The following is a 57,671-nucleotide window of genomic DNA, read 5'->3' on the forward strand; positions in this document are numbered from 1 at the left end:
TTGAAAAAGGGTTCACAAAGAACAACTACAGCATCTTTTCTCCAAGTATAAAATATAGTTTCGTAGCTTAAGCCTTCAAAGAACATCACATTCCTAGCTTTTTTATTCAGTACTTATAAAGATTCGATTTGGTAGCATAAATTTAAACATCCAACTTTATTAGGAGGATTTATGGCAAGTGGATGGGCACGAGACGGTGCAATTCAAGATCAAATTGATGCGAGTGTTAATGACGCCGTACAGTATGCAAGAAGCAATTTAATATCTGGCGCAAGTGCAGAACTATGTGATGAGTGCGACGAGAAAATCCCACAAGCAAGAAGGCTTGCGTTACCTGGAGTGCGTTATTGTGTTGCATGCCAAGCTGCAATAGAAGGTAATGGTGCTAGCGCAAAATCATTCAATAGACGTGGTAGTAAAGATAGTCAGTTGCGTTAAAAAGGTGCTAAAAAGCACCTTTTATTTAATACCAATCTACACAAGTATCTGAACAATTCATAAAATTTGTTACACCCTCAATTAGGCCCCACATGACTAAGCAAATTGTTATCACTTGAATTTGTTAGTGAGTAATTTAAAAGTTACTCATGTCTTCTTTTTTCTGAATTAGCTCTATTGAGTAACCATCAGGGTCTTTTACAAAAGCAATTTCAGTGGTACCGCCTTTTACAGGTCCTGGTTCACGGCTAACATTGCCACCGGCAGCCTTAATATCAGCACAGGCCTTGTAAATATCTTCAAATTCAATAGCTATATGTCCATAAGCATTACCCAGGTCGTAGCTATCTTCATCCCAGTTATATGTCAATTCGAGGACCGTCGTGTCCTTTTCATTTCCATACCCAATAAAAGCTAATGTATACCGATACTCGTCATTGTCGGCTCTGCGTAATTCTTTCATACGCAAGACTTCAGTATAAAAAGCAATTGATTTGTCTAAATTAGCTACACGCAGCATAGTATGTAATAAACGCATTATTCAGTTCCTTTAGTGATTTTTTCAAAGTTCAGTATATTTTCAACTAAGCACTATTATTAAGCACATTTTGTGGTTTTATGTGTATTAGCCATATATGTAGGCGTTACTTATAGATCACAACCTCAATACGATGGAGATTTGGAAGCTGTTCATGTATGGCCTTTATGATTTACCAATAACATCAATTGTAAATTGCCAATTAATGAACCGTTTTATTGAATTTTGCATATTTAAATAAAGAACACTTAATTATTGGTCAACCTATTAGTATAAAAAAAGTTACTGATTGTTCAACAAAAGTTAACCTGGGTTTGATTGGGTTAGTTCTCCCTAACTAATTGTTTTTATTTTGTATTAAATTTTTTTGTATGTAATTTGTAAAAATGCGGGGTTTACTTGGTTAACTTATTGGTTGACAAAAAAGGCGTATGGTAATACAGTTTTTGCATACCAATTGGTAAGTTGCTTGGTTTGAGTGAATACAATGTATTGGTAATTAATCAGAGTTACGTTTTGCACAGGTTAATTTATAAATAACTCAAGCTTAAAGTTACTCTACAAATTGAAACAAAAGACACAGCGTATTTATAGAGTAGATTTTACTTGTTCTTATAAAAGTATGCGCCACATATTTAGGAGTTATTCATGTCAAAACCAGTCATCGGTTTCATCGGCTTAGGCTTAATGGGCGGCAACATGGCCGAAAATTTACAAAACAAAGGCTATGAGCTAATTGTTATGGACCTTAGCAAAGATGCGGTTGCAGCATGTGTTGCTAGAGGCGCAAAAACAGCAAGCACTGCAAAAGAGCTAGCTGAAGGTTCAGATATTGTTATGTTTTGTCTTACAACTTCAGCAGTTGTAGAAAAAATTGTTTACGCAGAAGACGGTATCTTAGCAGGCATTAAAGAAGGTGCAGTATTAGTTGATTTTGGTACTTCTATCCCATCATCTACTAAAAAAATTGGTGCTGATTTAGCAGCAAAAGGCGCAGGCATGATTGATGCTCCTCTTGGTCGTACTCCAGCACATGCTAAAGACGGTCTTTTAAACATTATGGCTGCAGGCGATATTGATACATTCAATAAAGTTAAACCAGTACTAGAAGATCAAGGTGAAAATGTTTTCCATCTTGGCGAGCTAGGTGCTGGTCATACAACTAAGCTAATCAACAACTTCATGGGCATGACTACAGTATGTGCTATGTCACAAGCGTTTGCAGTTGCAGAGCTTGCTGGTGTTGACCGTCAACAACTTTTCGACATCATGTCGACTGGTCCATCTAATTCACCGTTTATGCAATTTTGTAAAAACTATGCGGTTGATAATGTTAGCGACCTTGGTTTCTCAATTGCCAATGCAAACAAAGATTTAGGCTACTTCCTACAAATGGTAGAAGACCTAGGTACTGAATCAAAAATCGCTGAAGGTTCATCAGCTAACCTACAAGCAGCGTTTGACGCTGGTATGGGTCAAGGTAACGTTCCTGAAATTTTTGATTACTTCAAAAAGTTAGAAAAGTAAAAAACACGACAAATGGCGCTTAGCTTTATAGTTTAGCGCCAGCACACACACTTTCGATTGACGAGACTTAGCCTGCTTTGTGCAACACCACTTTTAAATATTCATAGAGCCTAATTCGAGTCACAATATAAAGAGTTAACTATGCGTTTAATTAATACTATAAAGCTAAGTTTAGTTCTGATTGGTTGTATATCTACGCAATTAGCAGCCAAAGATTATTTTGTAGATGATAAACAAGCCTTCCGTGATATTTCGTCTAACTTAGTTGCTGGCGACAAAGTAATCCTTAAAAACGGTACATGGTCTGACTTCGAAATCCTACTTGAAGGCCAAGGCACAAAAAACTCTCCTATTTTATTGACCGCTGAAACTAACGGTAAAGTAATTTTATCGGGTCAATCTAACCTAAGACTTGCAGGTAAATACCTTGAAGCTTCAGGTTTAGTATTCAAAGACGGCTATACACCGAGCTCAGCTGTAATAGAGTTTCGTAAAAATAAAAATGAATTAGCCTACAATTCACGAGTTACACAAACAGTAATCGATAATTACAGTAATCCAGACAAACGAGAGTCTGATTATTGGGTGGCACTATATGGACAACATAACCGCTTCGATCATAGCCATTTAGTCGGAAAACGAAATAAAGGCGTGACAGTTGCTGTGCGTTTAAATACTGAAGCAAGTCAGGAAAATTATCATCGTATAGATAACAACTACTTTGGTTACCGTCCTACTTTTGGTTCGAACGGTGGTGAAACCCTACGTATTGGCACCAGCCATTACTCATTAACTGATTCGCATACATTGGTAGAGAATAACTACTTTGAACGCACCAATGGTGAAGTAGAAATTGTTTCGGTTAAGTCAGGCAAAAACATCCTTCGTAATAATGTATTTTATGAAGCGCGCGGTACATTAACGCTGCGCCACGGTAACGGTAACCTTATAGAAGAAAATATTTTCATTGGTAATGGTGTTGATCACACAGGTGGTATACGCGTTATCAATAAAGACCAAATTGTAAGAAACAACTACCTACAAGGTCTAACAGGATATCGTTTTGGCAGTGGTTTTACTGTGATGAACGGCGTACCAAATTCATCTATTAATCGTTATCACCAAGTTGAAAATGCGACGATTGAAAACAACACATTTATAAATGTGCGTCATATTCAACTTGCAGCTGGTAGCGATGCTGAACGAAGTGCGGCGCCTAAAAACAGCACAATGAAAAACAACTTAATCATAAATCAAGATGGCGAACAGCCATTTACAACATTTGATGATGTAAGTGGGTTGGTACTAAGTAACAACATTGCTGATACAAAAGTGATTTCTGAGTTAATGTACGGTGTAAAGAAAGAAAAAATCACACTTAAAAAAGCAAGTAATGGTCTACTTTACCCAACATCTAAAAGTTTAAATGTAGGTGCAAAGCGCGATTTGAAAGTGCTGAAAAAAGAAGATACCGGTGTTAGCTGGTATGCAAAAGTACCTGCTTTAGTTGATTTTGATTCTGGTAAAACACATTCTGTTAAAGCTGATGTAAGTGCATTACTAGACGCTATTGATAATGCAGAGTCGGGTGATGTATTAGAACTCGCACCTGGTCAGTATGATGTTTCTAAACTGGTTAAAATTGATAAAACGTTGACAATTAAAGCGAAGCAAAGTGGCAAGTCTAAACTTACTTTTCAACGCTCTACATTATTTGAAATACATGATGGCGGCAGCTTAAAACTAGATGGCTTATCAATTTCAGGTGAAAACGCGCCAGATGCAATAGGGAACAGCATTGTTCGTACGCAAAAATGGGGTATGGTTGATAATTATCGCTTTGTAATGACCAACTCACAGTTGAATGCTTTAGATATTAATCATTCATTCCATTTCTTTATCACTGGTAAAGGTGCAATGGCTGATGAAATTATTCTTACAGGTAATACCTTTAATACAGTAACAGGTGACATTTTACGTCTAAATACTGAAATTGAAGACTTAGGTGTTTATAACGCGGAATACGTCATTGTAAATAATAATACATTTAACGATGTAGAAGGCGGCATAGTTAAGCTTTACCGTGGTGGTTCAGATGAAAGTACATTCGGTCCTCATTTTGAAATGACGAGTAACACGCTTAATAATATTGGCTTTGGTAAGCGTAATAAAGAGCAAGCGAGCATTTATGTTCACGGTGTTCAGGTTACTAATATCAAAGATAATAAATTTGTTAAATCTGCTCCTATTGTTGTAGAGCACACAGTAGGCGAGCCTAAAACTGAAATCTCAAACAATACATTTGATGAAACTAAAGCACCAAGTGTTAAAGAACTAAGAGTTAAAGGCCCGCATACGGCAGTATTAAAAAATAACAACATTTTAAATAAGGCAGGGTAAATACTATGCACTTATTAAAATGCCAAACAGGTTTTAAAATAGCTGCTGTAGCTGCACTTACATTACTTACATCATTGGGTGCGCATGCAGCGCACCCAAACTTAGTAATTACTACTGATGATGTTAAGCAAATGCGCCAAGCAATTAGTAGCAACAGTAGCACAAAGTTTGCTAACGCGTTTGAATCGCTAAAAGCACAAGTTGATGAGCAAATTGCACAGCCTATCACTGTGCCAGTTCCAAAAGACGGCGGTGGTGGTTATACACATGAGCGTCATAAGAAAAATTACCAACTTATGTACAATGCGGGCATTATTTATCAATTAAGCCAAGATGATAAATACGCAAATTATGTACGTGATATGTTGCTTGAGTATGCAAAATTATACCCAACGCTTGGTCTGCATCCAAAACGTAAAATGGATTCGCAAAATCCAGGTAAGTTTTTTTGGCAAAGCCTAAATGAAGCAATGTGGCTTGTGTACACAATACAAGCATATGATCTAATTCATGACTCGTTAAATGCCGATAACATAAAAAAAATTGAAAATGACTTACTACGTCCTGTTTCGTTGTTCACATCAGTAGGCCAACCCTCTACATTTAATAAAGTACATAACCATGGAACATGGGCAACAGCGGGTGTTGGCATGGCAGGGTATGTATTAGGTGAACCTGAGTGGGTAGAAAAATCATTATACGATTTAGAAAAGTCGGGTAAAGGTGGCTTTATTAAGCAGCTAGAGATGCTGTTTTCACCACAAGGTTACTATAACGAAGGTCCTTACTATCAACGCTTTGCACTATTACCATTTGTAACGTTTGCTAAAGCGATTGAAAACAACGAACCACAACGAAAAATCTTTGAATATCGCGATGGCATATTATTAAAAGCGATTGATACGACGATTCAACTTAGCTACAACGGTTTGTTCTTCCCAATTAACGATGCAATAAAAAGTAAAGGTATCGATACCATTGAGTTAGTAAATGGTGTAACTGCGGCATACGGTTTAACCAACGATGCAGGTTATTTAGATATTGCTAAGCAACAAGACCAAATAATCCTCTCTGGTGATGGACTAAAAGTAGCTCAAGCACTTGATAACAACATGGCTAAACCTTATTCGTTTAAATCAGTTGCTTTCGGCGATGGTAATGACGGTAAACAAGGTTCTCTAGTGGTAATGAGAACACAGGTAGGTGGCGATCAAGCTCTACTATTTAAACCTGCTGCACAAGGTTTAGGTCATGGTCATTTTGATAAACTAACATGGCAGTTTTACGACCACGGTAATGAAATTGTATCTGATTATGGCGCAGCACGTTTTTTAAATGTAGAAGCTAAATACGGCGGTCGTTACTTACCAGAAAACGAAACTTACGCTAAACACACTGTTGCGCACAATACGGTAGTGGTTGACGAAACAACACATTTTAATGCAAATGTTGAAGTAGGTAATAATAACTACCCAACGCTTAACTTCTTTGAAACAAATGAATATGGCACGGTTTCAAGTGGCGAAATAAGCACAGCTTATAAAGGCGTTGATCTTGAACGTACGCTTGCACTTATTAACTTACCTGAACTACAAAGCACAGTTGCACTTGATATATTTGATGTTGCAGCAAATAAAGCGCATCAGCTTGACTTGCCTTTGCATTATAAAGGTCAGCTTATAGATACCAGCTTTGAGCTAAAAGCGAATGCAACACAACTCGCTGCATTAGGTACTAAAAATGGCTACCAGCATCTATGGCTTAAAGCTCAAGCGCAACCTCAAAGTGGTTTAGCTAAAGTAACGTGGTTAAACGAGAATGGTCGTTTTTATACGCAAACGAGTTTAGTTAAAGGTGGTGAGTCTTTCTTTTTTACCCAAATAGGCGCAAACGACCCTGATTTTAATTTACGCAACGAAAACGGTTTTATTCGTCGCGTTGAGGGTCAAAAGCATCATAAATTTATATCAGTATTAGAGCCTCACGGTGAATATAATCCAAGTAAAGAATATACCTTAGAAGCTGTTAGTAGAGTTACAAAGCTTGAATATAGTCAGCAGGGCGATTTAACACTTGTTGAACTTGATATTAAAGGCAAGTCATATTTAGTGGCTATTAATAAAGCACCAACATCAGCTAAAAACACATTCAATTATCAAAATAAAGAGTTCACTTTAAATGGCCGATTAGCCGTTTATATGATGAACAATAATCAGGAGTAAATAGGATGCAAAAGCAAAGCGCAAACTTTTCATTTGGCAACGAGACTGAAATTGAAGATTTAGGAAATGGTCTAAAACGTCAAATGCTAGGTTATAACGAAGAGCTAATGGCTGTTAAAATTTGGTTTGAGAAAGGGGCTATTGGTTATAACCATGCTCACAGACATTCTCAAGTAACGTATGTTGTTGAAGGTGAATTTCACTTTAACATTGATGGCGTAACTAAAATCTTAAAACCGGGTGATAGCTGCTTAATCCCACCATTTGCTGATCATGGAGCTACCTGCCCAACAGGCGGAATCCTGATTGATACCTTTAGCCCAGCGCGTGAAGACTTTCTTGAGGATTAATTATGCAACTTAAAGGCTTACGTTGGTGGGTTATAGCGCTAATTGCGCTAGCTACCATTATTAACTATATCGACCGTCAAGCACTTAGCGTGCTTTGGCCTGATATTGTTGAAGATTTATTCCCTGATGAATCAGCATTAGAACGCAAACAAATATACGCTAATATTTCAATTGTGTTTGTATTTGCTTATGCATTTGGTCAGGCCATATTTGGTAAAATATTTGACTGGGTGGGTACCCGCTTCGGTTTTGTTTTATCGATAGGTGTTTGGTCTATTGCAACCGTTGCCCATGCATTTGCACAAGGTGTACTTAGCCTTAGTATTTTTCGCGCAATCTTAGGTGTAGCCGAAGCTGGTAACTGGCCGGGCGCAGCTAAAGGTAATGCTGAATGGTTTCCAACTAAAGAGCGTGCATTAGCACAGGGTATTTTTAACTCTGGCGCTGCTATCGGCGGTATTATTGCGATTCCTTTAATTGCATACTTAACTATCTACTTTAGCTGGCAAATGGTGTTTGTTTTTGTTGGTGTATTAGGTTTTCTTTGGTTAGTGCCTTGGTTAATTTTAGTTAAAGCGCCGCCTAGCTCTCACCCTTGGCTTACTGCCGAAGAACGTGAATATATCTTAACAGGTCAAAGACGTGTTGATGATAATGGCGATGTGACTGGCGAAGATGAAGAAGAATATAACCCGTCTACTGCTGAGTTACTCTCTCGCAAACAAAGCTGGGGTGTAATTATTGCCTCTGCTGCGATTGACCCTATTTGGTGGTTATTTGTTTTTTGGATACCTATTTATCTAAACGAAGTATACGGCATGGATGTTAAGTCTATTGGTATATACGGTTGGGTTCCTTATGTTGGCGCTATGTTTGGTGCATGGTTTGGTGGCTTACTGGCACAAAATCGACTTAAAGCCGGATGGAACACTGATAAAACACGTAAGTTAACTATTACGCTAGGCTGTTTAATTATGCTACCTGCGTTACTTGCAATGGCTAACCCTGGCGGACCAACGACAGCGGTACTAATTATGGCTGTTATTTTATTTGGTTTTCAAACTGCAATTGGTAATGTGCAAACACTACCAAGTGATTTGTTAGGCAAAAAAGCTGTAGGTACATTATCAGGTTTTTCAGGTATGGCGGCAAAACTTGGTGCTGTAGGCCTTACATCGCTTGTGCCTATTCTTACTGCTGATGGTAACTATACACCAGCATTTGTTATTGGTGCTTCTTTAGCCATTATAGCAATGGCAGCTGTTTGGATTTTAATTCCAAAAATAGAACCTCTTAAAAAGCCTCAATAATCTAGATAATAACTGCTATGCCAACATGTTTTGTATAAGCGCATAGCAGTTAACTACATAGGGTAACTTCCAAGATGAAAAATATTTACTTTATCGGTGAATGCATGGTCGAGCTTAGGGCTATGAGCGCGGCAACACTACACCAATCATTTGCAGGCGATGTTTATAATTCTGCAGTGTATTTAAAGCGTTGCTTCCCACAGGTTACTACTTCGGTTGTTACGGCTTTAGGTCAAGATAATTTAAGTAAAAAAATGCTAGAACGCTTTGAAAGTGAAGAAATAAATACACAACACGTATTTGCTCACGATACCAAAGTACCTGGCATGTATTACATAGAAACCGATGAGCATGGTGAGCGTAGCTTTATTTATTGGCGCAATGATTCTGCAGCTAAAAAGGTTGTTGATTTTTTAGATGCTGATGCACTCGAGCAGCTTAGCCAAGGTGATATGTTTTTCTTTTCAGGAATTTCATTAGCAATAATTGAAGAAAGTGCACGTGAGCAATTTTGGAAAGTTGTAAAGCAGCTCAAAGATGCTGGAGTTAAAATAGTTTTTGATCCTAACTACAGAGCGCGTTTGTGGAATAGTGTAGAGGAAACTAAAGAGCAATATCATTTAGCCTTTACGCTTGCAGATATTACCCTACCTGGCGTTGAAGATTTAACAACACTTTATGACGTACATAGCGTAGAAGCGGTTGTTGAATATTTAAAACCTTACCAAATAGAAGAAATTGTTGTTAAAAATGGCCCTGAATCGGTAGTGACAAAAGAGGGCGAGACCCTTCAAAGCCACACTATAATACCGGTAACAAATGTTGTAGATACTACATCAGCAGGCGATGCTTTTAACGGTGTTTATTTAGGTGCTCGTTTATCTGATAAATCAATTACAAGTGCTGTACAACTTGCTGCAAAAGCAGCAGGTGCTGTTATACAACAGCCAGGCGCTATTGCTCCAAAAGATATATTTCAGCTAGCAATGGTTAAAGCTGGGATCTGATACCAATTTTATTAAAAACATGATCACCTTAGCGTATTAAATAACTCACTAACTACGTTAAAAATTATTTATATAGAACAACTATGTATCATAATTTTAGCCTTGTTATTGAGCTATTTTCTTGTCGCTATAATAGCTCAATAATTTAATGCAATTGGTATAACAAAATAATTAACCTGAACTCTGGTTAAGAGATTTACTAACATATTGAATCATGGTGATATTTAAAATTATTTTCTCTAGCTAGAGATTTTCAGTGAAAACAAGGCGAATTTACGCGTCAATAGCGGGCCTATTGCAAGTAAATTCAACGCAGTTAGCGCTGAAAATAGCTGCTTGAGATAGATTTATTATCTAGAGTTCAGGTTAATCAAACATTAAAGGCCGCCATACCTCGGCCGCATTACTTTTTTATAAAGGAACAACGTTATGACTCGCTTTTCTGAACTTATGTCAGGACAAACACTGCTACCTATAATTCAAGCTGATACGCCAGAGCAAGGTGTTCAAATAGCGAAAGCTATGGCTAACGCCGGCCTTACTTTAGTTGAAGTAGTGCTAAGAACAGAAGCTTCTTTAGAAGCATTAAAAGCTATTAAGGCACAAGTGCCTGAGCTAAAAGTAGGTGCGGGTACGGTAATAAATACTGAAATTTTAGAGCAAGCACTAGAAGCGGGTTCTGACTTTATTGTAACGCCAGCTGTGTCTCCTGTATTACTTGCCGCACTTGCTAAATGTAATGTACCGGTACTTCCTGGTGTATCAAACACAGGTGATATTTTAATGGCGCTTGAATATGGCTTTGAAGAGCAAAAATTATTCCCGGCATCGCTAGCCGGTGGAGCACCTTTTGTATCAGCTGTATCGTCAGTATTTAGAGCAGTCAGCTTTTGCCCTACAGGCGGTGTTAGCGAAAGTAACAAAATGGACTATCTTTCTTTAAATAATGTATTCGCCGTTGGCGGTACTTGGATAGCGAAGAAAGAATGGGTTGAGCAAGAAAACTGGCAAGCAATTACCGATTCTTGTATCCAGGCTTTAAAATAGAAAGGATTGCATAAATGAATTATTTAGCCCCAACAATACTGCCAGGCGTAATCGTTGGCGATGAAGTAAGTGCTGTGTATGAGCATGCGCGTACTAATCAATATGCTTTGCCAGCGGTAAATGTTGTTAGTACAACATCTATAAATGCGACGCTAGAAGCTGCTAAAAAGAAAAACTCGCCCGTTATTATTCAGCTTTCTAATGGTGGAGCTCAATTTTTTTGTGGTAAAAGCTTATCTTTACCAGAGCAACAATCAGCAGTGCTTGGGGCGGTAAGTGCTGCAAGATATGTACATTCAGTGGCAGCACATTATGAAGTGGCAGTAATGCTTCATACTGATCATGCAGCTAAAAAGCTACTACCTTGGATTGATGGTTTGCTTGATGAAGGTGAAAGACACTTTGAACTGACGGGCAAACCACTGTTTAGCTCGCATATGATTGATCTTTCCGAAGAGTCTTTAGAAGAAAATATTGAAATTTGTGAACGTTATTTAACGCGTATGGCAAAAATAGGTATGACTCTAGAAATTGAACTTGGTTGCACGGGCGGCGAAGAAGACGGTGTTGATAACTCACACTTAGATAGCTCTTCTTTATATACTCAGCCTGAAGATGTTGCATTTGCTTACGAACGTTTGAGCCGTATTAGCCCTAACTTTATAATTGCAGCGTCTTTTGGCAATGTTCACGGTGTATATAAGCCGGGTAACGTTGTTCTTACACCCACTATTTTAAAAGATTCACAAGCTTACGTATCAGAGAAATTTAATCTACCAAGCAACTCAATTAATTTTGTGTTTCATGGTGGTAGTGGTTCTGAGTACAATAAAATTGCAGAGTCTTTAACCTATGGCGTAGTTAAGATGAATATTGATACCGATACGCAATGGGCTTGTTGGACAGGTATTTTAGATTACTACAAAGATAACCAAGCATACCTACAAGAGCAAATTGGTAACCCTGATGGGGAAGATAAGCCAAACAAAAAATATTACGACCCTCGCGTATGGCTGCGTCATTCAGAGCAAAGTATGGTTGCAAGACTAGAGCAATGCTTTGACGATCTAAATTGTGTAAATAGGTATAGCGCATGAAAAGATTAAATACAGTATTGAAAGAAGACGGTGTAGATACCGATCTTATTTTACTTATTCGCACAATTTTAGCGACTAGTAAAGAAATTGCTTTTCGAGTAAGTCAGGGTGAATTAGCCGGTGTTTTAGGCTCAACCCTTAACGAAAATGTTCAGGGTGAAGTTCAAAAAAAGTTGGATGTAATCGCAAACCAACTACTTAAAGACATACTACTTGACGATAGCAGCGTACGCTCAGTTGCATCAGAAGAAGAAGATCATGCAGTAGGTGGTCATCCTGAAGGTAAGTTTATTGTTGCCTTTGACCCATTAGATGGCTCTTCTAATATTGATGTTAATGGTCAAATAGGCACTATATTTACTATTTACTTAGCCCGTGATGATGTTGCTTTCGACAGTGACGAGCAATTTAGTCAGCCAGGTGTGAATCAAGTATGTGCAGGCTATGTGTTATACGGCCCTTCATCATTACTTGTAATGAGTACTGGCGGTCCAACACGTTGCTATACATTAGACTCAACACATGGCGGTTACTTATTGACAAATAAGCAATTGAATGTGCCTGAGCAAAGTCGTGAATTTGCCGTTAATATGGCAAACTACCGTTATTGGGACGAACCGACACAAGTGTATTTTGATAAATTGCTATATACCTGTGAAAGCTTTGAAAAAAGCTCAATGCGCTGGAATGCAGCGATGGTAGGTGACGTTCATCGTATTTTATGCCGAGGTGGCTTATTTTTGTACCCACAAGATAAACGCAGTGGTAACGATAACGGAAAAATAAGACTGCTTTATGAAGCAAACCCACTAGCACTTTTAGTTGAAAACGCAGGTGGTAAAGCAACCTCTAGAGGAACGCGTATTTTAGATATTGCGCCAACGAGCTTGCATCAACGCGTGCCTGTTGCTTTGGGCTCAAATGAGCCTGTAGAGTTTTATAATAACGCTATTTTATAAAACAGTACTTAATAAAAAAGGGGCAAAAAAATAGCCCCTTTTTTACTCTTATTTTTCGTTCTCTCTGTCAATAATCCTTTCTATACAAACTCACTTCATTTCTTAATTTTCTTATAGTCTTTAAATAAGAATACTTTATATATATTAGATAAATCTGATTTACTTAACCTCATGTAAAACCAATTTTTTGCTCTAAAGTTATGTTTTTTCGCAGTAATTATACATGATTGAATTCAATTTTTGACCAGAGAAACAGTGCGCGGTTAACTTTATGTTTATTTATTGTTATTTATTTGAGTGAGTGTAGTGGAAAAAGTTATTTTATTATGGTTATATTACCAAGTTGGTTAACAATTTATTTGCAACTCAAATAAATTTGGTAATACACAAGTGAATTATTTGGTAACACACACAATAGATAACCAAATAGTAAAATCATAAATTTGGAGAATAGAGCCACCATGAAATTAAAACATTTTGCGCTATGCGCTATTGCAGCAGCAATAGTTGGTTGTGACACAAACTCAAACAATAATGACAACAACTTGGGCTCTATTGCTCTTAGTGGAACAGTTACAAGCGGACAAACATTAACGGCAGAAGTTAGTGACCCTGATGGCATCTCAGGTGACGTGACTTACTATTGGTATGCAGATGGTGAGGCAATTGCAGGTGCAAATATCGCTTCATTTACACTGACTGACGATCAGATAGGCTTACCAATTACTGTTCAAGGGCTTTATACCGATGATGGCGGTATTAATGAATCACATATTACAGATCCAACCGCAGATGTTGCCGCAATCGCATTTCCTGCAAGTTTAACCATTACGGGTGACGCGCTAGTTGGTTCGCAACTAACAGCCAATGTAGCTGACGAAAACGGTTTTGATGGCGATACAGTAACTTATAAATGGTTTGCTGATGACGTAGAGATTGCAGATGAAGCACTTTCAACGCTCACGTTAACAGACGCACAGTTTGGTACAGTTATTACAGTTAGTGCATCTTTTGAAGATAGCCGCGGGTTTGCTGAATCTGTTACATCAACTGGAACACAAGTAGTAGCACGAACAAATTCAGAAGGCCAAGTTACAATTAGTGGCACGCCAACTGTTGGCAATACATTAACAGCAGAAATTGCAGATACCGATGGAGCAACCGGAGATATAACTTATCAGTGGCTTGCTGATGCACAAGAGATAGTTGGCGAGACAGAAAGTACCTTTACGGTTGATGTATCACTGTTAGGTCAAAAGATAAGTGTTCAAGTTGCTTATACAGATGATAATGGATTTATCGAGGATAATACGTCTGAGGAAACAATTGCTGTTTCTGCTGTTGCGGTTGACGAAGCCGGTAGCGTCGCCATTATGGGCGTAGCGCCTTATTTGACAAGTGGCGAGTTAACAGCTGAGATAACCGATAACAATGGTGTTGAAGAGGCAAACGTTACTTATACTTGGTCTGCTGATGGCGTTGAAGTAGCCGACAGTAATAGTAAAACATTTACACCTGCTGCTTACGCTGGCTCAATAATGTCGGTAAAAGCTACGTATACAGATAACGATGGCTTTGCGAGTGAGGTTACAAACTCACTTGATACATTGGTTTACACACAATTAGTTAGTAACCCTGAAGCACTCCTTGGTGCTTTAAGCGGCGGTTTAGCTGATGGTGATGTTATTGGCTTAAACACTGGTGTTTATGCTGATATGGATGCAATTTTATTAACCAGTGCAGTAACGCTTCGCGCTGTAGAGGGTCAAACTCCTGTACTTAGCGGTGAAGTATGTGTACATGTAGCTGCTGGAGTAGATGGCGCTGGATTAACAGGGCTTACCTTTAAGAATATAGATACTAAAGCGGGTGCATTTTGTGAAGCCGAAGAAGATGCTGTTATTTACTCAGAAGGCGATAACTTTACTTTTTCGCAAAACACAATGGATGGCGATGAAGCAACGCTAAACAACTCTACTTATCATTGGTTAATGCTAAAAGGTAAAGGCGCTTTAATCGAACGTAATACATTTTCTAATCGTAATTTTGCTGAAAATGGCTCCGTGATTAAAATGGCATCTGCAAGCTCGGATCACGTTATTGAATATAACTTGTTTAGTGGCACTAGTAGCAATCCAAACTTTGACAATTCTAGCTTACATTTAATTAATGTTGGCAGTACTACAGGCTCGGACGCAGCAGAGAACACTAATTTTACTATTCAATACAACCGAGTAGAAAACTTTGTAACGGGTCGTCGTTTAATGCGAGTGCAAACATCGGGTGCAACCATCAAAGGCAATACAATCGTAAATCCTAATGGTGGTATTTCACTAGAAGATGGTGGCTTCAACAGTGTTACAGATAACGTTATTATTCGAACTACCGATATTGCAAGCTCTGATGATCGCCCAGCGGGTATATTAATTACACCACTTGGTCACACCGTAAGTAACAACTACATTGCAGGTATTCGTTCTGGTAATAAAGAAGCGGGCGGTATTGTATTTACAGCTAACCCATTTTCTCAAGCTGACGGCGGTGTGCCAAACTCGGGTAACCAAGCTGTGCTTGATAGTGCTGGTGACTTTACACTAAATGTAACAAATAATACGGTTTTGAACTCACAGCAGCCTATCGTATTTAGTACTGAAATAGGTTCGCGTGCACCCGTTAGTGACTGTGATGATCTAACAGCCGCTGATGCACCAGTGCTTTATGGTTTAACTAAAAACGCATTTAAAATAACCTTTAATGGTAATTTAATCGCTAATGGTTTAGGTGATCAAACAGACGAAGGCACAATAAATAGCAGTGCTACATCTCAAGGCTTATTTTACCCAAATACACTTGAAAGTGACCATGCTTTTGAATATGACTGTGACTTAATTAATCATGATAGTTCGGTGCTAAGTAACAACTTTGGTTATATGGATAGTCGAGTATCAGGCGATGCAAGCGGTGAGTGGGTTGAAATTAGAAAACTAAACGGTAATGGCGCATTCGATACTGATGGTGCAATTGACCAAGACCCAGCAACGAATGGTAAAGAAGTACTTGAGTACGTTACAGCAACAAGTACGTTATTAGAAACTGACCCTGCAGGCCTTCAGGCAGAGGCGGGTGCTAAAGGGCTTCATTATATTCAATCATCTGAAGTAGGTGTTGGATCTACATGGGAAATACAAAACGATTAAATAACCAATTAATCAGTTAACTTTTAAAAGCCCCAAATTTGGGGCTTTTTTATTGTTTATACTTTTCACCACACTTTAATTTAGCCTACATAACTCATTTATGGACTAGCTTAGAGGTGTTTATATTCTAGTAAAAAAACCTGCCTGACCTGCTGGTAATGCCGCTATGTAAAAATTGGTATACCTTATGGTAATATTAAAACGCTAAATTGGTTGATCATATGACTGCGTTTGAGTATATTAAAGTCAAAGGACACATAAAATATACATAAGCATAACAAGCTAACACACTAAAATCACACAACAACAACCAGCGGAGAATTCAAATGTCGTTGAAGTCACGAGATAGCAATAATTCTACAACAGGGCAGTTTGCAATGCGCCCAGTTGCAAAATGGGTAAGAACAGCGGTCATCGCAGGTATGGCAAGTTCTTGCGTATTTACAGCAAGCGCACAAGAAGATCAGGGAAAAGCGACAGAAGTTGAAGAAGACGTTGAAATAATTAGTGTTACAGGTACTCGTAGAACAATACAGGACCAAATAGCAATTAAACGTGAAGCAACAACGGTAGTTGATGGCTTGTCATCAGAAGACATTGGTGATTTACCAGCACTGTCTATTGGTGAAGCACTTGAGTCAATTACAGGCGCTGCATCTCACCGTGAAAATGGTGGTGCAACTGAAATAACTATCCGTGGACTTGGTCCATTTTTAAGCGCAACACACATTAATGGTCGTGAAGCGACTAATGGTAGTGGTGACCGCTCAGTTAACTTTTCGCAGTTTCCTTCTGAACTTGTAAAAAAAGTAGCGATATATAAAACGCAAGATGCCTCAATGATTGAAGGTGGTGTTGCAGGTGTTATTGCACTTGAAACTATAACTCCACTTGATTTTGGCAAACAACGTGTATCTGCAGAGGTTAAATTAAACTACAACCCTGATGAAGGTAATGTAGATAACTCACTTCAAAGTGACGCTGGTTACCGTGGCACGTTTAGTTATGTTGACCAGTTTGAATTTGATAACGGCCAAGCCGTTGGTGTGTCTTTTGGTGTACAGCGCCAAGATATTAGCCAACCAGAAGCTGAATACAGAAGCTCTAGCCCATCAGGTTCTTCATTATGGGCCTGTTTAAACGATCCAAATAATACTAATGAAGGTTTTTACCGTAGCAGCGCAGGCGACTGTGAAGACCAAGTTAGTGGCAGTAGCAACCAAGGTTACGATACAGAAATTGATCCTGAAACGGGCAAAGCAGTAAGTGATGGTACTCCGTATGCTTGGACTGGTAGTAGCCGAAGCTACCGTCAAAACGAGACATCAGATGAGCGTGATGCAATGTTTTTTGCACTGCAATACCAACCTTCAGCTGATTGGGATGTTAACTTTGATGCGCAAATTTCAGATAGAACACAACAAGAAGCACGCCACGATTTAATCTTCTTACAAAAACGTGCCACACCAGGTGTAACAGGTCCAACACTTGTTACTAACGATGTAGGCGGTATTTTGCACTGGGAAGGTGAAGAGCGCATTGAATCAGCGGGTGAGCAATTTTCTCGTGAAGAAAACTACCAAGGTTACGGCATAAATATAGAACATACAGTTACTGATAGATTAACTGTTGACCTAGATTTAGCATATTCAAAAACTGAACGTGAAGAACTTCAAATATCTAACCGTGGTAGAACATCAGGTCGTAATTTCTTTTCTTGGGATATGGGTGATGAGATCCCTCATTTCACACTGACAGATTTTGATGTAACGGATATTTCAAACTTTACAGATAGCCTAAGAACGCGACTTGACCGTGAAAATGTTCGTGAAAACGAAGTTATCTCAGCGCGATTAGATTTTGACTATGCGCTAGATGGTAACGTTTTCACCAGTGTACAAGGTGGTATTAGAACATCTGAAATGACGTTCCTACAGTATGGTGGTAGCCAAGGTAACGGTTCAAGAAACGAATTTACACTAGACTCTGGTACAGAAGCGCTTGACGTATTACAAGGTTGTCAAATCGACTTTCCAGAATCAGGCTTTTTATCGAGTGTATCTGATGGCGATATTGTAACAAATGTTGATAGTGACGGTAACGTTGTAGATAGCGGTACAGGTTCATCATGGGCTACATACGACAACGTATGTTTCTCACAAGCTGTAGCTGGTTCTAACGCTGATGGTGTGTTTGCTTACCCAGAAGTTGAATATGAAAATGCAGGTACAATTGATGTAACAGAAAAAACAACATCAGTGTACTTAATGGCTAATTACGATACAGAAATGTTTGGTAAATTCATTCGCGGTAACTTTGGTCTTCGTATTGTAGACACAGAAGTAACTTCGATTGGTTTTAGAAATAGCTTTGATGTTGTAACAAGTGATACCGGTGTACTTTCTCTGGTTGAATCTGATAATGGTTCATTGGATAAAATAAAAAGTGGTGGTGACTACACTAAGTATTTACCAAGTTTTAACCTAGTTATTGATTACAGTGAAGATATTTTATTCCGAGCTGGTATATACCGTGGTATGTCACGCGCAGATCCATCTGATTTAGGTTACAGCCGTACATTCCAAGAAGATACAGAAGGTACAGCAACTTCAATTAGCGATTTATTAGTGGGTGTAAATGGTTCTGGTAACCCAGATACTCAACCGCTTATGTCGTGGAACTACGATGCTGCATTTGAATGGTACCCTAACGAAGATTCAATCTTAGCGTTAAGCTTATACTACAAACAGTTCAACGGTGGCTTTCAACAACAAACAGTAATTGAAGATTTTACTGTTGCCGGTGAAACTGTTTCATTACCAATTACTAACTCTGTTACATCAGACGAGGACAGTGAAATATTAGGTCTTGAAGCTTCATTTTCTTACCGCTGGGATAATGGCATCGGTATGAAATTTGGTTACAACTATGCAGACACTGATTTTGAGTTCCAAGATAGCTTGTACGGCGATACGTTTGAGACTGACGTAGATGGTAATACTACACAATTAACTGATGGTATTATTGAGTCGGCTTCAGTACCTGGTTTCTCAAAGCATGTATTTAGCAGCCAGCTTTACTACCAAATAGGTGGATTTGATACTGCCGTTATTTACAAATATCGTAGTGAGTATTTCCAACCATATACTACAAATGGTACTCGACTTCGTTATGTTGATGGCGTAGGTGTGTGGGAAATGCGCGCATCATACAAAATTGATGAGCACTTTAGAGTTAAAGCTGAAGCAATTAACTTGTTCAGTGCTCCTAAATCACAAGATTTCTTTGTTGAAGGTAACCTAGGTGAAGTGAATGACTACGGCCCACGTTTATTCTTAGGCTTAAGCTACAAGCTATAATAGTTAAACACTTAATCACATTAAAAAGGCGGTTTTACCGCCTTTTTTGATCCTCAAATTCTTCAATTTTATATTTTCGATAGCGTTAGCTAACAGTACTCAAAAAAACTCACTCCAGAATTACGCTACTTGACTAAAACAATTAAATTGGTTAACCAATGTTGCTGTTTGTTCAGTACGCCTAACATCATCGGTTTTTCCTGCCTAAATTATTTCATTTTTAAAACGATAACTCTTCTAACCCTTGTTATTAATAGACCTATTTCTAATGAAACTTAAAAACCATAAATAACATTAACTTAAAATGTAAGTTTTGCTATTAGCTTGAAGGTTAGATAGGTTTTTCTATTTTGGTAATAACATATTGCATGATATTTGATCTAAATTAATTACCAAAAGGTTGACCTTTTTATAGTTGAGTGTAAATATAAAGTTAAGGTTTTGTAATAATTAAGGGCTTTTAATAAAAATAATAAAGTAGCTGGTTAAACATAGCATTTCACACACACAGGAAAAAAACTATGAGTCACAAGTTATCTAAAATTACACTGGCAGTTATATCGGCAACTGCACTTGGTATGTCTTTGTCTACACAGGCGCAAGAAGCTCCAAAAAAAGCTGCAGATGATCTTGAGGTTATCGAGGTTTCAGGTATTCGACAATCGCTTACAAATGCGCTTGCACAAAAGCGTTCAGCAGACAGCCTTGTTGAAATTATTGAGGCTGTAGATATTGGTAAGCTACCAGATCAAAACCTCGCAGAAGTACTTGAAAACGTAACAGGGATTCAAATTACTCGTGAAGCAGGGGTAGGTACGGGCGTTCAAATTCGTGGTACCAATGCTAATCGTACAGAAGTGAACGGCGTATCAACAGTTGGCTCAGGTTCTGGACGAAGTGGTATTAGTTTTGAAGATGTATCAGCAGCAATTATCTCTGGTGTAGAAGTAATTAAGTCCCCTGAAGCAAAAACAATCGAAGGCTCTGTGGGCGCAACAATAAACTTGAAAACAATTCGCCCGTTACAGTTAAATGAAACTCTAGGCTCAATTAGAGTTCAAGGTGAAGATAGTAGCTTATCAACAGACGGTGTCACTCCTCGAGTTTCTGGTGCCTGGGGGGATAACTGGGAGCTTGATTCGGGCGGTAAGTTTGGTGTTGTATTTAGTGGTAGTTACAGTGAGCAAGACGTAACCGCATTTCGCCCTCGCGCAGATAGAGATAATTCGGTAGCCGCTGATAGTGGTGCAGCAAGTGCACAATCATTTGATTTCCTACCAGTACAGTTTTTAATTCAAGATTATGATAATTACGAATACGAGACAAAAAACTTCGCAGGTACATTTGAATATGCGCCAAACGATAATATGAAATTCTTTTTTGATGCAGTTGTTAACGATCAAGAGCGCCGCCAAGAAAGCTCTAGAGTACAAGCATCTGGCCTAAGTGATCTTAGAAATGTATCAATACCGAGTGAGTTTGAAACAGTTAATTTTGGTTCACTTGACGGACAGAACCTAGGCAGCATTCAAGCGGCTGTAAGAGGCGTTATTCCGGTTGAAGACGGTGGTGGCGATCCTAACTTGCGTTTTTCTAGCGATACTAATTCACGCATCACAAAGAGCAAAATATTTAGAATAGGAGGGGAATGGCAAGGCGATAGATTATTTGCAAGTGTTGAAGCCTCAACCTCGCGTTCTGATTCAACGACACCAAGCTTTAATACAACGCTTAATTTTATAAATCCAAATGTTGCTACTAATTCGTCAAATGAAAACGGGACTCCTTTTGAGTATGATCTTACAGGTGATGCACTTACGTTTGGGATTGCGACGGGTGAGGCAAACGCGCCAACAATGGCTCAATTACTTGACCCTGCAAATGTTGTTCTACGTGACGTAAACCAAGGGCAAGATGAGTCAGAAAATACAGAAGATGCGTTTCGTACAGATTTTACATATTACTTAGATGATGTAATAACGTCAGTCGATTTCGGTTACCGCTACAGTAAAACGAGTAGTGTGTCGGATCAAGTTCGTTCTAACGTTGGTTTAAGGAATATGGCTGATAGCCCAACGGGTGATTTATTTGCACAATTATTAACAGCGGGCCCAGATAACTTTAACGATGGTGATGGGCGAGCACTCTATATTCGTGATTTCTTACTTATAAACCCAGAGCTTGCATCCTCTGATCCACAAGCCGTTTTAGCAGCGCTTAACCAAGCGATTGAAGCTAATAATGCAATAACAGGTTCTGACCGTGGTCCAATAAGTTCACCAACGTCTCAAGTAAATGCGTTTTTTGATATTGAAGAAGAAACACATGCCTTATATGCACAAGCAAATTTTGAGTATGGCATGTTTCGCGGTAACTTTGGCCTGCGTTATTTAGAGACTGAAGTTACATCGCTAGGTAACTCTGTTACTCAAGATGGAAGTGGCAACGAACTGGTTACTCAGCTAACGTCAAAAGGTGATTACGATTTCTTTTTACCACGATTTAATTTAGCCGCGAATGTAAGTGAAGATGTGATTGTTCGTTTAGGTTGGTCTAAAGATATTAGACGCCCAGATTTTGATGACCTATCTACATCTGTTACGTTTGGCACCAGCCCTAATAGTGCCGTTTCAATTGGTAACTCAGGCTTAGCGCCAGAAGAAGTAACCTCTTTCGATATATCCACAGATTGGTATTTTGCACCCGCTGCTTTGTTAAGTGTGGGGTACTTTCATAAAACACGTAGCGATTTGCACGTTACACAGCAAGTTGACCCATTTGAAGACCCAAGCACAGGCTTTCGCGATACAACTGGTCCAGAATGTGAAGGCGGCGGCATATTTAACCCAATTGCTGACATAAACGTATTTGGTCCAGATGCTGGCGTAGGGTTATGTGTACCAACACAAACTACTATTAATGATTCTGGGGAAACAACACAGCAAGGTATTGAGCTTGCGGCTCAATACGACTTATCAAATTTTGAAAAAGAACTAGGATGGGCATCAGGTTTTGGTGTGGTTGCTAACTATACCTATCAAGAATTTTCTGGTGGCGAATCATTTGACACCGCAACGAGTCGTGCAAATGCTGTTTTTGCATTAACAACTGGTAACCCTGATGCAGACATAAGTGCTAAGCAATCACTCATTGATCTGTCAGAAAACGCATATAACATCACATTCTACTATGAGAAATACGGTCTATCTGCTCGAGCGCGTTATACGTGGCGCGAAGGGTACCGTTCAACTGATTTTGGTAGCACCTCGAGCTTCCCATGGGGTTTCCCTGTTGTACAAGAAGATAGAGGGCAGCTTAATGCCAGCATAAGTTATGATGTGAACGATCAGCTAAATATCGGTATTGAAGCCGTTAACTTAACTGAATCAGAAGTTAGCCAGTCTTGTGTTAACGAAGGTGCTTTACTTTGTTTCCAAGGTATTACAGACCGCCGTATTACATTTGGCGCAAGCTATAGATTTTAAAAGCTATAGTTAAATCGAGTCTATAAGTGTGTGTATTTAAAGACGGTAAAAGCAAGCCACCTGGCTTGCTTTTTTTTAACTAAAACTAGTTAATATTTATAAGAATGATTTATTCCACTTTGTATTTTACTTCTAAATACTGTTACAGCGGCAATGTCTTGCGACACTGCCGGCAGTAATTATACCAACCTGCATAAATCTTTGATCAATTTAACGAATTAAATTGCACTATAACGTCGTTAAAAATTTTTTATTTAGAACAACTAGATACAAAAATTTTTGCCTAGTTCTAGCGTAATTTTCTTAACGTTAAATAGACCCCGTATATAAGCAGATTGGTATTATTATCGAGATAGTATTAAACCAATACCTTTATTTTTTAACCTTACCCTTAAGAACATAAATTTCACCATCAAAACTGCCTTGAATCGTCAGCCCTTGGCTTGCCAACTCTTGCAAATATTCAACATGATCATCAGTAATATGCTGGCCTGGGACTAAAAGCGGAATGCCCGGTGGGTATGGAGTAACTAAACCTGCACAAATGCGGTTGCTACTTTTGCTAATAGGCACAGATTCGCGGTCGCCATAAAAAGCATCGCTTGGAATACATGCCAAGTCTATGGCTGGTAAGTTTTCAGGTAAGCGAGCTCTGCGCGTCGATTTCGACAATTTTACTTTACCGCTATCTAGTTTTTTCAATGCATTGTACAAACGAATTATTTTTGAGCGCGTGCCACCAAGCGTGAGTAAAACCAAGATGGTGCTGTGTGTGTATTTTTCTATCTCTAGCCCAATTTCATCCAGTAGATATTTATGAATATCTTTTAATGAGTAAGGTAGCTCACTAATATCAATAAGGATTTTTAATGGATCGTGACCCATGTTATCACCACTAAAATGCGGGAATATTTCCATAAAGTCTTGCTTAGCTAATACTTTAATTTGCTTAAGCGAGGCCATCTGTTGTTTAAACTCTTCAACATGATTTAGCAGCGCATTGAGCAGCTTATAACCTTCCATCTCTAATTGCTTTTGGCACACGTCAAGCGATGCAATAAGCTGATATTTAGGCGATGTACTAGCGTAGATACTATAAATCTCTCGAAAGAAATCAGCATCAAAATCGGGGTCGTTAATATGAATATAAGACGCTTGAGAAAACGCCGATACTACTTTATGCGCCGAATGTGTGATGTAGTCAGCCCCAGCATGTATTGCAGAATAATGACGAAAGCTAGGATGAAACAAAGAGTATGCAAACCAGGCTTCATCTATAAACACCTTGATACCATATTGATGAGCATAATCTACGACTTGTTTCAGGTCGCTAAGTAGGCCATCGTAGGTACAACCGGTAAGCACTAGTAATTTAGCATCAGTATTGTTTTCAATTGCTAACTTGATGTCGGCCAACGACGGTGGCGCGAAAATACCATATTTTGGATTTAAGATACTCGCCAAATAAATGGGGTAGCTAGCTGATTGCAAGATGCCATAGTGTACTGATTTATGGCAATTACGGTCGACAATTACTTTATCTCCCTTGCGCAGGAGTGTCTGCAAAATGATTTTATTTGAGGTAGATGAACCATTTGTAACAAAGTAGGTGTGCTTAACTTCAAACGTCGCCGCCGCTGATTCTTGAGCGCGACCAATGGTATTAGTGCTGTCTGACAATGAACCTAGCGAGTCTACCGAAACCGACAGGTCGCCAACAAATACATTGCGGCCGTAAAACTGATAAAAATCTTTGATGTAAGGTGAGTTTCTAAAGCTAGAACCCCCACTATGACCCGGTGTATGCCAAGAGTCGTTTGCTTCACCAACGTAACGACGATATGCCGTCCAAAATGGTGTTTCAGAGCGGTCGTCAAAATCGTTAATCATATAACCTAAAATAGCTTCTGGGTCAGAAATCACTTCATCTTTAAAAAAGAATGATTCGATTTCTTCTGATTCGTTTACGATCTCCAGCCCTTTTGTGTCGTCGCCAATAACATAAACCGGCAATTCAAGGCGAATTGCCTTTAACTCTTCAATAAAGCGGCTATACATCCGCTCACCCACTTTGTTGTGCATATCCCAGCTTAGAACCACGGCTTGAATATCACCATCTTCCTCTACACATTCCAGCGCGTGCTTCAGCTCGAGGCACTCAATAATATCGATATGAATATCGTCTCGCTCAAAGTTAGGAATGGTCTTTGACAGATTCGTTGAAAGCCCTTGTAAAGTGGCTGGGTCTTGCTCAATTATCAAGATACGAAGTAGAGGTAGCATAGAGGGTTTCACAATAAAATTTTATAATGCTCACTAGCATAACCAAAGGAGTGAGACTTGTGAAATTAATACTTTGATAATGTTCTATTAATAGTCACATTCTGCGGGTTATCTAAATTAAATTACAAAAATATTGCTAGGCCTTGGGTTAAAAATACGACTCAATTTATTGTTAGTGAGCGTTTAGTTAATGCGGCGCAATTTATTAATAATATAGAATCGACTGGCAGCTAAACGATTAGCTATCTTATCACTAGAGTTCGAATAGAAGTGTGCTAGCCAAGGTTTAACCTGTTAGTTATCAAATACGATAACTTGATTTTTACCAGCACTTTTAGCTTGATATAACAGTTTATCTGCGTTTTCATATAATTTTTCAAACTTACAGTGTTTTGTATCGCCTTTATCTACACCAGCACTAATTGTAACTCTTTGTAATTCAGGTGATATATCAGTTAAATTAAGACTCGCAATTGCCTCTACAAGCCGTTGTGAAATCATTTTTACAATTTCAACATCATGGCTAGGAAAGAAAACTACAAACTCTTCTCCGCCATATCGCCCTACAATATCTTTCTCTCTAGTTTGAAATTTTAGAGCATGGGCTACTCTTTGAAGGACTTTGTCACCAGCATTATGTCCAAATTGATCATTGATGAGTTTAAAGTTATCTATATCTGCAATTAGTAAAAAGCCGCTTTGTTTATCTAAGCGTGAAACTTGTTCATGGAAGCCTCTCCTATTTAATACTTTTGTCAAAGGGTCGATTAACGATTCATTAGTGATGGTTATATTTAGTCGTTTTAATCTTTTAATATGTCGAAATGAGAAAAGTAAAATTAGAATGAAAAGGCTAAGATTAATGAACAGAATTATATTTAACCTAATATGATCAGCCGCTTTGTTTTGCCAATCTATTTCGCTTGGAAATGCAAAGCTACTGAATAAAGAAAGGCTAATTAGTGCTAAATTTAAAATATACATTTTTTGATAAAGTAGAAACACAAATTAGGCAACTTATAAATGAATGTAATAATAGACCTTGAATACCAATACTTAAATAGGGCCCAATCATCTTTGCATCAGATACATCTAGCAAAACACCCCATGAAACAACCAGGTATAAAAATCCAATTAAGAGTAGAGATAAAGATATCGTTTCAGGCTTCAACTTAGTTACATACGTTGAAAATAAAATTATAAGAAGTAATGAGCTTATAGAAGATAAAACAGTCATCGGCTCAAACCAAAAACTTGGGGCCTCAATAAAAGAATGATTTTCATTAGCTTCCCAAAACTCAGGAAAGGTCAAAACCTGTAAAAGATCGACATTTGAAAATATGATCAAAAGTTCTTCAAATGTTACTCCCGCAACAGACTCGTTAAAAGCAATAAAGGTGATAAAGCCATTTGAAAGCCAGATACAGAAGGCTGAAGTAATTGCTAAAAGCAAATTGTATAATTGAGTTTTACCACTATAGCTTTTCAACTCGTTATTCCGTTTTTTCTTTAAACTCACACAAGTCTTCAATAATACAGCTGCCACACTTTGGTTTACGTGCTACGCAGGTGTAACGTCCGTGCAGTATCAGCCAATGATGCACGTCTACTTTAAATTCTTTTGGTACAACCTTTTCAAGCTTTTGTTCTACAGCTACAACATCTTTACCCATGGCAAGCTTTGTACGGTTAGATACACGAAATATGTGTGTATCTACGGCTATTACAGGCCAGCCAAAGGCGGTATTAAGTACAACATTAGCGGTTTTACGGCCAACGCCTGGTAGGGCTTCTAGGGCTTCACGATTTTCTGGCACGATGCTGTTATGTTCATCCACCAAAATTTGGCACATTTTATAAACGTTGGCAGCTTTAGAGTTAAATAAGCCGATGGTTTTTATATAATCACGCAGTGTATCGTGGCCTATATCTAAAATGGCTTGGGGTGTATTAGCAACAGGGAACAACTTTCGGGTGGCTTTATTAACACCTACATCGGTTGCTTGCGCTGAAAGAGTTACTGCTACTAGTAACTCAAACGGGCTTGAATATTCAAGCTCTGTAACTGGGTGTGGGTTATCGTCGCGTAGGCGCGACAGTATTTGGTGACGTTTTTCTTTATTCATGCAACTTAAAACGTATTAGTGCTAATTGTTGCTCTAATACGTTTTCCCCTTAAGTTAAGCTAGTAACACGTGCTCGAGGGCCTTTTTCAGCCTCTGGCGGTGCAATTTGCTTTGATTTTATTTGTGCGTCAATTACGTTTTTTGCAGCAATAAGCAGCCCAAGCCCTAAAAAGGCACCCGGTGGTAAAATTGCGAGTAAAAATTGGTTATCAAAGTTAAATACTTCTATGCGCAAGCTCTGTGCCCATGGGCCAAGTAATAAGTCGGCGCCGTCAAACAGCGTACCTTGGCCAATTAACTCACGCATAGCGCCTAAAACAACAAGCACAATCATAAAGCCTAAACCCATCATTAAGCCGTCAAATGCTGATAAATGAACAGGATTTTTAGAGGCGTATGCTTCGGCGCGGCCAATAATGGCGCAGTTAGTTACAATCAACGGGATAAAAATCCCCAATGATTGATACAAACCAAAGGTGTAAGCGTTCATAAGTAATTGAACTATAGTTACAAAGCCCGCGATGATCATGACAAATACAGGTATACGAATATCTTTTGGCACCCAGTTACGCACTATTGATACGGTAACATTGGAGCCTATTAGTACGAGTAAAGTTGCTAAGCCTAAACCTAAGGCATTTGTTACAGTTGAGGTAACGGCAAGCAGTGGGCATAAACCTAAAAGCTGTACAAGGGCAGGGTTATTTACCCACACACCTTCTTTGTATAATGTTTTTAACTCACTCATTTAGTTACCTCTAAACATTCGGCATTAGGTGCTGCAAAAATATCATCAAAATTAGTTTGTGCGAACAATACGGCATTTTTAACAGAGCCCACTACAGCACGAGGCGTTATGGTTGCACCTGTAAATTGATCAAACTGACCGCCATCTTTTTTTACAGCCCAACGAGCGTCATCTTCACCTTCAACCGTTAAGCTTTTAAATGTTGTGATCCAAAGTGATTTTTTAACTTCTACTTTGTCGCCTAAACCAGGAGTTTCTTCGTGTTTAGTAGTGCGTACACCCGCTATGGTGCCATCACTTAAAACGGCGGTTAATAGATTTATATCGCCACTGTAGCCGTTTGGCGTAACATGCCTAATAACAACAGCGACTGGTTTATTGTTTTTACGAGCACGGTAAATTACTTGATTTGCGTGTGGACCTAGTTTTTCGTCAGTAATAATTACGCAATCTTGTGATAATTGATTGTCGTACGATTTTGGGTCGAGCACTTCTTGTAGCTGCGCAGTAAGTTGTAGTTGTTCTTGCTCTGCAATTTTATCGGCAGTAAGTGCATTGATAGAGGCAACTAAGCCCGTCGTTGCTAACGCAAACGCAGTTAAAATAGCACCATTTTTAGCCATTGACGAAATGATCATTTTACTGCTCCATGGCCATAAGTACGTGGCTGTGTGTAGTAGTCTATTAGCGGCACTGCAATATTAATCAATAATACGCTAAATGCGATGGCATCAGGAAAACCACCAAAGGTACGAATTAAATAAATTAGTAAGCCAATTAGCACGCCATAAATTAAGCGCCCTTTGTTAGTTGTTGCTGCAGATACCGGATCGGTTGCTATAAAAAAGGCCCCCATCATAGTGGCTCCACTTAATAAGTGAAATAGGGTACCCGGCTCTGTACCAGGTGATGCAATATAACCAATCGCACTACATAGTGCTAAACTTGCAATAAAACTTACAGGAATATGCCAGTTAATTATTTTTGCTTTTAATAAATATAAACCACCCGCTAAAAATCCTAAGTTAACCCACACCCAACCAAGGCCAGCCCATTCGTTAAATAGTGGCTTTTGCATACTTTCGGTAACGGTTAAACCGTGTGCTATGTCTGTTTTAATGGTATCCAGCGGTGTTGCCATTGTTAGGCCATCAACCCCTGCACGCACTTGATCTAGGCTAAACCCAGAGGCCGTAAAATCTGTAAATATTAGCCTTAGCTGATCAGCAAAGCCTATTGGTGTATTTATTAAATCAGTTACTGGCAACCATGCGGTCATTTGTACCGGAAACGAAACTAAAAGCAGTACATAAGCCGCCATTGCTGGATTGAATAAGTTAAACCCAAGGCCGCCATAAAGCTGTTTAACTATAACGATAGAAAATAAACAGCCAATAACGATTATCCACCAAGGCGCAAGTGGTGGAATACTCAGTGCCAATAACACGGCAGTAAGCCACGCACTGCCATCACTTAATGCAGGCCAAACAGGGCGCTTTCGTATTAGCATTATTGCAGCTTCAAATACGCTTACAGCAACAAGCGCTAGTACCAGTTGAATAAGCACACCTGTACCAAAAAAGAAAACTTGAGCAATTAGCCCAGGAATACACGCAGCAATAACGCTAAGCATTAATCGCGTTAACGATTTATGGCTGTGATTATGCGGCGAACTGGCCATGGTTAATTTCATGACTGATTATTTCCTTCTTTTTGTAACTTTTTAGCTTTTGCTCTCGCAATTGCAGCAGCCACGGCGGCTTTTTTCTTATCGTCGGCTGATTTAGGTTTATCTGCGCTAATAAGATCTGATGAGTCATCGGTGTTATTTTCTGCACTCTTAGGTGCTGCGCTATCAACTTGTAGCTCTTGGGGCTGAGTTTGTTCGGTATCTTCTAGTGCTTTAGCCGCTTTTTTAGCTTTAGCACGAGCTATGGCCGCAGCTACCGCTGCTTTTTTATCATCAACGGATGCCGCGCTTTGTGGCTCTTCACTCACGGTTTGCTCGGTTTCTTCTAATGCTTTAGCTGCTTTTTTGGCTTTTGCACGAGCAATGGCCGCCGCTACTGCTGCTTTTTTGTCATCAACAGGGGCATCAGTTTGTGGCTCTTCACTCACGGACTGCTCAGCGTCTTCTAATGCTTTAGCCGCTTTTTTGGCTTTTGCGCGAGCAATGGCCGCCGCTACGGCTGCTTTTTTATCATCAGCAGGCGTATCGCTTTGTGGCTCTTCACTCAGGGTTTGCTCAGCGCCATCTAATGCTTTAGCCGCTTTTTTAGCTTTTGCACGAGCAATGGCCGCCGCTACCGCTGCTTTTTTGTCATCAACAGGGGCATCGCTTTGTGGCTCTTCACTCACGGTTTGCTCAGCGTTATCTAATGCTTGTGCTGCCTTTTTGGCTTTAGCACGAGCAATGGCCGCAGCTACCGCTGATTTTTTATCATCAACAGGGGCATCGTTTTGTGGCTCTTCACTTGTTGTTTGTTCAGCGTTATCTAATGCTTTAGCTGCTTTTTTAGCTTTAGCGCGGGCAATGGCTGCAGCGACTGCTGATTTTTTATCATCAACGGGTGCAGTCTCGGCGGATTCATCTGTTTGAGATTTTTGCTCTTTATATTTACGCGCTTGTTCTTTACGTAGTGCGCGCTCTTTTGCTACTTCGCTGTTGTCAGGTTCTAATTCAGCAGATTGGTCGCCTAGCTTTTTAGCTTTAGCGCGTGCAATAGCGGCTGCAACAGCTGATTTTTCATCGCCGTTATCTGATTTATTTTTAACGCGGGCTAGTGCCTCTGCTACTTTTTGCTTTTCGTCAGCAGATTTAGCGGCAGGTTTACGTTTGTGGCGGTTTTGACGTTCTTCTTGCTCGCGATCTAAACGCTCTTTTCGTGCATCAAAACGCTCTTTTGCTCTGTCGGCTTTAATTTTGTCAGCTTGTTGTTCTTTAATTTCAACTTTGGCTATACGGTAGTACTGTACAAGAGGGATTTCGCTTGGACACACATATGCACAAGCACCACACTCAATACAGTCAAATAAATTATGCTCTTGTAGTTTGTCGTACTCTTTTGATTTAGCAAACCACTGCAATTGCTGTGGCAGTAAAGAAGCAGGGCAGGCATCGGCACAGGCGCTACAACGTATACAGGCTTTTTCAGGGCCGGGCTCCGCTAGCTCTTTATGATCAGGCGCTAAAATACAGTTGGTTGTTTTAACTATGCCAATACGCACTGTGGGTAGCGTAAAGCCCATCATTGGGCCGCCCATTACAACACTTTGCTGCGGTACAGGCGAGAAACCTTGGCAATCAAGTAAATGCTTTATTTCAGTGCCAAGTAGTGCCCATACATTTCCAGGCTTATGAATAGTGTTACCTGTTACCGTAACTATACGTTCAATGAGTGGTTTACCTTCATAAACGGCTTGTTGTACGGCAAACAAAGTCCCGGTGTTATGCACTAAAATACCAATATCGGCAGGAATACCAATACTAGGAACTTCACGGTTAGTAAGTAATTTAATTAACTGCTTTTCACCGCCAGAGGGGTAAATAGTGGGCACCGTTTGAATAATGATTTTTGAGTTATGCTCAGCTGCTTGCTTCATTGCTGCAATAGCTTCTGGCTTGTTATCTTCTATACCCACAATGCACAGTGTTGGGTTTAAAAGCTGCTGCATAATTTCAATGCCTTGGATAACTTCTTTAGCGTGTTCGCGCATTAAAACGTCATCGGCAGTAATATAAGGTTCGCACTCAACAGCATTTACAATCAAAAATTCAATAGGCTGCGTAGTATCTGCTTTCACATAAGTAGGAAAACCAGCTCCACCCATACCACTAATACCGGCTTGGTGAATAATATTTATTAGCTCGTCATGACTAAGCTCAGCAGGATTTTTATTTTTATTTAGAGCTACCCATTCGTCTTTGCCGTCTGGTTCAATAATAACACTTAGTTCAGGTAGGGCCGATGGATGTGCTGATGGCATAGGTGCAATATCAGTAACCACACCAGAGCTTGGCGCATGCACAGGTACCGACCAGTTAGCAGCAGGCGCTGTTAGTGGTTGGCCTTTTAATACGTGTTGGCCTTTTTCTACAAGTAACCTACCGTTTGCACCTATGTGTTGCTTAAGCGCAACAATGAGTTTATCGGGCAAAGGTAGGCGAGTGATACTCGCACTATTAGAGAGTGATTTTTGTTGTGGTGGGTGTATGCCGCCAGGAAATGCCCACACGGTGCCTTTTTTTATTTGTTCAAGTAACTTGTCCACTCAAACCTCTAATCTATTTGTGTAACAGGAATAGCGTCTAGCTGCCATTTCCAGTTTTGTTTAGTTTCGGCTACAGGTAGCATATCAATGCAATCTACAGGGCAAGGCTCAACACATAAATCACAGCCAGTGCATTCATCAATTAATACAGTATGCATTTGACGAGTTGCGCCTAAAATAGCGTCAACTGGGCAGGCCTGAATACATTTGGTACAACCAATACATTCGTCTTCGCGAATATAAGCCACTGTTTTTATAGGTTCTGCTTGCTCACCACCGGCAAGTGGTTTTTCATCAACCCCCATTAGGCCGGCAAGCTTTTTCATGGTTGATTCACCGCCCGGTGGGCATTTATTTATTTCATCGCCATTGGCTATAGCTTCGGCGTAAGGGCGGCAGCCCGGGTAGCCACATTGTCCGCATTGAGTTTGCGGCAAAATAGTATCAATTTGCTCAACAATAGGGTTACCTTCAACGCGAAAGCGGATTGCTGCAAATCCTAAAATAAGTCCAAAAACGAGTGCTAGCGAGCCAATCGCTGTCAAGGCATAAAACAAGGTCATATTAAAACTTCACTAATCCAGTAAAACCCATAAACGCCATCGACATTAAGCCTGCGGTGATCATTGCAATGGAGGCGCCTTTAAAAGGCGTAGGAACGTCAGCTGCTGCTAAGCGTTCTCGTAGTGCTGCAAACAATACAAGCACTAAAGAAAAACCAACCGCAGCACCAAAACCATACACTGCAGATTGTAAAAATGAATGATCTTCTTTGATATTTAATAGAGCTACACCTAATACCGCACAGTTAGTGGTGATCAGCGGTAAAAATATGCCTAGTAAACGATATAGAGTAGGGCTTGTTTTACGTACAACCATTTCGGTAAATTGCACTACAACGGCAATTACCAAAATAAAGCTCATGGTACGTAAAAATTCGATATCCAGAGGGATTAAAATATATTGGTTAACTAAATAGCTAGTTACAGAGGCAAGGGTAAGCACAAACGTGGTTGCCAAAGACATACCAATCGCTGTATCAAGCTTACCTGATACGCCCATAAACGGACATAAGCCTAAAAATTGTACTAATACAAAGTTATTAACCAGAACGGTTCCAATCAATAACAAGACATATTCTGTCATGTGTGCCTCACGCTATTAAAGTCCTGCGTATTATCCTTTTTTCTGCCCCGATAAACAACATTTGCGAGTCGTTATCAGTTAAATAAACGCAAGGACAAACATATTGATCACAAGGCTGTAAAATTAATGTGATTTTGATGTAAGGAATTACTCAAATAGCAGAAACAAAAAAAGAGCAACGAATGCTCTTTTTTTATTAATTAAAAACTAATTAAATATCTTTAGGTTTTTCTATGTAATAACCTTGAACGCCATCTAAACACAAAGTTTCTATTATGTGTTTCTCTTCTTGGCTCTCAACGCCCTCAGCAAATACGCTAACACCAATACGGTGGGCTAAATCGACCATTAAGCGCATAAAGTACTGATTGTTTTTATCGTCTTCTAGGCCGCGAGTATAACTTGCGTCCATTTTAATAAAGTCAGGTTTTAAATCGCGGAAAAACTTAAATGAAGTCAAGCCAACACCAAAACGTTCAACAGTAACGCGTGCGCCAACTCTGTGCACCATGTCGATAAAGCGCTTACTAGCCTTTATGTTTTGCTGTAAACCAAACTCGCTTACTTCAAATACTAGTTTAGATGCAATATGCGTATCTTTTAATAATCGGCGTTCTAGCCAAATTACAAACTGATCGTTGTGTGCACTAGAGGCTGTTACATTTAAACCAAAAAACTTTTCGGATAAGTTACGGCTTTTAACCTTTTCAAGAGAAGAGTCGATGATCAGGCGATCAATTTCTATTGCCATATCAAGCTTTTCGGCCATTGCTAAAAAAGAAGCGGTAGGCAGTACTTGATTGTCTTCTGTTTTAAATCGAACTTGTACTTCAGCATAGGCTTTAATACTTTTACCAAGTGGCATAATATTCTGCATAACTAAATGTACACGCTTAGATTCAATAACTTCCTTAATAATCTTACGCCAGTTTTGATTACCAAAACCTGCACTTACGTTATTAACTAAATCGGTTTCTCGTTGCACGTGCCATGCGTTTACTTGTTTTGATTGCGCCATACTCATCGCGTTATCAACAACAGAAAGTAGCTCACCTAACGGCTTACCTTTTTCGTAACCTACAATACCTGTATTAGCTACTGAGCTTAGCTCTTGGTTTTGTTGATACTGAGTAAAACGCGATTGTAGATTTTCACCAAAACGTTCTGCTTCTTTTAATGGAATGTGAGGCAGTACTACAGCAAAGTCAGAGCTGTTTAATCTAAATACTTGGCTACCAGTGTAAGTGCCGCTTATGTGCTTAATAATATCGGCAACGCCTTTAACGTACTCATCACCTTTTTGATAACCACGGGTTTGGTTTATAGCTTGTAGCTCGCTACAACGTACCATAGCTAAAGAGCCAAATGTACTTTGCTCAGTGTTTTCAATATTTTTTTCGTAGTACTCAACAAACATATTACGATTACCAAGCGAGGTAATTACATCTTTGTACGCTTCATGCTTAATAGTCATAGCAGCGCTTTGTATGTCTTCGTTTTTGTTTTTTAAAAAATGAGATAATCGATTAAAACTAGGTACTAAATCTTTCCCCATTTTTTTCAATCGAGTGCCATCTAACGCTGTTTCTAAATCATTATCAACTTGGTTTTGATTAATATAAATATCGATAATGTCAGCAACTGTTGTACTTATGTTTTTATTTAGCTGATAGAAAATTGATTGCATTAAAATTATTGGAATAATAACTAAAATCGCAGAAATCAAAATAACGATAAAGAGGGACGTTTGAAGTTGCGACGCTAAATGTTCAATGTTAAGTACAAACTCAACTTTTATATCTGAGGCATCATTTACAGCAAATTGAGGGCGTACAGAATTAAAGTTAGAGAGTACAAATTCAGCAAACATTGGTAATTGAGTAGGGGGGTTAATGCTAAATATTTCAGCCCCTTGGTAATCTCTTAGCGTAAAGCTTGAAAACGTTTTACCATCTGCAATTGATTGTTTTAAATTTTGAGCAGAAATATCGTCTAAAGAAAGGTCATTAATATACTTAGTAACAGTTGTTTGCGCATTTTTTTGTGCATCACTTACTGCAGTATCAAAGCTTATAGATATGAAGTAGCTTCCTGCTGCAACACACAATAACCAAGTGATAATTTGTATAAAAATAAGTTTTTTAAATCCAGCCATGTTTTCAGTCTTTTAATAGTTCAAAAGGGAAGGAATCAAGTCCTTGATTAATAAACTAAGTACAGCGCATCAAAGAGTAAACTAATGCTTTAGTTATATAAGGAAGAGTAGTGGAATTAGCTTGAGATGTCTATGAAATTCTTAGAATTGGCTCCCCCTCCCCGACTCGAACGGGGGACCTGCGGATTAACAGTCCGTCGCTCTAACCAACTGAGCTAAGGGGGAACTAAATGATAATTATGAATTTGGCTCCCCCTCCCCGACTCGAACGGGGGACCTGCGGATTAACAGTCCGTCGCTCTAACCAACTGAGCTAAGGGGGAACTACATCATAAACATAAACTTGGCTCCCCCTCCCCGACTCGAACGGGGGACCTGCGGATTAACAGTCCGTCGCTCTAACCAACTGAGCTAAGGGGGAACTACATCGTAAACAAAACTTGGCTCCCCCTCCCCGACTCGAACGGGGGACCTGCGGATTAACAGTCCGTCGCTCTAACCAACTGAGCTAAGGGGGAAGCGTCTTGCCTTTCAACGGGGCGAAATATTAATGACCGAGCCGCAAAGTGTCAACATATAAAAGTCATAAATTGAAAAAAGAGGTTTATTCGTTGTTTTTGTGTTCGATCTGCGTGTTTTATAGCTCTATTAAAGTTATTTTTTTTGAAATTTAAGAATAACAGTGTGACTTTTATTATTGCAGAGTCTTTAAATTGGTTAAATTAAACACGTTATTAAAGTGGCTTGTTATTAAAAAACAACTCAAAAACATAAAAACTCATTTTTTACTTGGCGGTATTTTCAATATTAAATTTGTTTTTGTTTTAAATTTTTAAAAATATACCTACGCGTATATCCACAGAAATATTTTGTGATCTAAATTGTGATCTAATTACTATGAATAAAATGGGTATTTACTTTATCCGTTCAAAAATAGAACAATCAATAACTTAACTTTATGGTAAGCGTATTTTTATACCAACCGTACAACTATGTTAAGAAGAAAAATTGGAGAGCTTCAGTTTTTAGCGTGAGTTTATAAAAATGCTACAAATAGCAAATGATCAATTGGCTAGATATCACCGAAAATGGCGGCTCTCTCAAAGCCTTTATAAATGCGGGTTTGAATGAGTTATCCACGGTTTCTGTGGATAACTCTGTTTATGAAACTTTAAGAACATCATCGGCACCAATGGTTTAGGGTGCTACAACGATTTCAAGCTTTTAAATCATTATTTTTAATTTAATATAAAACAATGAGTTATGATTTGATGCAGAATAGATGCAACTCGATGAGGGAATTTTTTCGTAACGATAAACCAAGCATCACCTTTGTGTAAAAAAGCATCAGATATCACTGGGTGTTTGTAATAAAAGTTATAAAAATGTGTTTTAATTGTTTTTTGCGGTGTTTAGGCTCTATTTTAACAAAAAGATGTAAAAACTAAGTTTTACTATTTTTTCGAATCTTTACTTCTTTAATTACTTCAATTGTAGTGATAAATCCGTGGCTTGAACTGCCTTGATGCTTTAAAATGATTCGTTCAGTAAAAGAGGCCTATTTATTTCATGCGCGCAATTTCAAAATCTCAGAATCGCCCAGATTTACTAAACGATCCCATCTTGCCAACATTAAAGACGATGACCATTCCGATGATATTCGGCATGATCACGTTAATGATGTTCAATATTGTCGATACATTTTTTATAAGCTTACTTGGCACCGAACCGCTTGCAGCGGTGAGCTTTACATTTCCGGTTACCTTTACCGTTATAAGCTTAGCAATAGGGCTGGGGATTGGTACATCGGCGGTAATAGCAAAAGCACTCGGTAGTAATAAAATAGATGAAGCGCGTTTTGATGCCAGTATTTCTATAATGGTTGGTGTGGTTTTGGTTATTGTGTTGTCATCTATTGGTTATTTACTGATTGACCCCATATTTACTCTGCTAGGAGCGGGCGCACAAGTATTACCGTTAATACACGAATACATGAATATATGGTTTATCGGTAGTGTATTTTTAATAACCCCAATGATTGGTAACTCAGTACTGCGCGCCAGTGGCGATACAAAAACGCCAAGTATAGTTATGGGCGGAGCAGGGTTGATAAACGCCATACTCGATCCAGTACTAATATTTGGCTTTGGGCCTGTACCAGCGTTAGGAATTCAAGGCGCCGCCATAGCAAGTGTTATTGCGTGGTCGGTTGCTGTCGTTATTATTTTATATATATTAGCGTTTAAAAAGCGTTTGTTGAGCCTAAAAGCAGGCAAGCAAACAGTGGCTGGCGCTATCCGTAAGATATTAAAAATTGGTCTGCCTGCTGCCGGCGCGAACATGCTTACACCGGTTGCAATGGCTGTAATGACCGCTTTGGTGGCACACCATGGCCCAGAAGCCGTAGCTGCATTTGGAGTAGGAAGTCGAATAGAATCGATTGCAAGTATATTAGTGCTTGCGCTATCTATGACATTACCGCCATTTGTTAGCCAAAACTTTGGTGCTGGCAAATTATGCCGCGTTAAAGAAGCGTACACCGGCACACTAAAATTTGTGATGGTGTGGCAATTTGCCATCTACGTATTACTAATTGCATTCTCAGGCGTTATAAGCCAATTGTTTGGTAAAGAACAAGCCGTAATCGATGTAATTAAGCTCTTTATTTATACCATCCCGCTAAGCTACGGCTTACAAGGGGTGATCATATTATCAAACTCATCGTTTAATGCTTTACACAAACCAATGTATGCATTGGTTTTAAGTGTCATTCGGTTATTCATATTTTATGTACCATTTGCTTATATAGGCAACGAAATAGCCGGATTATTAGGGCTGTTTATTGGCGCTGCGTTAGGTAACTTATTTACAGCAATAGTGGCGTATAAATGGTTTATGAAAAAACTAGAGGCGCTGAGCGGCGAATCGTTACAGGAGTGCAATAATTGAGCGACCATTTTCAGTTAAGATCACATTTTAAACCAGCAGGCGATCAGCCCACAGCAATTAAACAGCTTTGCGAAGGGCTAGAAGCTGGCCTTGCACACCAAACGTTATTAGGTGCTACTGGTACAGGTAAAACCTTTACCATGGCTAATATTATTAACGATTTAAACCGTCCAACAATAATAATGGCGCACAATAAAACGCTTGCCGCGCAGCTATATGGGGAGATGAAAGAGTTTTTCCCTAAAAATGCGGTTGAGTATTTTGTATCGTATTACGATTACTATCAACCAGAAGCCTATGTTGTATCAAGCGATACTTTTATTGAAAAAGATGCCTCTATAAACGAGCACATAGAGCAAATGCGTTTAAGCGCGACCAAAGCACTGCTTGAGCGTCGCGATACTATTATTGTAGCGTCGGTATCGGCTATTTATGGTTTGGGCGACCCTAAATCGTACATGAAAATGATGCTACTTTTAAAAGTGGGCGAAAAAGTAGATCAACGCGACATGCTGCGTCGCCTAGCTGAAATACAATATACCCGCAACGACATAGATTTTAGCCGAGGTACATACCGTGTACGTGGCGAAGTGGTCGACATATTCCCTGCAGAATCAGACACATTTGCTGTTCGAGTAGAAATGTTTGATGACGAAATAGAGCGCTTAAGCATTTTTGATCCGCTTACTGGCGCTGTTGAAAAGCACATAGTCCGTACCACTATCTACCCAAAAACACACTACGTTACCCCGCGTGAAAAAATACTCGGTGCTATCGATAAAATACAAGAAGAACTAAAAGATCGAAGAGCCCAGTTACTAAGTGCTAATAAATTAGTAGAAGAGCAACGCGTAACGCAGCGTACGCAATACGATATGGAAATGATGCGAGAGCTAGGTTATTGCTCTGGCATCGAAAACTATAGCCGCTATCTATCTGGCCGCACGCCAGGCGATCCGCCGCCTACGTTACTTGATTATCTCCCAGACGATGCATTGATGATTATTGATGAATCGCACGTAACCGTATCGCAAATTGGCGCAATGTATAAAGGCGACAGAAGCCGTAAAGAAAACTTAGTTGAATATGGCTTCAGAATGCCCTCAGCAATGGACAACAGACCGCTGCGCTTTGAAGAGTTTGAAGCTATTTCACCACAAACTATTTATGTATCGGCAACGCCAGGCGACTTTGAATTAGAACGTTGTGTGGGCGCAATTGCAGAGCAAGTAATTCGCCCAACAGGCTTGCTCGACCCACTTATTGAAGTGCGCCCAGTGGGCGATCAGGTTGACGACCTCCTATCAGAAATTTATAAAAGTGTAGAGAAGAGCGAACGCGTACTGGTAACCACATTGACCAAACGTATGTCTGAGGATTTAACCGATTACTTAAGTGAGCATGGCGTAAAAGTGCGTTACTTGCATTCAGACATAGATACCGTTGAGCGCGTTGAGATTATTCGAGATCTACGTGCGGGTGTGTTTGATGTGTTAGTGGGTATTAACTTACTTCGAGAAGGTTTGGATATGCCAGAAGTAGCGCTAGTAGCAATATTAGATGCTGACAAAGAAGGTTTTTTACGCTCAGCGCGTTCAATTATTCAAACCATTGGTCGTGCTGCACGTCACTTAGATGGTCGCGCAATTTTATACGGTGATAAAATTACAAAGTCGATGGCCAAGGCCATGGACGAAACAGCGCGCAGACGCGAAATTCAGCATGCTTATAATGTTGAACACGGTATTGAACCGCATTCACTAGCCAAAAAGATTCTTGATGCGATGGATGTAGGCGAAGAGGCCGGCCCTAAAGACAATTTAAGGCTTATTCGTAAAGACTCTAAAAAGGTACTTAGCGCGAAAGAAATTACAGTGCAAATTAAGCAGCTTGAAACCAAAATGCATGCATACGCAAGCGACCTAGAATTTGAAAAAGCGGGCTCTGTTCGCGATGAAATACATGAACTACAACAACAGTTGATTAATTAAAAATGACAGCAAACTTTACTCCTCTTATTACTGCGTTTGAAGATGCGCCAATTTTAAAAAATGAACTGTGCCGTGTCTTTCATGGTCGAGGCCACAGTATTGAGGCGTTAAGCCATATAAATTTAGACTTTTATCCGCCAAGTTTATTTTTAGTTTCGTACGACGAAATTGACGAGCAAACACTAAGCGAGCTTACCGATGTAGTGTGGCAGTGGGCGCAAGCAAATCAGCCTGAGCTTATTACGTCGCTTGTGTATCAGCAACGCGCTGGTGTACAAAGCCAAAACACCGTGGTTTATGGGCAATTACCTAACCCGCATGTTGTAACCGAAAACGGCATTCGTTTTTTGGTTGATTTACAGAGCCGTCAAAATACCGGAATATTTCCCGACATGCGCAGCGGTCGTGAGTTTGTAATGGCTAATAGTAAGCATGGCAAAGTGCTTAATTTGTTTTCGTATACATGTGGATTTTCGCTTGCAGCAATGCAAGGTGGGGCAGATCATGTAATGAACATGGATATGAGCAAAGGTGTACTTAAAGTAGGCAAGCAAAACCATCAACTAAACGGTTTTGAGCGTGGCGTAAGCTTTTTACCTCATGATATTTTAAAGTCGTTTGGTAAACTAAAAAAAGCAGCCCCGTTTGACTTAATAATAGTTGATCCGCCAAGCTTTCAAAAAGGCAGCTTTATTTTAACTAAAGACTATCAAAAAGTGCTGCGCAGGTTGCCAGAGCTACTTTGCGATACTACACAATTGTTATTGTGTGCTAATAGCCCAGAGCTTAGCGAACACGCGTTTAAAGCGTTAATAAACGAGCACACCCAAGGCGCAATTGAATTTGTTGAGCGCCTAGCCCCTACCGAGCGTTTTATTGAAGTAGACAGCGACAGAAGCTTAAAAGCACTTATCTACAAAACGTCACAATCTACTGATTAAATGAAACTCAGCAAACGCCTAACTGCCATTAATACATTAATTTCGCAGCATCACGATATTATTTGGGATTGCTGCTGCGACCATGGTTATTTAGGCATGGCGCTATTAAAACGCGTAGCTGCAGAGCAGGTTATTTTTGTTGATATAGTCGCCACTTTAATGAACGACCTAGAAGCGCAATTATCATCTATTAATAAATTACAAAAAGCCTGTAATAAAAATCCACAGTGGCAGGTCTTATGTCAGGATGTAGGCAAAATTGAAATTGCTCAAAGTAAAAGCCAAGTAGTTGTAATAGCAGGTGTTGGCGGTGAGCTGTTGTTAAGTTTAATACAACAAATTATTGCTAATAACGTAAGTGAGCATTTAAATAATGTTCGGTTTATTTTATGTCCAGTGCATCACACTTATAAGTTGCGAGTCGGTTTAAAGCAATTAGGCTTAGGGCTTGTAAGTGAGCAAATAGTTTACGACAACAAACGTTTTTATGAAGTAATAGAAGTGAGCTTTAATACCAATAATGAGATTAGTCACACCGGCCACAAAATGTGGGACTTTACCAATACAGAACACGTTATGTACCAAGGCCAACTTATAAATCATTATAATAAAATGCTCAATAAAGATAAGCCATACTATCAAAAAGTTATAACAGACTATCAAGAACTCACTGATAGTTAAAAAAGCCTGAAAGTAGGGCGTACATGTGATCTAATTACGACATTGATGACGTAATGTGTTCATAGTTTATATCGCACACCGCGAGTTTATTTGGTTTATTTATGTCAGATAACAAGAGTCACATTAATCATTTGCTTAGCAATGAGCAAAAATGGCAACACAGTTACGAGCAACCTATTTCTTATGCACCCCTTGTGCAATTGGCTAATAGTAGCTGGGTGGTGCCACAGCATTTTTTACGTTACAAGCACACGCTTGAAAGCGTAAACGAAGTGCTTGAGAGTATTGAATTTTCGGCTCACTTTAGAGTGCTTGCTGCGCAAAAAGGTGAAGAAATTTACTTGCAAGTAGCAGTGCTCAGCCCAGATAACTATCAAAAAAGTGCATCTACAAATGAAGGCAAAGCCAAAAAGCTATTATTTGGCAGACGCTGGATAGTAGAGGAAAATTTACCTACTTCAGAGCTTATTCAAACAGCATTTTTAGCGTTAAAAGTAGCGCGTGAACATGAAGTAAGAGAGCTTTTTCAGTTAATGCAAAGCGGCGCAACAAGCACGCCATTTAATAACCACCACGATTTACCTGTAATGGCGCAAAACCCCGAGCTTGTTAAAAGTGTAAGTGCTGAAAGCCATGTAGATGAAGTACTTAAACGTATTGTATTTGCAGGAAAAAGTATTGAGCTTAAAAGTCAGCAGCAAATAGCCGAGCAACATTTATATACTGTTGAGCTGTTGTGTGAGAATTGCCAACTTAGCGAGTTTAATAAAAAAACTATTTCGTTTTTAACAGCAGATCCATCAGCTAATAGCTTTTTGCACGCCTTAATTACAGTATTGGTAGCCACAAGCAATGATTACGTAAATGAGCAATTTAAGTACAAAGGTTTTGCCCGTTTTAGTAAGCACGTTGTGGTTGAGCAAATAGGTAACTTAAGTATCGCTATGCGCTCGCCAAGTACCGTAGGGCTATGCTCTATGGGTAAGCAACATGCAAATAAGTTAAACTTTGAGATAGACAGTGGGCGAGCACCAGAGGGCTGCGGGCAAGCTATTGGTGGGTTTTTAGCTGCTCATGGCATTGAGCAGCCAGAAAATGCACATTTATATCCAAATTACTTATAACAACCTAAAGTTTATTAATTTCATCTTTAACGTTAAAGCTAGAATCAGTAACAATAGCCTCAAGTGTTTGTACACGCTCTTTTAATGCAAGCACTTGTGCGTTTGTTTCAGCTAATTGTTTATGGGCATCGCTGTTGTTGTTTTGCATTTTATGCTTAAACTCAAGATGCTTTTTATACATATCGTAAACCACTCCTGAGCCAACCGAAATTAGCACAATAAGTACAATCATCGTAGTTCCAGACATAACCTCATTCCTTATCATTTTATTATTCGTTTATGGTTAAAGTATAACCTTTAAGCGCTTTTGATAAAGCTGACAATTGTAACTTAATTTGTATACTTTATTTATGCTCAGCCTTGAGTGTGTTCATCATTTATACACTTTAGATATTGTTTAATGGCTGCATTAATAAACATATTTTAGTCAATACAGTGAGTTGCCATGTTAAATAATAAAATACCTCCCGTTATTGTTGTGCTGTTTTTTGCAGGCATAATGGCGCTTATTGCGCATTACAGTGTTATTGATTTCACCGCATTTATTACCTACTTAGCAGCAAGTTTGGTTATTATAGGGTGTGTTTTTTGTATTGCAGGGGTGGTGAGTTTTAAAATAGCAAACACCACAGTAAACCCTAGTAAACCTGAGCAAGCGTCAAAACTTATTACGAGCGGCATTTATAAAATTTCGCGTAACCCAATGTATGTGGGTTTTGCATTTATTTTAGCAGGGTGGGGTATTTGGTTGAGCTCATTGTGGGCACTTTTATGTATTATCGGGTTTATTGCGTATTTAACGTTTTTTCAAATAATACCCGAGGAGCGAGCGCTCACTAAATTATTTGGCGAAGAGTTTACCGCTTACAAAGCGCGCGTAAAACGCTGGTTATAATCTCTACGTTAAAATTAAACAAACAAAAAAGGCTATCGATGATAGCCTTTTTTGTTTGTAGCAACTGTATTACTAATTAATTGCTGCTTATTCGTATTCTAACGGGTCTGTAATGTTATTTAGTGCAAATGCTTCAAGGCGTTCTTGGCACGCGCCACATTTACCACAGGCCTTTTCACGGCCGTTATAACAAGTCCACGTTTGGCTGTAATCTAAACCCATTTCAATACCGTCGGTTAAAATACCAATTTTAGTATTGTTTAAGTATGGGCTAAAAATTTCTACAGCGTCGTAGTTAGCAATACGGCACACATCATCCATTTTTTGCACAAATTCAGGACGGCAGTCGGGGTAAATAGCATGATCCCCAGAATGAGCACCGTAATAAACTTGGCTAGCTTTAAGTGATACCGCGTAACCAACAGCAAGCGAGAGCAAAATCATATTACGATTAGGAACAATCGTACTTTTCATGCTTTCTTCTTCGTAATGGCCTTCTGGCACGTCAATATCATCAGTAAGAGATGAGCCACCAATAAGCTGGTTAATCGCCGAAATATCAACAATTTTGTGCGGAACGTTTAATTTTTCACACACACTTGCTGCTACTTTAAGCTCTTTTACATGACGCTGACCATAGTCAAATGATAGGGCATATACATCATGGCCTTGTTGCAGGGCTTTATTTAATACGGTAAATGAGTCCATACCGCCGGAATAAATAACAACTACTTTTTGCGTCATATCTGTTTTGCTCTTAGTTTTAATAGAGGTTTATATCAGGGCGCGATATACTACACGGCCGCAGCTTAAATAACAATTTTTGCACAGCGCTTTTTGGTTTTTTAATAGTAGCAATTTGGCTGCTAGGTAGTAAGTGAGATCTCTTTTGTACAAAATTAATGAAGTGTTTGAAACCATCCAAGGTGAAGCAAGTTTTACTGGCACACCTTCAATATTTTTGCGCCTGCAAGGCTGCCCAGTAGGCTGTTCTTGGTGCGACACCAAGCAAACGTGGGATGTTGATAACGTATATAAAGTATCGCTGGACGAAACCGTAGAAAAAAAAGCCGACTCAGATCATTGGGCTAACGCCAGTGCAGAGCAAATTTTAGCGTTGTTTCAATCGCGTGGGTATACCGCAAAGCATGTAGTAATTACTGGCGGTGAGCCATGTATGTTTGACTTAAATCCAGTATGTAACTTATTACACGAACACGGCTTTAGCACACAAATAGAAACCAGCGGCACGTTTGAAATACTCGCCCCAGAGCAAACATGGGTAACAGTATCACCAAAAATTAATATGCGCGGCGGTTACGAAGTACTAACCAGCACCATGAAGCGCGCAAACGAGATAAAACACCCCGTTGCCATGCAAAAGCATGTAGAAGAGTTAGAAGAATTATTTGCTAAAACAGGCGTTAACCCTAAGCTTGTTTACTTACAGCCAATTAGCCAAAAAGTATCAGCAACTAAACTCGCAATCGACACCTGTATTGCCAAAAACTGGCGCCTATCAATACAAGTACATAAGTATTTAGGAATTAGTTAAAGCCAGTTTAAAGTTATAGTACGTATGTTGGGTAGAGCGTAGCGAAACCCAACGAATCTCCAATTCCACACCGTTTTATAACAACGCTCTATAATATTTAAATACGTAGGCCGGATAAGCGAAGCGCCATCCGACAACCCTGTACTTTATAGCCTGAACTTTACAACCTAAAATTACATCTACCATAAAGCTCATATCTTCTTCGTTAATTGTGCTAATTAGTTTACTATGCGCGACTTAAAAATATTCCACTACTTACCACTAGGCTTATATGTCCGTAAATGCGCTTTACACCGACCTTTCTGATTACTACGACTTAATGTGCGCAGATATAGATTATCAAGCCCAAAGCAATTCTATTCACAGGCTGCACCAAATTTTTGGTAATGGTGGAAATACCCATCTCGATTTAGCATGTGGCACCGGCCCGCATGTACGCCACTTTATTGATTACGGCTATAAAAGTAGTGGGCTTGATTTAAACCAGCCAATGCTAGATAAAGCAAAAACTCGCTGCCCAGAAGCGCAATTTTCATTGCAAAATATGAGTGAATTTAAGGTAACTGAGCACGTGGATTTAATTACCTGCTTTTTGTATTCAATCCATTACTGCGACGGTATTAATAAGTTAAAAGAATGCCTTGCCAGCGTACACAGCGCGTTAAACGTAGGTGGAATATTTTGCTTTAACACGGTTGATAAAAACAAAATCGACAGCGATTCATTTGTAGAGCACACAGCAACAAGCGAAAATAGCTTGTTCACATTTCGCTCTGGCTGGCATTACAGTGGCAGTGGTAGCAAACAACTATTAAAACTCAACATCGAAAAAACCACCGCAGACAACACACTCGTATGGCACGACGAGCACCCAATGGTTGCTTTTACTTACACCGAGCTTAAAGAAGCCCTAAAGCCGTACTTCGAAATTCACATATTTGAACATGACTACGACAAAATCACCCCATGGGCAGAGCGCTCAGGCAACGCCATTTTCGTCTGCGTAAAAATTTAAGTTAAACACTCATCAAGAAGAGATACAAGTTTGGGTAGAGCGTAGCGAAACCCAACGAATCTCCGATACCCACGCCCCCAATAACTCGCATTATATATTTGAAAACGTAGGTCGGATAAGCGAAGCGCCATCCGACACAAACAAAGTTGAATACCGCGACACATAAGCAGCTTTTGATTAAAGCTTAGGAAGGTTTGCAACGCTTTAATTTAATCTCTATTTAGGTACTCAGCTACCTCAAGCACTTGCTCATGAATTCCTGTAGGTAAAAGTCTATCTACATTGTAGTCGTAGCATAAATACTCTTCTTTACTCCACACTGAAGAAGTTTTGCTTCCAACTAAAAGCTTACTGCCACTTGCGCATTGGGTATAACCATTAGCGCGAGCAGCAATTTGCCAAGTAACATAATTCGCAATAAGCGTTACTATTGAAACCACTAGCATTACACCAACAGCTAATCCTAATTTCATTTTTATCTTTTCATAAATAGGCTTTTTAAATAGCTTTAATAAAATATCAAAAACACCGATGAACGATCCCAACCATAAAACAATACAACCTGGAATCATTAAAATATCAGCGGTAGACGAAACAATTATTGGGTAAATACTATATGGGTATAAAATCCCTTGGATTATTTCGCTAAAAAGATAAGAAATCATCAGCCAAGTAACACCAACACTTAATAGAAGTGTAAACACAACTGCAAATATAAAAGTTGAATCTAAACTATTAAATCGTAACTTGAATGAATTTACCATAGGTTGACTAACTCACTTAAAAAGCTGTTGAGAGCTTTTCTTGCTTTGATCTTTATAGATTTCAGGAAAGAGCTTACTGTGGCTATATAAACTCTATGAATTTCTTCTCCAGTAGTTTTCATCAAATGCCTTTCTTTATACTCTAGATACTTTATTAATGATTTGGTTATTTCAAACCTTTTATCAATTGAATTTAACCCTATACTTACAATTACTCCAATAATAATCCCCGAGCCAATAGCTACAACAGCTACAGTTCCACTAGCAAGTACTATACCTGCTAAAATACCAGCCAGCGCACCTAAAACAGCTTTAACTATATCGGTACTCGTTGTAGCCAACCAGTTTGTCCAACGATAATTCTCTTCAAAAAGCCAACTAATGCTATTTAGAGTCACAGAAATAATACTGAAATATAAAAACCACTTTTAGCACCTTGTTTCAAAGCCTCTTTACCCACACCCAATAACCCCGCATTATATATTTGAAAGCGTAGGTCGGATAAGTGAAGTGCCATCCGACACAGTAACTTATTTAAGTTTCGGCGAATATAAACAGCTAATTAATTATGATGTATGAAGTCAAGATTTGACCCCTTTGATTTACACGCCCCCAATAAACCTGAATTATATATTTGAAAACGTAGGTCGGATAAGCGAAGCGCCATCCGACAAAGCACCATATATGAGTTCTATTCTCTATATAATTCGTATAGAGTATTATTTCCCACTAATAATGGTTAAAGCTCTAATTTATAAAGATTAAGGCATAACCCGACTTTTAAAAGAGAACTAAAATGGATTTTGACTGGAGTAACATCAAAGTTATTGATGGAGAACAGTTCTCATCAGATAATCTAGATAGAGCAAAATATGCTACTTATTTAACTTCATTAATAAAAGCTAAAGGTGGTACAGATAAAAATAACCTTTCAAATTATGTTCTTAACCTCGATGCTGAATGGGGCGCTGGTAAAACCTATTTTTTGAAAAGGTGGAGCGAAGATTTAAAGAGTAATCATCCAGTTGTATATATTGATACGTGGGCTATTGACTACTTAGAGTCTCCACTAATGACCGTTTTAAGTGAAATTATTGAGCAATTAAAAAGCCAAACTGATCGAGCCGATACACCTAAAGCTAAAGCTAAATTCAAAGAAATAATCAAAGCAGCAGCGCCAAGAGTTGGCAGTGGATTAATGAAGAGGTACTTAGGATTTGATCTCGATGTATTTGATTCATCACAAACTGACGGTGCAAATTTGTCAAATAAAGAAATTGATTTTTCTAAAGCTGGTGAAAAAGTATTAGAGATATTCTGTAAAGAAGTCACTGACAGCAAAAAAAGCGTAAAAGCACTAAAACTGGCAATTCAAGACTGGGTCGAATACGTTGTAGACCATCCAGTTAAAAATATGAACACTATCACCAATAGCTACCCGGCATTTATTTTCATAGATGAATTAGATCGTTGTAAGCCGACTTATGCAGTTGAGATGTTGGAAGCTATTAAGCATGTTTTTGATATACCAGGTTTGGTCTTTATCGTAGCGACTAATACTATGCAATTAAGCCATACAGTTAAAGCTGTGTATGGTTCTAAATTTGATGCAGAGATATATTTAAGTCGGTTTTTTGATAATAAATATTATCTAAGGTCCAAGGTTTCCGAAGAGCTTCTTTTGAATCACCACTCTAAAGTGACTTATGACTTAAAAAACTTAGTTGAAAGAGGGATTATTCTGTTTCCTTATATTAATTTCAACTCTAAAGATTTTTTAAAACTTTGCTCTGATGTTTTTAACGAATTTAAAATACCGCCAAGGCAATCTATTAAAGTTTTAAATCGAATCCAGTTAGTGGTTTCTACAATGAGAGGTAACACTACTTTGGATATGCCTTTATTACTTTGTTTGTGTACATTTATGGAGATGGGTCAAAATAAACTTGAATCCGCTATTCGCCTGTTTAAAACAGCTGTTTCTTCAGAGGAAAGTATGATTTATCATGCTTTAGGAGCTATAAAATTTGACTTTTCAATATCCTCATTTGAAAACAGAAAGATCTACGATCACATCAGTGATCAAGAATTGATTTATGAAAGCTCGAATAATGGAGCACCAGCTAAACGGAATTCTATAAATCAAGAACTAACATTGAACGACTACCTTTTAAACTACAAAAGACAAACCACCCTATATGGCTATAGTGGTATTGGCTATCATAATGAAATCCAAAAATTAATAGAAACTAACCGTAGGTCTAGCTCTCAAAGTAATAATCGTTCATTAATTGATAAGCTCAAAACAAAGAGAATTCATCTAATGTTTTATATTTTTAATAATGACTCTAATTTTGACTACTATCAAGAATTAGTGGAGATGTCTGCAAACTTAGATTAATTTAGTAAGTTAATTATTACGTAGAAAAATATTACCTTACATATTTATCAGGGTTTAAGTTTTCTCATCAATCTCTTTCCCGCAATTATAACAATTGTTAGTTGGGAGCTTATAACTAGAAATAGAGCGCATTACTTGATTTTTCTTACAGGCAGGGCAGGCGTAATTAATTACAGAGATTATAAGCGCAATGGCAAAAACGAAACTACCGATATAAAACGGGTTTGAGTAAAATTGCATACTTGGCTCTGAAAAATTAAAACCGATAATACAGATGATTAAGGCAGTTAAATAAAGTTTAAATTTTAGGCTTTTATTCAAGGTTTAAATATCCAATTGGCAAGGTGCTAATAATAAGTGCTTTGGCAGTTTTAACAAATTATTTACTCAATTACTATTTAAGTTTTATATAGCGCAAATGTATAGGCATAAAAAAAGCGTTGCCCTTGAGCAACGCTTTTTTGTATTTGTCTAATAGCTGGTAGCTAACTTACTCAGCCGCTAGCTTATTCTGCTGCAAGATAATCTAGCACTACTTGATGGTGATCTTTAGTTTTAAACTTATCAAACAAGTGTTTAATTTTACCGTCTTGTCCTACTAAAAATGTTAGGCGGTGAATACCATCGTACTCTTTACCCATAAACTTTTTGTAACCCCATACACCAAATGCTTCAGCAATGGCGTGGTCTTCATCGGCTAATAAATCGAAATTAAGCTCTTTTTTAGTTTCAAAGTTTTTAAGGCGCTTAATTGGATCTGGGCTAATACCTACAACGCGGGTATTAAATTTAGCAAGCTGTGCTTGCTCATCGCGTAGGTTTTCGGCTTGTACAGTACAACCCGGTGTTGACGCTTTTGGGTAAAAGTACACAAGCACTTGTTGCTCTTTTAGCAGCTCGCTTAATGTTACTGTTTCGTCGTTTTGGTTTTGTAGGCTAAAAGCGGGTGCAGTATCGCCAGCTTGTAATGGACTAATTGTGTTCATGTTTAGCATCCTTAACGAATTCGTTTAAAAATATAATCTACGTTTAGTGTGTGAGAAAGGCTCTCAAAACTAATTTTAAATTGATCTATATCTACATCAACTGGAATATTAAATTCGATTTCACAACGCATTTTCATATCGACTTTTTCATCGAATGTGTCTGACTTTAATGAACAAATGCTGATGTTGTTATCGGCAAAAAAGCGCGTTACTTTGCTCAATGTGCCAGGGGTGTCTATGCCAGTGTATTCTAGGGTGTAACCTGCACAAAACTCACTAGGAGTATGACTCGCTGTACGCTTCATCATGGTTAGCAGGCCAAGTTCCATGGCTTTAGTAGGCAGTACGTGCTCTATGCGGCTTATTGCCGACATGTCGCCGCTGAGTAGCATTATGAAGGTAAATTCGCAGCCTAAAATAGCAATACGGCTGTCAATAATGTTGCAGTGGCAATCACTAACCAGTTGGGTTAGTTCACTTACAATACCGGGTCTGTCTTCGCCAATCGCTGTTAAAACAATTTGATGATTTGAAAATGCAGTCATGAGTTCAAATACCTTGTTACTTGGATTATATCAACCGAGTTGGCAACACCAAAAATACACACGAGAAGTTGCACGGCGGCGAAGTTTAACACAAAAAGGGCTCTAAACTACAGCACACGCTAATTAAGCGCTTTTAAAGTGCGGTGTTTCTTGTTTTTACTGGCACGGGAAAGTACCATAGCTAAAATTTGCTTATTTGCGCTTAGTTTTATTGCTAAGTAGAAGTGCTGAACTTTATTGCATTTAGGCAGCCAAATAATAAATGTAAAGTTAATATTGATTTTACACTGAACCAAATCGGCATTACCCACTCATATATTTGTTAAAACAATTAAAGGGTATGCTAAGGAGAAATATCTGTGCAGTATTGGATCCCAAAAGCACTTGCAGTAAGTGTATTGGTAAGTTTATCAGGGTGTAGTGTATTTATTAATAAGGCACATGACGAACGTAACTATCGTACGCATGAGCCTGTAAAAGCACCAACGTCGTTATCTCAACCAGCTCAAGACCCAGTTTATAAAATGGATGTAGGTCAATACGACAACAATCCTGAAGCTACAAATTACCGCCCACCGGCACAAGTATTAACAATTGCTAAAGGCAGTTGGGTAGAAGAGACAGATAAACAAGCGCGTATTTATTTTGATAAAAACGATGGCATTGCTGATTTAGATGAATTTCTTTGGGATACGATTCAATCGGTACTTGCTGATAATAACGCGGGCACAACTAAAGAAGATAAGCTACTTGGTATTATTGAAACTGATTGGTACTCAATCATCAAAACAGAAGAAAGCTTTTGGTGGTGGGGCGATGAAGTTAACGATGATTTAGAAAAGTTTAGATTCACTATTGAAGAAAAGTCACATCAGCGTACTGCGTCTTTACGTGTAGAGCTGATAGATTTTAAAGGCGACCATACACTTACTGATTTGTTAAAGCAGCAGTTAGAAGTACGTGCGCTTAACCAAGTAGTGAGCGAGTTTGATTACCGTTACCGTCAACTTGAAGTTGATATGCGTAAACGCCAAGGTATTATTTCTCTTGAAATGGGCTTTGATAACAAAGGTAATGCAGCACTTGTAACTGAGCAATCTTACGAAGCTGTGTTTGATCGTTTCTCTGGCTTTTTAGAGCGTTTGTCGTTCACTATTGTTGAAATTAACCCAGATACGGGCTTGATTACTGCTGATTATACTAAACCGGAAACAAGCGTTTGGGATTCAATTTGGGGTGATGACGTAGCTCAACTACCTATTGATGAAGGCCAATACCAAATTTTAGTAAGTAAAACTAAAGAAGGCGGTACTAGCTTAACGTGGATGGATGACAAAGGCGAAACGCTTGAACCAGGTACTATGAATGGTTTACAACAAGCATTAGAAGCAGCACTCATTCAGCGCGGCATTAAAATTTAAATAATAATAAGTTTTACCACAAAAAGAGCGCTATGCTCTTTTTGTGGTTTTTATAGGTTAATAAATATGTCTCAGCTACCTCATCGTTCACACTATACGTGGCGCACTTGGTTTACTTTTTTGGTTCCTTCGTTAATTGGTGTGTTTTTATTTATGACACCCATTAGTACCTCGCAAGGGATGACCATTCCTATTGCCGTTATGGCAAAAGCGGTTCAAGCAATGATGCTTGGCTCTGCTCAAGCAATTATTACTCTCATTATTTGTATTACAGGGGTTATTTCTGTAATTACTAAAGTGTTTAAACCCGCCGCTATATGTAACTCACCTTTATTAAAACATTTATTTGATGTGAGCTGGACATGGCTGGTGGTGCGCTTATTTGGTATGGCGTTTGGTTTAATGACGTACTTAAGCCTAGGTAGCGAGATGATTACCTCGGCCAATACTGGCGCGCTGGTATTAAATGACTTATTGCCAGTGTTGTTTTCGGTATTTATTTTAGCGGGCTTATTACTGCCGCTACTAATTAACTTTGGTCTACTAGAGCTTGCTGGTACGTTAATGACTAAAGTAATGCGCCCTGTATTTGGTGTACCTGGTAGAAGTGCGGTTGACTGTACTGCATCGTGGTTAGGCGATGGCAGTGTAGGTATTTTGATGACTGCAAGGCAGTACGATCAGAAGCACTATACACAACGCGAAGCGGCTATTATTGGTACTACGTTTTCAGCGGTTTCAATTACGTTTAGTTTAGTGGTGCTTGGGCAAGTTAAACTTGAATACCTATTTGCACCGTTTTACGCAACGGTATGTTTAGCCGGTATTGTTGCCGCTATTATTGTGCCGCGATTACCGCCATTGCGCTTCAAAAAAGATTTACTAATTGATGGCACTGAGCCAGATAGAGACGCTGAAACAATTCCGGGTCATAAAACTTTATTTGGTCATTCGTTAGATGTTGCACTCGCTAAAGCAGATAACTCAACGGGTGTTAAAGGTACTATAAAAGAGGGCTTACATAACGCGCTTGATATGGTATTTGGTGTGTTGCCAGTGGTTATGGCAGTAGGTACATTTGCACTGATCATTGCTGAGCATACGCCTATATTTCAGTATTTAGGTATGCCATTTGTGCCATTTTTAGAGTTATTACAAGTACCCGAAGCGGCAGCAGCATCGCAAACTATTATGGTTGGTTTTGCTGATATGTTTATTCCGTCAATATTAGCAGCAGGTACTATTGAAAGTGATGTAACGCGCTTTATTATTGCAGCCATGAGCGTAACGCAGCTTATTTATATGTCTGAGGTGGGCGCACTTTTACTTGGCAGTAAAATACCGGTAAACATTTTAGAGTTGTTTATTATATTTATTTTGCGAACGCTAATTACTTTACCTGTTATTGCGCTAATGGCGCATTGGCTAGTAGGCTAGGTTTAGCACGTGTTAAAAAGCCCTGATTAATCAGGGCTTTTTTGTGTCTGTTGCATTTTTAATATTGGCGTTGGGCTTTTTAAACTCCGTTTTTGCAGAGAGTCTAATCAGCGCAATATTACCAATGATAATGGCAAAAACAACGGCGACAATAATTACAATATGCCAAGTTTGCATAACCACTTACCTACTTTAAACAGGGGATAAGTGTGACTGTTTTACGCTATAACAGCAATTAAATTACTTAAAACACAATCAATAACGTTAAAAGCGTCTAGCTACCGAAAGTGTTAAAAAGTTAAGCCCTGGGTTTGGTTCTTTAAAGCCTGCGTTTGAGTAGTGAATAACTCTAAGGGCAACGTTAGTGTGGCCAAAGTCGGCAACGAGCCCTATACGGTCTTCAAACTGGTAGTGAGTGCTTATGTTTTTACCGGCAAACTGCGTCTCATCAATCAGTGATACACCAATTCCTGCTTCTACATAAAATGGGGTGTTGTTAAAACTAAAGGCAGGAAATTGCAGCACAGGTGACATAGCAAGTACTAGGTTTGATTGTGTTTCATCGCCGTGGCGGTATTCCCACATGTTTACGCTGGTTTCAAAGTAAAAGCGAGCATCGCCAATAAGGTTTTGCATACTAGGCGCATGATACTGATACGCAAGCTTAACGCCGTTTACGTTACCTTCGCCTTTAAGGAAATCAACAGCATAACCATGGTTCGATTGAGCAAAAGCAAGTTTGCCAAAAAGTGAAACTACTAATGCAAAAGAGATAATAAGTGTTTTAAGTGACGTTTTCATAGGTGCCAAATGTTTGTTTGATTTAAGTTGATAACTAAATGATAAGGGCGACCTATTAACAATTACAATGAGGACAAAATGCCGGTTGTATATGAGCTGTTAATGGAGGTTTCTAACTGATTGAATTTATTTTAGTTATTTAATTGGTGCTGTTTGGGCATTAATAAGTTGCTTATTTGTGCCTTTTTTATTGCGTATAGTTCGCGTAAATTACAGCCATCTTAATCACACAGACATATACAATTATGAAACTCTTTAAACTATTCGTTTTAGCCACTGCTTTTTTTAGTAGTTCGTTATTTGCACAAACTCAGCAATCGCCAGATCAGTTACTTGAATCAGTAGCCGATAAGCTGTTTGCAGACATTGGCCAAGTAAATTCAAAAGGCACAGCAAGTAAAGACGCGATGGCTGCCATTGTTGAAAAACGTTTAATGCCGCATATTGATGTTAAGTTTGTGTCGTTTAAATTATTAGGTAAGCACATTAAAGGCATTGAGCGCGAACAGGCTGTTCAATTCATAGATGCAGTAGAGCATTATTTAACAGGCACATACGCTGGTGCACTAATGAAGTACACAGGTCAAAAAGTAGTGTTTGAGCGTAATAACGCAAAAAGTGACTCTGAGTACGCAACAGTTAACACACAAATTATTGAGCCAAATGCGCCTACAATCGACTTAAGTTTTAAGCTTCGTTTAGGTAAAAATGATGAGTGGAAAGTATACGATATTGTTGCCGAAGGTATTTCACTATTGAGCGCTAAGCAAAAAGAGATTATTCAACGCATTTCTGAAGTGGGTTTAGATCAAGTTATTAGCGAGTTAAAAAGTAAATAAACTATTTGTCTGGCTCTGATTAAGCCCAACTCCAACCTCAAAAACGGCCAATTACCTATGTACTTGGCCGTTTTTATATTCTTGTCTACGGTAATCCTAAAGGATTGTTGCTATTGCGTAATTTTGCGCTAGCAGCAAAACAAAGGTGTGCTAGAATATCGACACTTTGATTAAGCGTGGTGTCAGCTAAAAACTGATATAACTTACCACCCCCAAGCCACACTGGAGTTGTGTTGTTTTAATGGAAAATGTACTGATTTGGCCAAAGGAATACCCATTACTTATTAAAGGACTGGTAGAACAAAACGGTGCCTTTATTTTAGATGCTTTGGAAGCTTGGCCTGCTTGTCGTTCTACAAATGAAGACGATGGTGTATGCACCACCGTGTTACCGCCTATTTATTATTTGGCATGGTTAACCCCGTTAGAGCCATTTGAAGAATGTTATTTTCAACATATCTCTGAATATGACGAAGACGCACAAGCGTATATTAGTGCGGTTAAAAGCCATTACTACGATAATGAATACACCCCTGAAAGCTTAGTGCTTATGCTATGCCAGCGCCTTGAAAAATACGCAAGCGTGGCGGCGCAAAACACCATAGATACGCCACTGTCTTTAGTTGATTTGTTTTTTAGTAAACGCTATTTCACGTTAATTGAGCATGCGTTAAATAATAAAAGTAAACTCTCGGCAAAAGATACATTAGCCCTTTGGAAAGAAGTTGATTTTAGAGAGCGCTTAAGTGCATTTATACCCGAGTCTGTTGCTGATTTAGATATGCTTTCTGAACTTGCTAGCGAAAAAGTAGCGGCGGGTAAAGACTACTTTACGTTGCTTACACAGGTTTCTCCTGATGTTGACTCTGTTGTACTGCTAGAAAAAGCATTATTAACGCACTTACGTAAAAAAACAGCCAAGCAAACAATGGCCATGCGTTTTATTGAACAAGGCGCCACAGGCGTTCTTGCTGACGAGAACAATAAAACAGCCTTCATGTGGGCCGCCGAAAAAGGCTATGTAAATGTGGTTGAAACGCTACTTGCAAAGCAAGATAAAAAAGCGGTTGATAATTTAGGTAATACAGCGCTTCATTACGCTGTATTTGCTAAAAATGAATCGTTAATGGTGCTGTTAATTAAAGCGGGTTATAACTTTAGAGCGCGCAATAAAGAAGGCTTAAGTTGTTACCGTTTGGCGGTTAGTATTAAAGCCAATAACTTAGTTAAATGCTTAGAGCGTGACTTTGGTATTAAAGAGCTTTCGCCGGAAGGGCAGTTTGATCGTATTAAAAAAGTACATGTGCTACACGCTATTGTCACTATATTGCTGCCTTTGCAGTTGTTCTTCTTTTTTGATGAAACACTCTCAATTAAAAGTGAGCTGACGCTGGGTTTAACTATGGTTGCAGTGATTTGTTTTTTCTTTGCGACCACTTTAAAACGCTGTGCGTTATATCCACATATTAAACACCCTTGGGGTTTGTTTGTGCTTAGGGGCTTTTCGTTTATTAGCTTAATTGCTCAAATAGGGTTAGCGAGTATTGTGGTACTAGCAGCCTTGAGTGATTTGGTTTAGTCACTTTTAAAAAGTTAATAAAAAACGCGCTTAAAGCAATTTAAGCGCGTTTTTTGTATTTATAACCGTTTATGGATAAAT

At 38.9% G+C, this 57,671-nt stretch carries 47 protein-coding genes and 4 tRNA genes (1 of these 51 cut by a window edge); 26 read left to right on the top strand and 25 right to left on the bottom strand.

The window, feature by feature from the left end; all coding sequences use genetic code 11:
- Positions 1-86: the 5' portion of a hypothetical protein gene (locus I6E80_RS15095; RefSeq protein ID WP_158000890.1), read on the bottom strand. 58 nt of this gene lie to the left of the window's left edge; the window shows 86 of its 144 coding nt (coding positions 1-86); it begins with the start codon at positions 84-86; its stop codon lies off the left edge, out of view.
- Positions 87-171: 85 nt separating this feature from the next.
- On the opposite strand from I6E80_RS15095, the gene I6E80_RS15100 reads away from it, so the two are divergent.
- Positions 172-438, top strand: coding sequence for a DksA/TraR family C4-type zinc finger protein (locus I6E80_RS15100; protein ID WP_002962957.1), 267 nt, complete (start codon positions 172-174; stop codon positions 436-438).
- A gap of 136 nt (positions 439-574) precedes the next feature.
- Here I6E80_RS15100 and gloA read toward each other — a convergent pair whose 3' ends face one another.
- The gene (gene gloA / locus I6E80_RS15105; protein ID WP_197185889.1) at positions 575-976 is read right to left on the bottom strand and encodes a lactoylglutathione lyase; all 402 of its coding nucleotides are present in this window, start codon (positions 974-976) and stop codon (positions 575-577) included.
- Between the two features lie 648 nt (positions 977-1,624).
- On the opposite strand from gloA, the gene I6E80_RS15110 reads away from it, so the two are divergent.
- From I6E80_RS15110 to I6E80_RS15165, 12 genes are all read left to right on the top strand, one after another.
- Positions 1,625-2,503: an NAD(P)-dependent oxidoreductase gene (locus tag I6E80_RS15110; RefSeq protein ID WP_002962960.1), complete on the top strand. Its 879-nt coding sequence runs from the start codon at positions 1,625-1,627 to the stop codon at positions 2,501-2,503.
- 141 nt (positions 2,504-2,644) lie between these two features.
- Entirely contained in the window at positions 2,645-4,903 is a 2,259-nt protein-coding gene (locus tag I6E80_RS15115) for a polysaccharide lyase 6 family protein (RefSeq protein ID WP_197185890.1), read from the top strand.
- 5 nt (positions 4,904-4,908) lie between these two features.
- On the top strand, positions 4,909-7,125 hold the full coding sequence (locus tag I6E80_RS15120) for a heparinase II/III family protein (RefSeq protein WP_197185891.1): 2,217 nt from the start codon (positions 4,909-4,911) through the stop codon (positions 7,123-7,125).
- 5 nt (positions 7,126-7,130) lie between these two features.
- Positions 7,131-7,475, top strand: coding sequence for a cupin domain-containing protein (locus tag I6E80_RS15125; RefSeq protein WP_002962963.1), 345 nt, complete (start codon positions 7,131-7,133; stop codon positions 7,473-7,475).
- Positions 7,476-7,477: 2 nt separating this feature from the next.
- Positions 7,478-8,785: an MFS transporter gene (locus tag I6E80_RS15130; RefSeq protein ID WP_007585328.1), complete on the top strand. Its 1,308-nt coding sequence runs from the start codon at positions 7,478-7,480 to the stop codon at positions 8,783-8,785.
- 74 nt (positions 8,786-8,859) lie between these two features.
- The gene (locus I6E80_RS15135) at positions 8,860-9,792 is read left to right on the top strand and encodes a sugar kinase (RefSeq protein WP_197185892.1); all 933 of its coding nucleotides are present in this window, start codon (positions 8,860-8,862) and stop codon (positions 9,790-9,792) included.
- A 429-nt stretch (positions 9,793-10,221) separates the two neighbouring features.
- Positions 10,222-10,839 (top strand): bifunctional 4-hydroxy-2-oxoglutarate aldolase/2-dehydro-3-deoxy-phosphogluconate aldolase, encoded by a 618-nt coding sequence (eda, locus tag I6E80_RS15140; protein ID WP_076924850.1) that lies wholly within the window; start codon positions 10,222-10,224, stop codon positions 10,837-10,839.
- Positions 10,840-10,853: 14 nt separating this feature from the next.
- Positions 10,854-11,936, top strand: a complete 1,083-nt coding sequence (gene fbaA / locus I6E80_RS15145; protein ID WP_024598714.1) for a class II fructose-bisphosphate aldolase — start codon at positions 10,854-10,856, stop codon at positions 11,934-11,936.
- Entirely contained in the window at positions 11,933-12,895 is a 963-nt protein-coding gene (locus tag I6E80_RS15150; RefSeq protein WP_024598713.1) for a class 1 fructose-bisphosphatase, read from the top strand. Before fbaA ends, I6E80_RS15150 begins: the two co-directional genes overlap by 4 nt.
- A gap of 461 nt (positions 12,896-13,356) precedes the next feature.
- Positions 13,357-16,092 (top strand): poly(beta-D-mannuronate) lyase, encoded by a 2,736-nt coding sequence (locus I6E80_RS15155; protein ID WP_197185893.1) that lies wholly within the window; start codon positions 13,357-13,359, stop codon positions 16,090-16,092.
- 326 nt (positions 16,093-16,418) lie between these two features.
- Positions 16,419-19,451 carry a TonB-dependent receptor gene (locus tag I6E80_RS15160; RefSeq protein ID WP_024598711.1) on the top strand — a complete coding sequence of 1,011 codons (3,033 nt, stop codon included), beginning with the start codon at positions 16,419-16,421 and terminating at the stop codon, positions 19,449-19,451.
- Positions 19,452-19,972: 521 nt separating this feature from the next.
- Entirely contained in the window at positions 19,973-22,936 is a 2,964-nt protein-coding gene (locus tag I6E80_RS15165) for a TonB-dependent receptor (protein ID WP_170072887.1), read from the top strand.
- A 372-nt stretch (positions 22,937-23,308) separates the two neighbouring features.
- On the opposite strand, the gene I6E80_RS15170 is transcribed toward I6E80_RS15165, so the two are convergent.
- The 15 genes from I6E80_RS15170 to I6E80_RS15240 form a co-directional block, all read right to left on the bottom strand.
- Positions 23,309-25,219, bottom strand: coding sequence for an aminotransferase class V-fold PLP-dependent enzyme (locus tag I6E80_RS15170; protein WP_076924854.1), 1,911 nt, complete (start codon positions 25,217-25,219; stop codon positions 23,309-23,311).
- Between the two features lie 294 nt (positions 25,220-25,513).
- Positions 25,514-26,203, bottom strand: a complete 690-nt coding sequence (locus I6E80_RS15175) for a GGDEF domain-containing protein (protein WP_024591501.1) — start codon at positions 26,201-26,203, stop codon at positions 25,514-25,516.
- Positions 26,175-26,708, bottom strand: a complete 534-nt coding sequence (locus tag I6E80_RS15180) for a hypothetical protein (RefSeq protein ID WP_024591502.1) — start codon at positions 26,706-26,708, stop codon at positions 26,175-26,177. Before I6E80_RS15180 ends, I6E80_RS15175 begins: the two co-directional genes overlap by 29 nt.
- 4 nt (positions 26,709-26,712) lie before the next feature.
- Positions 26,713-27,345 (bottom strand): endonuclease III, encoded by a 633-nt coding sequence (nth, locus tag I6E80_RS15185; RefSeq protein ID WP_024591503.1) that lies wholly within the window; start codon positions 27,343-27,345, stop codon positions 26,713-26,715.
- Positions 27,346-27,394: 49 nt separating this feature from the next.
- Complete coding sequence (locus tag I6E80_RS15190) at positions 27,395-28,093, bottom strand: electron transport complex subunit E (protein WP_007585346.1); 699 nt, start codon at positions 28,091-28,093, stop codon at positions 27,395-27,397.
- Positions 28,090-28,731, bottom strand: a complete 642-nt coding sequence (gene rsxG, locus I6E80_RS15195; RefSeq protein WP_076924858.1) for an electron transport complex subunit RsxG — start codon at positions 28,729-28,731, stop codon at positions 28,090-28,092. Before rsxG ends, I6E80_RS15190 begins: the two co-directional genes overlap by 4 nt.
- Positions 28,728-29,786: an electron transport complex subunit RsxD gene (rsxD, locus tag I6E80_RS15200; RefSeq protein WP_197185894.1), complete on the bottom strand. Its 1,059-nt coding sequence runs from the start codon at positions 29,784-29,786 to the stop codon at positions 28,728-28,730. Before rsxD ends, rsxG begins: the two co-directional genes overlap by 4 nt.
- Positions 29,783-32,365, bottom strand: coding sequence for an electron transport complex subunit RsxC (rsxC, locus tag I6E80_RS15205; RefSeq protein WP_197185895.1), 2,583 nt, complete (start codon positions 32,363-32,365; stop codon positions 29,783-29,785). The genes rsxD and rsxC overlap by 4 nt, the downstream gene beginning before the upstream one ends.
- A gap of 8 nt (positions 32,366-32,373) precedes the next feature.
- Complete coding sequence (gene rsxB, locus I6E80_RS15210) at positions 32,374-32,928, bottom strand: electron transport complex subunit RsxB (protein ID WP_197185896.1); 555 nt, start codon at positions 32,926-32,928, stop codon at positions 32,374-32,376.
- Position 32,929: 1 nt separating this feature from the next.
- On the bottom strand, positions 32,930-33,511 hold the full coding sequence (gene rsxA / locus I6E80_RS15215) for an electron transport complex subunit RsxA (protein ID WP_008134172.1): 582 nt from the start codon (positions 33,509-33,511) through the stop codon (positions 32,930-32,932).
- Between the two features lie 211 nt (positions 33,512-33,722).
- The gene (locus I6E80_RS15220; RefSeq protein WP_197185897.1) at positions 33,723-35,666 is read right to left on the bottom strand and encodes an EAL domain-containing protein; all 1,944 of its coding nucleotides are present in this window, start codon (positions 35,664-35,666) and stop codon (positions 33,723-33,725) included.
- Positions 35,667-35,814: 148 nt separating this feature from the next.
- Positions 35,815-35,891: transfer RNA gene (locus I6E80_RS15225), tRNA-Asn, on the bottom strand.
- Positions 35,892-35,912: 21 nt separating this feature from the next.
- A tRNA-Asn gene (locus I6E80_RS15230) sits at positions 35,913-35,989 on the bottom strand.
- A 21-nt stretch (positions 35,990-36,010) separates the two neighbouring features.
- A tRNA-Asn gene (locus tag I6E80_RS15235) sits at positions 36,011-36,087 on the bottom strand.
- A gap of 20 nt (positions 36,088-36,107) precedes the next feature.
- Positions 36,108-36,184: transfer RNA gene (locus I6E80_RS15240), tRNA-Asn, on the bottom strand.
- A gap of 1,051 nt (positions 36,185-37,235) precedes the next feature.
- On the opposite strand from I6E80_RS15240, the gene I6E80_RS15245 reads away from it, so the two are divergent.
- The 5 genes from I6E80_RS15245 (at position 37,236) to I6E80_RS15265 (ending at position 43,352) form a co-directional block, all read left to right on the top strand.
- Positions 37,236-38,615: an MATE family efflux transporter gene (locus I6E80_RS15245; RefSeq protein ID WP_197185898.1), complete on the top strand. Its 1,380-nt coding sequence runs from the start codon at positions 37,236-37,238 to the stop codon at positions 38,613-38,615.
- Positions 38,612-40,606, top strand: a complete 1,995-nt coding sequence (gene uvrB, locus I6E80_RS15250; protein ID WP_197185899.1) for an excinuclease ABC subunit UvrB — start codon at positions 38,612-38,614, stop codon at positions 40,604-40,606. The genes I6E80_RS15245 and uvrB overlap by 4 nt, the downstream gene beginning before the upstream one ends.
- 2 nt (positions 40,607-40,608) lie before the next feature.
- On the top strand, positions 40,609-41,547 hold the full coding sequence (locus tag I6E80_RS15255) for a class I SAM-dependent methyltransferase (protein WP_197185900.1): 939 nt from the start codon (positions 40,609-40,611) through the stop codon (positions 41,545-41,547).
- Positions 41,548-42,228, top strand: a complete 681-nt coding sequence (locus I6E80_RS15260; protein ID WP_002960407.1) for a tRNA (adenine(22)-N(1))-methyltransferase TrmK — start codon at positions 41,548-41,550, stop codon at positions 42,226-42,228. It begins immediately after the preceding gene.
- Positions 42,229-42,329: 101 nt separating this feature from the next.
- Complete coding sequence (locus tag I6E80_RS15265; protein ID WP_197185901.1) at positions 42,330-43,352, top strand: hypothetical protein; 1,023 nt, start codon at positions 42,330-42,332, stop codon at positions 43,350-43,352.
- A gap of 4 nt (positions 43,353-43,356) precedes the next feature.
- On the opposite strand, the gene I6E80_RS15270 is transcribed toward I6E80_RS15265, so the two are convergent.
- A complete protein-coding gene (locus I6E80_RS15270) occupies positions 43,357-43,599 on the bottom strand; it encodes a hypothetical protein (protein WP_010553668.1) in 243 nt (80 codons plus the stop codon).
- A gap of 198 nt (positions 43,600-43,797) precedes the next feature.
- Between I6E80_RS15270 and I6E80_RS15275 the strand changes: the two genes are divergently transcribed.
- On the top strand, positions 43,798-44,247 hold the full coding sequence (locus I6E80_RS15275; RefSeq protein ID WP_024598358.1) for an isoprenylcysteine carboxylmethyltransferase family protein: 450 nt from the start codon (positions 43,798-43,800) through the stop codon (positions 44,245-44,247).
- An 87-nt stretch (positions 44,248-44,334) separates the two neighbouring features.
- Here the strand turns inward: I6E80_RS15275 and queC are convergent, their stop codons facing one another.
- Positions 44,335-44,991: a 7-cyano-7-deazaguanine synthase QueC gene (queC, locus tag I6E80_RS15280; protein WP_002960416.1), complete on the bottom strand. Its 657-nt coding sequence runs from the start codon at positions 44,989-44,991 to the stop codon at positions 44,335-44,337.
- A gap of 145 nt (positions 44,992-45,136) precedes the next feature.
- Here queC and queE point away from each other — a divergent pair, with 145 nt between their 5' ends.
- Positions 45,137-45,802 (top strand): 7-carboxy-7-deazaguanine synthase QueE, encoded by a 666-nt coding sequence (gene queE / locus I6E80_RS15285; protein ID WP_002960417.1) that lies wholly within the window; start codon positions 45,137-45,139, stop codon positions 45,800-45,802.
- 271 nt (positions 45,803-46,073) lie between these two features.
- The gene (locus I6E80_RS15290; protein WP_197185902.1) at positions 46,074-46,817 is read left to right on the top strand and encodes a class I SAM-dependent methyltransferase; all 744 of its coding nucleotides are present in this window, start codon (positions 46,074-46,076) and stop codon (positions 46,815-46,817) included.
- 209 nt (positions 46,818-47,026) lie between these two features.
- On the opposite strand, the gene I6E80_RS15295 is transcribed toward I6E80_RS15290, so the two are convergent.
- Together I6E80_RS15295 and I6E80_RS15300 are read right to left on the bottom strand one after the other, a co-directional pair.
- Positions 47,027-47,581, bottom strand: coding sequence for a hypothetical protein (locus I6E80_RS15295; RefSeq protein WP_197185903.1), 555 nt, complete (start codon positions 47,579-47,581; stop codon positions 47,027-47,029).
- Positions 47,575-47,979: a hypothetical protein gene (locus I6E80_RS15300; RefSeq protein ID WP_197185904.1), complete on the bottom strand. Its 405-nt coding sequence runs from the start codon at positions 47,977-47,979 to the stop codon at positions 47,575-47,577. Before I6E80_RS15300 ends, I6E80_RS15295 begins: the two co-directional genes overlap by 7 nt.
- Before the next feature lie 398 nt (positions 47,980-48,377).
- Here I6E80_RS15300 and I6E80_RS15305 point away from each other — a divergent pair, with 398 nt between their 5' ends.
- Positions 48,378-49,982 (top strand): P-loop NTPase fold protein, encoded by a 1,605-nt coding sequence (locus I6E80_RS15305; protein ID WP_197185905.1) that lies wholly within the window; start codon positions 48,378-48,380, stop codon positions 49,980-49,982.
- 506 nt (positions 49,983-50,488) lie between these two features.
- Here I6E80_RS15305 and bcp read toward each other — a convergent pair.
- Both bcp and I6E80_RS15315 read right to left on the bottom strand, forming a co-directional pair.
- Entirely contained in the window at positions 50,489-50,968 is a 480-nt protein-coding gene (bcp, locus tag I6E80_RS15310) for a thioredoxin-dependent thiol peroxidase (RefSeq protein ID WP_002963124.1), read from the bottom strand.
- A gap of 11 nt (positions 50,969-50,979) precedes the next feature.
- The gene (locus I6E80_RS15315) at positions 50,980-51,513 is read right to left on the bottom strand and encodes a glycine cleavage system protein R (RefSeq protein ID WP_002963123.1); all 534 of its coding nucleotides are present in this window, start codon (positions 51,511-51,513) and stop codon (positions 50,980-50,982) included.
- A 359-nt stretch (positions 51,514-51,872) separates the two neighbouring features.
- Between I6E80_RS15315 and bamC the strand changes: the two genes are divergently transcribed.
- Positions 51,873-52,934 (top strand): outer membrane protein assembly factor BamC, encoded by a 1,062-nt coding sequence (gene bamC, locus I6E80_RS15320; RefSeq protein WP_002963120.1) that lies wholly within the window; start codon positions 51,873-51,875, stop codon positions 52,932-52,934.
- Positions 52,935-53,000: 66 nt separating this feature from the next.
- Entirely contained in the window at positions 53,001-54,371 is a 1,371-nt protein-coding gene (locus I6E80_RS15325) for a YjiH family protein (protein ID WP_007583911.1), read from the top strand.
- Positions 54,372-54,401: 30 nt separating this feature from the next.
- Here the strand turns inward: I6E80_RS15325 and I6E80_RS15330 are convergent, their stop codons facing one another.
- Positions 54,402-54,548, bottom strand: a complete 147-nt coding sequence (locus I6E80_RS15330) for a DUF2897 family protein (protein ID WP_076915758.1) — start codon at positions 54,546-54,548, stop codon at positions 54,402-54,404.
- Positions 54,549-54,635: 87 nt separating this feature from the next.
- Positions 54,636-55,172, bottom strand: a complete 537-nt coding sequence (locus I6E80_RS15335; RefSeq protein WP_002963116.1) for an acyloxyacyl hydrolase — start codon at positions 55,170-55,172, stop codon at positions 54,636-54,638.
- 245 nt (positions 55,173-55,417) lie between these two features.
- Between I6E80_RS15335 and I6E80_RS15340 the strand changes: the two genes are divergently transcribed.
- Both I6E80_RS15340 and I6E80_RS15345 read left to right on the top strand, forming a co-directional pair.
- Positions 55,418-56,011 (top strand): phospholipid-binding protein MlaC, encoded by a 594-nt coding sequence (locus tag I6E80_RS15340; RefSeq protein WP_101163304.1) that lies wholly within the window; start codon positions 55,418-55,420, stop codon positions 56,009-56,011.
- 241 nt (positions 56,012-56,252) lie between these two features.
- Entirely contained in the window at positions 56,253-57,590 is a 1,338-nt protein-coding gene (locus I6E80_RS15345) for an ankyrin repeat domain-containing protein (RefSeq protein ID WP_002963113.1), read from the top strand.
- The last annotated feature ends 81 nt before the right edge of the window (positions 57,591-57,671 follow it).

It is taken from the genome of Pseudoalteromonas sp. NSLLW218, assembly GCF_015864775.1.
Classification (GTDB): Bacteria; Pseudomonadota; Gammaproteobacteria; order Enterobacterales; family Alteromonadaceae; genus Pseudoalteromonas.

Excerpts from the sequence above, each read along its gene's own strand:
- I6E80_RS15345 (WP_002963113.1), top strand. The coding sequence starts at position 56,253 with ATGGAAAATGTACTGATTTGGCCAAAGGAATACCCATTACTTATTAAA.
- I6E80_RS15270 (WP_010553668.1), bottom strand. The coding sequence starts at position 43,599 with ATGTCTGGAACTACGATGATTGTACTTATTGTGCTAATTTCGGTTGGC.
- I6E80_RS15325 (WP_007583911.1), top strand. The coding sequence starts at position 53,001 with ATGTCTCAGCTACCTCATCGTTCACACTATACGTGGCGCACTTGGTTT.
- I6E80_RS15330 (WP_076915758.1), bottom strand. The coding sequence starts at position 54,548 with ATGCAAACTTGGCATATTGTAATTATTGTCGCCGTTGTTTTTGCCATT.
- I6E80_RS15130 (WP_007585328.1), top strand. The coding sequence starts at position 7,478 with ATGCAACTTAAAGGCTTACGTTGGTGGGTTATAGCGCTAATTGCGCTA.
- I6E80_RS15335 (WP_002963116.1), bottom strand. The coding sequence starts at position 55,172 with ATGAAAACGTCACTTAAAACACTTATTATCTCTTTTGCATTAGTAGTT.
- queC (WP_002960416.1), bottom strand. The coding sequence starts at position 44,991 with ATGACGCAAAAAGTAGTTGTTATTTATTCCGGCGGTATGGACTCATTT.
- I6E80_RS15120 (WP_197185891.1), top strand. The coding sequence starts at position 4,909 with ATGCACTTATTAAAATGCCAAACAGGTTTTAAAATAGCTGCTGTAGCT.
- I6E80_RS15295 (WP_197185903.1), bottom strand. The coding sequence starts at position 47,581 with ATGGTAAATTCATTCAAGTTACGATTTAATAGTTTAGATTCAACTTTT.
- I6E80_RS15245 (WP_197185898.1), top strand. The coding sequence starts at position 37,236 with ATGCGCGCAATTTCAAAATCTCAGAATCGCCCAGATTTACTAAACGAT.
- rsxB (WP_197185896.1), bottom strand. The coding sequence starts at position 32,928 with ATGACCTTGTTTTATGCCTTGACAGCGATTGGCTCGCTAGCACTCGTT.
- I6E80_RS15255 (WP_197185900.1), top strand. The coding sequence starts at position 40,609 with ATGACAGCAAACTTTACTCCTCTTATTACTGCGTTTGAAGATGCGCCA.
- I6E80_RS15265 (WP_197185901.1), top strand. The coding sequence starts at position 42,330 with ATGTCAGATAACAAGAGTCACATTAATCATTTGCTTAGCAATGAGCAA.
- I6E80_RS15155 (WP_197185893.1), top strand. The coding sequence starts at position 13,357 with ATGAAATTAAAACATTTTGCGCTATGCGCTATTGCAGCAGCAATAGTT.
- I6E80_RS15165 (WP_170072887.1), top strand. The coding sequence starts at position 19,973 with ATGAGTCACAAGTTATCTAAAATTACACTGGCAGTTATATCGGCAACT.
- fbaA (WP_024598714.1), top strand. The coding sequence starts at position 10,854 with ATGAATTATTTAGCCCCAACAATACTGCCAGGCGTAATCGTTGGCGAT.
- I6E80_RS15260 (WP_002960407.1), top strand. The coding sequence starts at position 41,548 with ATGAAACTCAGCAAACGCCTAACTGCCATTAATACATTAATTTCGCAG.
- I6E80_RS15190 (WP_007585346.1), bottom strand. The coding sequence starts at position 28,093 with ATGAGTGAGTTAAAAACATTATACAAAGAAGGTGTGTGGGTAAATAAC.
- I6E80_RS15275 (WP_024598358.1), top strand. The coding sequence starts at position 43,798 with ATGTTAAATAATAAAATACCTCCCGTTATTGTTGTGCTGTTTTTTGCA.
- I6E80_RS15175 (WP_024591501.1), bottom strand. The coding sequence starts at position 26,203 with ATGTATATTTTAAATTTAGCACTAATTAGCCTTTCTTTATTCAGTAGC.
- I6E80_RS15135 (WP_197185892.1), top strand. The coding sequence starts at position 8,860 with ATGAAAAATATTTACTTTATCGGTGAATGCATGGTCGAGCTTAGGGCT.
- I6E80_RS15340 (WP_101163304.1), top strand. The coding sequence starts at position 55,418 with ATGAAACTCTTTAAACTATTCGTTTTAGCCACTGCTTTTTTTAGTAGT.
- I6E80_RS15100 (WP_002962957.1), top strand. The coding sequence starts at position 172 with ATGGCAAGTGGATGGGCACGAGACGGTGCAATTCAAGATCAAATTGAT.
- I6E80_RS15110 (WP_002962960.1), top strand. The coding sequence starts at position 1,625 with ATGTCAAAACCAGTCATCGGTTTCATCGGCTTAGGCTTAATGGGCGGC.
- I6E80_RS15290 (WP_197185902.1), top strand. The coding sequence starts at position 46,074 with ATGTCCGTAAATGCGCTTTACACCGACCTTTCTGATTACTACGACTTA.
- I6E80_RS15220 (WP_197185897.1), bottom strand. The coding sequence starts at position 35,666 with ATGGCTGGATTTAAAAAACTTATTTTTATACAAATTATCACTTGGTTA.
- bcp (WP_002963124.1), bottom strand. The coding sequence starts at position 50,968 with ATGAACACAATTAGTCCATTACAAGCTGGCGATACTGCACCCGCTTTT.
- eda (WP_076924850.1), top strand. The coding sequence starts at position 10,222 with ATGACTCGCTTTTCTGAACTTATGTCAGGACAAACACTGCTACCTATA.
- I6E80_RS15305 (WP_197185905.1), top strand. The coding sequence starts at position 48,378 with ATGGATTTTGACTGGAGTAACATCAAAGTTATTGATGGAGAACAGTTC.
- I6E80_RS15170 (WP_076924854.1), bottom strand. The coding sequence starts at position 25,219 with ATGCTACCTCTACTTCGTATCTTGATAATTGAGCAAGACCCAGCCACT.
- rsxD (WP_197185894.1), bottom strand. The coding sequence starts at position 29,786 with ATGAAATTAACCATGGCCAGTTCGCCGCATAATCACAGCCATAAATCG.
- I6E80_RS15115 (WP_197185890.1), top strand. The coding sequence starts at position 2,645 with ATGCGTTTAATTAATACTATAAAGCTAAGTTTAGTTCTGATTGGTTGT.
- gloA (WP_197185889.1), bottom strand. The coding sequence starts at position 976 with ATGCGTTTATTACATACTATGCTGCGTGTAGCTAATTTAGACAAATCA.
- I6E80_RS15125 (WP_002962963.1), top strand. The coding sequence starts at position 7,131 with ATGCAAAAGCAAAGCGCAAACTTTTCATTTGGCAACGAGACTGAAATT.
- I6E80_RS15150 (WP_024598713.1), top strand. The coding sequence starts at position 11,933 with ATGAAAAGATTAAATACAGTATTGAAAGAAGACGGTGTAGATACCGAT.
- nth (WP_024591503.1), bottom strand. The coding sequence starts at position 27,345 with ATGAATAAAGAAAAACGTCACCAAATACTGTCGCGCCTACGCGACGAT.
- rsxG (WP_076924858.1), bottom strand. The coding sequence starts at position 28,731 with ATGATCATTTCGTCAATGGCTAAAAATGGTGCTATTTTAACTGCGTTT.
- rsxA (WP_008134172.1), bottom strand. The coding sequence starts at position 33,511 with ATGACAGAATATGTCTTGTTATTGATTGGAACCGTTCTGGTTAATAAC.
- I6E80_RS15315 (WP_002963123.1), bottom strand. The coding sequence starts at position 51,513 with ATGACTGCATTTTCAAATCATCAAATTGTTTTAACAGCGATTGGCGAA.
- I6E80_RS15160 (WP_024598711.1), top strand. The coding sequence starts at position 16,419 with ATGTCGTTGAAGTCACGAGATAGCAATAATTCTACAACAGGGCAGTTT.